At 74.2% G+C, this 57,671-nt stretch carries 35 protein-coding genes (1 of these 35 running past the window's edge); 20 read left to right on the forward strand and 15 right to left on the reverse strand.

Features of this window, described 5'->3' with window-relative positions:
* The first annotated feature begins 197 nt into the window (after window positions 1–197).
* Both ACZ6S5_RS20855 and ACZ6S5_RS20860 read left to right on the forward strand, forming a co-directional pair.
* A complete protein-coding gene (locus ACZ6S5_RS20855) occupies window positions 198–707 on the forward strand; it encodes an FBP domain-containing protein (protein WP_466002774.1) in 510 nt (169 codons plus the stop codon).
* A 215-nt stretch (window positions 708–922) separates the two neighbouring features.
* A complete protein-coding gene (locus tag ACZ6S5_RS20860) occupies window positions 923–1,972 on the forward strand; it encodes a zinc-dependent alcohol dehydrogenase family protein (RefSeq protein ID WP_466002776.1) in 1,050 nt (349 codons plus the stop codon).
* On the opposite strand, the gene ACZ6S5_RS20865 is transcribed toward ACZ6S5_RS20860, so the two are convergent.
* Window positions 1,931–3,418, reverse strand: coding sequence for an amidase (locus ACZ6S5_RS20865; protein WP_466002778.1), 1,488 nt, complete (start codon window positions 3,416–3,418; stop codon window positions 1,931–1,933). The genes ACZ6S5_RS20860 and ACZ6S5_RS20865 overlap by 42 nt on opposite strands.
* Before the next feature lie 232 nt (window positions 3,419–3,650).
* Here ACZ6S5_RS20865 and ACZ6S5_RS20870 point away from each other — a divergent pair, with 232 nt between their 5' ends.
* From ACZ6S5_RS20870 to ACZ6S5_RS20880, 3 genes are all read left to right on the forward strand, one after another.
* On the forward strand, window positions 3,651–4,061 hold the full coding sequence (locus tag ACZ6S5_RS20870) for an RlpA-like double-psi beta-barrel domain-containing protein (protein WP_466002780.1): 411 nt from the start codon (window positions 3,651–3,653) through the stop codon (window positions 4,059–4,061).
* Window positions 4,062–4,076: 15 nt separating this feature from the next.
* Window positions 4,077–4,673, forward strand: a complete 597-nt coding sequence (locus ACZ6S5_RS20875) for a cell wall protein (protein WP_466002782.1) — start codon at window positions 4,077–4,079, stop codon at window positions 4,671–4,673.
* A 72-nt stretch (window positions 4,674–4,745) separates the two neighbouring features.
* The gene (locus ACZ6S5_RS20880; RefSeq protein ID WP_466002784.1) at window positions 4,746–5,612 is read left to right on the forward strand and encodes a MauE/DoxX family redox-associated membrane protein; all 867 of its coding nucleotides are present in this window, start codon (window positions 4,746–4,748) and stop codon (window positions 5,610–5,612) included.
* A gap of 300 nt (window positions 5,613–5,912) precedes the next feature.
* Here the strand turns inward: ACZ6S5_RS20880 and ACZ6S5_RS20885 are convergent, their stop codons facing one another.
* A complete protein-coding gene (locus ACZ6S5_RS20885; protein WP_466002910.1) occupies window positions 5,913–6,611 on the reverse strand; it encodes a TioE family transcriptional regulator in 699 nt (232 codons plus the stop codon).
* 78 nt (window positions 6,612–6,689) lie between these two features.
* On the opposite strand from ACZ6S5_RS20885, the gene ACZ6S5_RS20890 reads away from it, so the two are divergent.
* Entirely contained in the window at window positions 6,690–7,820 is a 1,131-nt protein-coding gene (locus ACZ6S5_RS20890) for an erythromycin esterase family protein (protein WP_466002786.1), read from the forward strand.
* A gap of 175 nt (window positions 7,821–7,995) precedes the next feature.
* Window positions 7,996–9,339: a glycoside hydrolase family 18 protein gene (locus ACZ6S5_RS20895; RefSeq protein ID WP_466002788.1), complete on the forward strand. Its 1,344-nt coding sequence runs from the start codon at window positions 7,996–7,998 to the stop codon at window positions 9,337–9,339.
* 21 nt (window positions 9,340–9,360) lie between these two features.
* On the opposite strand, the gene ACZ6S5_RS20900 is transcribed toward ACZ6S5_RS20895, so the two are convergent.
* The gene (locus ACZ6S5_RS20900; protein WP_466002790.1) at window positions 9,361–11,634 is read right to left on the reverse strand and encodes an FUSC family protein; all 2,274 of its coding nucleotides are present in this window, start codon (window positions 11,632–11,634) and stop codon (window positions 9,361–9,363) included.
* A 567-nt stretch (window positions 11,635–12,201) separates the two neighbouring features.
* Here ACZ6S5_RS20900 and ACZ6S5_RS20905 point away from each other — a divergent pair.
* From ACZ6S5_RS20905 to ACZ6S5_RS20960, 12 genes are all read left to right on the forward strand, one after another.
* Complete coding sequence (locus ACZ6S5_RS20905; RefSeq protein WP_466002792.1) at window positions 12,202–24,186, forward strand: amino acid adenylation domain-containing protein; 11,985 nt, start codon at window positions 12,202–12,204, stop codon at window positions 24,184–24,186.
* On the forward strand, window positions 24,183–27,422 hold the full coding sequence (locus tag ACZ6S5_RS20910) for an amino acid adenylation domain-containing protein (protein WP_466002794.1): 3,240 nt from the start codon (window positions 24,183–24,185) through the stop codon (window positions 27,420–27,422). The genes ACZ6S5_RS20905 and ACZ6S5_RS20910 overlap by 4 nt, the downstream gene beginning before the upstream one ends.
* On the forward strand, window positions 27,419–28,474 hold the full coding sequence (locus ACZ6S5_RS20915) for a TauD/TfdA family dioxygenase (RefSeq protein WP_466002796.1): 1,056 nt from the start codon (window positions 27,419–27,421) through the stop codon (window positions 28,472–28,474). The genes ACZ6S5_RS20910 and ACZ6S5_RS20915 overlap by 4 nt, the downstream gene beginning before the upstream one ends.
* Window positions 28,471–29,490 (forward strand): TauD/TfdA family dioxygenase, encoded by a 1,020-nt coding sequence (locus ACZ6S5_RS20920; RefSeq protein WP_466002798.1) that lies wholly within the window; start codon window positions 28,471–28,473, stop codon window positions 29,488–29,490. Before ACZ6S5_RS20915 ends, ACZ6S5_RS20920 begins: the two co-directional genes overlap by 4 nt.
* Window positions 29,487–34,787 carry an amino acid adenylation domain-containing protein gene (locus ACZ6S5_RS20925; RefSeq protein WP_466002800.1) on the forward strand — a complete coding sequence of 1,767 codons (5,301 nt, stop codon included), beginning with the start codon at window positions 29,487–29,489 and terminating at the stop codon, window positions 34,785–34,787. The genes ACZ6S5_RS20920 and ACZ6S5_RS20925 overlap by 4 nt, the downstream gene beginning before the upstream one ends.
* Window positions 34,784–35,962 carry a trans-sulfuration enzyme family protein gene (locus ACZ6S5_RS20930; RefSeq protein ID WP_466002802.1) on the forward strand — a complete coding sequence of 393 codons (1,179 nt, stop codon included), beginning with the start codon at window positions 34,784–34,786 and terminating at the stop codon, window positions 35,960–35,962. Before ACZ6S5_RS20925 ends, ACZ6S5_RS20930 begins: the two co-directional genes overlap by 4 nt.
* A 152-nt stretch (window positions 35,963–36,114) precedes the next feature.
* Window positions 36,115–37,017 (forward strand): hypothetical protein, encoded by a 903-nt coding sequence (locus ACZ6S5_RS20935; protein ID WP_466002804.1) that lies wholly within the window; start codon window positions 36,115–36,117, stop codon window positions 37,015–37,017.
* A gap of 108 nt (window positions 37,018–37,125) precedes the next feature.
* Complete coding sequence (locus ACZ6S5_RS20940) at window positions 37,126–39,945, forward strand: AfsR/SARP family transcriptional regulator (protein WP_466002806.1); 2,820 nt, start codon at window positions 37,126–37,128, stop codon at window positions 39,943–39,945.
* A gap of 92 nt (window positions 39,946–40,037) precedes the next feature.
* Complete coding sequence (locus ACZ6S5_RS20945; RefSeq protein ID WP_466002808.1) at window positions 40,038–40,490, forward strand: hypothetical protein; 453 nt, start codon at window positions 40,038–40,040, stop codon at window positions 40,488–40,490.
* A gap of 195 nt (window positions 40,491–40,685) precedes the next feature.
* A complete protein-coding gene (locus ACZ6S5_RS20950) occupies window positions 40,686–41,402 on the forward strand; it encodes a DUF899 family protein (protein WP_466002810.1) in 717 nt (238 codons plus the stop codon).
* A gap of 113 nt (window positions 41,403–41,515) precedes the next feature.
* Window positions 41,516–43,300: a hypothetical protein gene (locus tag ACZ6S5_RS20955; RefSeq protein ID WP_466002811.1), complete on the forward strand. Its 1,785-nt coding sequence runs from the start codon at window positions 41,516–41,518 to the stop codon at window positions 43,298–43,300.
* Window positions 43,301–43,360: 60 nt separating this feature from the next.
* Window positions 43,361–44,407 carry a glycosyltransferase family 2 protein gene (locus ACZ6S5_RS20960; protein ID WP_466002812.1) on the forward strand — a complete coding sequence of 349 codons (1,047 nt, stop codon included), beginning with the start codon at window positions 43,361–43,363 and terminating at the stop codon, window positions 44,405–44,407.
* Here ACZ6S5_RS20960 and ACZ6S5_RS20965 read toward each other — a convergent pair.
* The 12 genes from ACZ6S5_RS20965 to ACZ6S5_RS21020 form a co-directional block, all read right to left on the reverse strand.
* The gene (locus ACZ6S5_RS20965; RefSeq protein WP_466002813.1) at window positions 44,292–44,951 is read right to left on the reverse strand and encodes a LutC/YkgG family protein; all 660 of its coding nucleotides are present in this window, start codon (window positions 44,949–44,951) and stop codon (window positions 44,292–44,294) included. The two genes, ACZ6S5_RS20960 and ACZ6S5_RS20965, sit on opposite strands and share 116 nt — an antisense overlap.
* Entirely contained in the window at window positions 44,948–46,366 is a 1,419-nt protein-coding gene (locus ACZ6S5_RS20970) for a lactate utilization protein B (protein ID WP_466002814.1), read from the reverse strand. The genes ACZ6S5_RS20965 and ACZ6S5_RS20970 overlap by 4 nt, the downstream gene beginning before the upstream one ends.
* 5 nt (window positions 46,367–46,371) lie before the next feature.
* Window positions 46,372–47,121, reverse strand: a complete 750-nt coding sequence (locus ACZ6S5_RS20975; RefSeq protein WP_466002815.1) for a (Fe-S)-binding protein — start codon at window positions 47,119–47,121, stop codon at window positions 46,372–46,374.
* Window positions 47,122–47,123: 2 nt separating this feature from the next.
* The gene (locus ACZ6S5_RS20980; protein WP_466002817.1) at window positions 47,124–48,554 is read right to left on the reverse strand and encodes a rhamnulokinase; all 1,431 of its coding nucleotides are present in this window, start codon (window positions 48,552–48,554) and stop codon (window positions 47,124–47,126) included.
* Window positions 48,551–48,757 carry a helix-turn-helix domain-containing protein gene (locus tag ACZ6S5_RS20985; RefSeq protein WP_466002819.1) on the reverse strand — a complete coding sequence of 69 codons (207 nt, stop codon included), beginning with the start codon at window positions 48,755–48,757 and terminating at the stop codon, window positions 48,551–48,553. The genes ACZ6S5_RS20980 and ACZ6S5_RS20985 overlap by 4 nt, the downstream gene beginning before the upstream one ends.
* Window positions 48,758–48,785: 28 nt before the next feature.
* Window positions 48,786–50,819 carry a bifunctional aldolase/short-chain dehydrogenase gene (locus ACZ6S5_RS20990; RefSeq protein ID WP_466002821.1) on the reverse strand — a complete coding sequence of 678 codons (2,034 nt, stop codon included), beginning with the start codon at window positions 50,817–50,819 and terminating at the stop codon, window positions 48,786–48,788.
* Between the two features lie 36 nt (window positions 50,820–50,855).
* The gene (rhaI, locus tag ACZ6S5_RS20995) at window positions 50,856–52,037 is read right to left on the reverse strand and encodes an L-rhamnose isomerase (RefSeq protein ID WP_466002823.1); all 1,182 of its coding nucleotides are present in this window, start codon (window positions 52,035–52,037) and stop codon (window positions 50,856–50,858) included.
* Entirely contained in the window at window positions 52,034–52,387 is a 354-nt protein-coding gene (locus ACZ6S5_RS21000; RefSeq protein ID WP_466002825.1) for an L-rhamnose mutarotase, read from the reverse strand. The genes rhaI and ACZ6S5_RS21000 overlap by 4 nt, the downstream gene beginning before the upstream one ends.
* A gap of 64 nt (window positions 52,388–52,451) precedes the next feature.
* Complete coding sequence (gene rhaS, locus ACZ6S5_RS21005; protein WP_466002827.1) at window positions 52,452–53,534, reverse strand: rhamnose ABC transporter substrate-binding protein; 1,083 nt, start codon at window positions 53,532–53,534, stop codon at window positions 52,452–52,454.
* 38 nt (window positions 53,535–53,572) lie between these two features.
* Complete coding sequence (locus tag ACZ6S5_RS21010) at window positions 53,573–54,634, reverse strand: ABC transporter permease (protein ID WP_466002829.1); 1,062 nt, start codon at window positions 54,632–54,634, stop codon at window positions 53,573–53,575.
* Window positions 54,624–55,685 (reverse strand): ABC transporter permease, encoded by a 1,062-nt coding sequence (locus ACZ6S5_RS21015; protein WP_466002831.1) that lies wholly within the window; start codon window positions 55,683–55,685, stop codon window positions 54,624–54,626. Before ACZ6S5_RS21015 ends, ACZ6S5_RS21010 begins: the two co-directional genes overlap by 11 nt.
* On the reverse strand, window positions 55,682–57,205 hold the full coding sequence (locus tag ACZ6S5_RS21020) for a sugar ABC transporter ATP-binding protein (protein WP_466002833.1): 1,524 nt from the start codon (window positions 57,203–57,205) through the stop codon (window positions 55,682–55,684). The genes ACZ6S5_RS21015 and ACZ6S5_RS21020 overlap by 4 nt, the downstream gene beginning before the upstream one ends.
* 324 nt (window positions 57,206–57,529) lie before the next feature.
* On the opposite strand from ACZ6S5_RS21020, the gene ACZ6S5_RS21025 reads away from it, so the two are divergent.
* Window positions 57,530–57,671 carry the 5' portion of a LacI family DNA-binding transcriptional regulator gene (locus tag ACZ6S5_RS21025; protein WP_466002835.1) on the forward strand. The gene runs 890 nt beyond the window's last position, so the window shows 142 of its 1,032 coding nt (coding positions 1–142); the start codon lies at window positions 57,530–57,532; its stop codon lies beyond the right edge, outside the window.

The following is a 57,671-nucleotide window of genomic DNA, read 5'->3' on the forward strand; positions in this document are numbered from 1 at the left end:
CCCCCCCCCCCCCCCCCCCCCCCCCCCCCCCCCCCCCCCCCCCCCCCCCCCCCCCCCCCCCCCCCCCCCCCCCCCCCCCCCCCCCCCCCACCGCAGGCGCCGGTCGGTTACGTCGCTCACACCGGTTCCCGGATCCCCGTGCCGCGGGCCGGAAAAGCGGATGCCTCGCCGGTGCGGGACGACCTAGCTTCGCGGTCATGCAACCACTCGATGAGAAGGACATCCGGCAGTCCTTCGTCAACTGCAGCAAGGGCGAGGCGAGCCGGATCCGGATGCCCCCCGGCTTCGCCGAGAGCGGGGTGCCCTGGGCCGACCTGGACTTCCTCGGCTGGACCGACCCCGGCGCCCCGCTGCGGGCGCTGCTGGTCGTACCCGGCGAGGACGGGCTCACCGGCGTCGTGCTGCGGCGGCCGGAGCCCCGTAGGCAGAACACGGTGCGGTCGAGCATGTGCCGGATCTGCCTCACCGATCACGCCTCCTCGGGAGTGGCGCTGTTCGTCGCGCCGCTGGCCGGGGCGGCGGGGCGCAAGGGCAACACGGTCGGCGAGTACATCTGCGCCGACCTCGCCTGCTCGCTCTACGTACGGGGCAAGCGGCAGCCGAAGATGCGGCTGGTCCGCCGGGAGGAGACCCTGACCCTCCAGGAGCGGATCGACCGGGCGATGGCCAACCTGACGGCCTTCACCGACCGGGTCGCGGTGGGCTGACCGGCGCCCGTTCCGCTCGACGGGCGGAGCCCGCGCCGACGCGACGACCGGGAGAGACGGCGAGCTGATGAAACGCGCACCGAGTGGCGGCACAAGACGCGGCCCCGCCGGCCGCGATGTCGCGGCCGGCGGGGCCGAATCCGCGTGACCGGTGCCGGTCACCCCCGTCGGGGGTCTGTGCCGGGCCGCACCCCTGGCATGTGAGGATGCGGCGCATGCGTGCCGTGATCTTCGACGAGTTCGGTGCCCGACCGCAGGTCCGCGACGTTCCGGACCCCGAGCCGCCGGCCGGAGGCGCGGTCGTCCGCGTCGAGGCGACGGGCCTGTGCCGCAGTGACTGGCACGGCTGGCAGGGACACGATCCGGACATCCGGCCGCCGCACGTACCCGGGCACGAGTTCGCCGGGGTGGTCACCGCGGTCGGCGTCGGCGTCCGCAACTGGCGGGCCGGCGACCGGGTCACCGCGCCCTTCGTCTGCGCCTGCGGGCAGTGCCCCGCCTGCCTCGCCGGCGACCAGCAGGTCTGCGAGCGGCAGACACAGCCGGGCTTCACCCACTGGGGCTCCTTCGCCGAATACGTGGCGGTCCGGAACGCCGACGTCAACCTGGTCCGGCTCCCCGACGAGCTGGATTTCCCGACCGCGGCGGCGCTGGGCTGCCGCTTCGCCACGGCGTTCCGGGCCGTGGTCCATCAGGGGCGGGTGGCCGCGGGCGAGTGGGTGGCGGTGCACGGCTGCGGCGGGGTGGGACTCTCCGCGGTGATGATCGCGGCAGCGTGCGGCGCCCGGGTGGTGGCTGTCGACGTCGCCCCAGGCGCGCTCGACCTCGCCAGGAGCTGCGGCGCGACGGTCTGCCTGGACGGCAGTGCCCGTACCGGGCCGGGCGCGGTGGCCGCGGCCGTCCGGGAGGTGACGGGCGGCGGCGCCCACCTGTCCCTCGACGCGCTCGGCAGTCCCGCCACCTGCGCCGCCTCGATCGAGAGCCTGCGACGGCGCGGACGACACGTGCAGGTGGGCCTCCTGCCCGCCGCCCAGGGCCGCCCGGCCCTGCCGATGGAGCGCGTGATCGCGTACGAGCTGGAGCTGCGGGGCAGTCACGGCATGCCGGCGCACGCCTACCCCGAGATGCTCCGGCTGGTCACCGGCGGGGTGCTGCGCCCCGGCGAGCTGATCACGCGCACCATCGGCCTCGCTGAGGTGCCCGACGCGTTGGCCGCGATGGAGCTACCGGCTCGCGGCGGGATGTGCGTCATCCGCCCCCGCTGAGCGGCGACCCGCCGGAGGCACCGCGAGGCCGTCACCGGCCGAGGGCAGCACCGGGTCGATCGGGGTGAGGACGCCACCGGCGTCCTCGACGGCCTGTGCCGCCGCGAGGGCCGTGAGGTCGCCGAACCGGCGGGCCGTGAACTGCGCGCCGACCGGCAGTCCGTACGCCGTCCCGCAGGGAACGACGGCCGCCGGCAGGCCCAGCAGGTTGGCCGGCAGCAGCGGCCGGAGCAGGTCGAGCGCGGCACGCAGCCCGTCCAGGGAGGCGATGTCCGCGTCGTGGTGGGGCGGCGGGGTGGCGCCGGCCGGGGTCAGCAGCACGTCCCAGTCCGACAGGAATCGGTGCCAGCGCAGCTCGGTCGCGTGGCGTTCGAGGTGCAGCGTCGTCACGGCCGCGGTGTCGAGCGGCGGAAGCAACTGCCGGGCGTACGTGAGGTAGGCCTTCGAGCCCGCGCCGAGCACGCCCTCCAGGGCGGGCAGCAGCACGCGGAAGTCGTTCATCACCAGCGCGGCCCACAGGTCGACGATGCGCTCGTACCCCGTCGGCGTCGCCTCCTCGACGATGTGTCCGGCGGCGGCCAGCCGGTCGCCGGCGGCCCGGACGGCGGCGGCGATGGCCGGATCGACGTCGCAGCCGGCCGGTTCGGCGGCGACCGCGATGCGCAGCCGGGCGTCCGGATCCGGGGCGGTCAGGGTGACCGGCAGGGCCAGGGGATCGCGCGGGTGCGGCCCGGCGAGCGCCAGGAGCGCGGCCCGGACGTCGGCGACCCGCCGGGCCAGCACGCCCTGGGCCAGCATGAGCTGGTACGTGATGAGCGCCTCCTCCGGCGGGATCGACGAGGCATGCGGCACGAGGCCGGTCGACGGCTTGACGGCCACGATCCCGCAGCGGTTGGCGGGCTCCCGCACCGAGCCGCCGACGTCGTTGCCCACACCCAGCGGCGACATGCCGCTGGCGATGGCGGACGCCTCGCCGCCGCTCGACCCCCCGGCGGTGACGGCGGGATGCCACGGGTTGTGCGTGCGCCCGTGCAGGGACGAGTCGGTGTGCGCGCGCACCCCGAAGTCGGGCATGTTGGTCCGGGCGAAGGGAATCGCCCCGGCTGCCCGCAGTCGCTCGACGACCGGTGCGTCGCGCGGCGCGAGCGCCTCGGCGAACGCGGCGGCGCCGTGGGTGGTCGGGCATCCCGCGACGTCGATGTTCTCCTTGACGGTGACCGGCACGCCGTGCAGCGGGCCCAGGGGCGTCCCGTCCGCCACCGCCCGGTCGGCGGCGACCGCCGCCTCGGTGGCGCTGTCGTCGAGCCGGGCCACGACGGCGTTGAGGTGGCCGTTGACCTCCTCGATCCGCCCCCGGAGCGCGTCGAGCACGGCGAGACTGGTCGTCTCCCCGTTCCGGATCGCGGCGGCGATCTCGACGGCTCCCAGTCGCCACAGTTCCCTCATGCGCGTCCTCCCTGCTTCCGGGCCCGCCTCTCGCCGAGGATCGACCGCCACTGTAGACCAACGGTCGTCGATTGGATACATCCGCGCTCATATCGGATGCACATCGCGTCCGACGTTCCTCCTGTAGGAATTTTTCGCCCAAGGCGTTGACGTCGGTGAATATTCACCACAACAATTGCCATCTATATCGATGCTCATCGCTGTCGATGAGACGCAACGGGAGGAGGTAACCATGGCAGCTCTACGCGGCGAGATGTCGTGGTTCTGCTGCGGCAACGCCTGGGGGCCCTGCGGCTCCACCGGGCACGGCGCCTGCGGCACCTGCAACTCGGGCAACTACCAGCACGCCTGGCCCAACACCTCGGACGCCTGCTTCGCCATCACCCACCCCGACACCTGCGGAGTCAGCATGAGTCGGCGCGGTTGCGGCTTCCGGCACTACACCACCAACCTCTGCAACGGCGCCCGCGTCGGCACCACCATCGCCGACTGCGGCCCGCAGACCGACCTGTTCTGCGGCGAGACCACCTGCTGCGGCTCGGCCTGCGGCAGCAACCGGATCATCGACCTGACGCCGGCGGCGTTCAGCGCGATCGCCAGCCTCTCCGTCGGGCTGCGGCCCTGCTCGGTCGACATCGTCTGAACAGGAGGATCGGCCATGCCTCACACCCTGGACCGTCGACGCCTGCTCGCCACCGCCGCCCTGGGCGGCGTGGTGGGCGCCACCGGGCTCGGATCGCTCGCTCCCGAGGCCGCCTTCGCCGCCGAGGCGGCGACCGTCGAACCCGGCGCGCCGGACCCGAACTTCATCGAGGGCCGGATCAGCAAGATCTCCGGCCACCTGCTGCTGGTCACCGGCTCGGACACCGTGCTGCACCCGATCCGGATCACCGACGGCACGAGCATTTGGAAGCTGCATCCCACCACGTTCGACCAGGTGGCCGTCGGCGACGGGCTCTACGCCCGCGGCGTCCGCCTGCCCGACGGCACGCTCGCCGCGGACTCCGTCTGGGTCAACATCGTCAACCTGCACGCGCACATCGCCGCGGTCGGCCGCAACGTGCTGCACCTCGACCACATGGGCCGGCGGATCGTCGCCCACGTCGTGCCCGGCCGATCCGCCGCGGTCTACAACGGCACACCGGCGGTCAGCGACCTGTCGCTGCTGAAGGTCGGCCGGCACGTCCAGGTGCTCGGCGCCTGGCACCCGGACACCAACGAGATCGACATCGCCACCGTCTACGCCGCCGCTTGACCGGCGCCGCCCGGGCGGCGCGGGTCCGGGCCGCCCGGGCGGCGCCCACCGGCCAACCCGATGGGAGAACCCATGATCGACATGATCGCGGCGCTGCAACCGCCGGTCCTCGGTGCGGTGCTGATCTGGTCCGCGCGCGTCAAGCTGTTCAGCCGGCACGCCGCGGCCGCCGCCCAGCGGTCGGCGCTCACCCGGCTGATCGGGCAGCACCGGGCGCTGCCCGCGTACCGGCTGCTCGGCGGGGTCGAGCTGACCCTCGGGGCGCTGCTCCTGCTGCCACCCGTACGGCGGCCGGCGGCGGCCGCCGCGGCCGTGCTGGCGATCGGCTTCCTCGCCTACTTGACGTACGCCCGCCGCGCCGCACCCACCTCCTCGTGCGGCTGCCTGAGCGCCCGGCCGACCCCGGTCTCCCGCCGCAGCCTGGCCCGGGCCGCGCTGCTCGTCGTGGCGGCCGGACTGGCGGGGCTGGCCCCCGGTGGCTGGCCGGCGGCCCTCGCCACCCGGCCGCTGGCCGGCGGCGCCCTGCTGCTCGCCGAGTCGGCGGTGGTCGTGGCGCTCTCCCCCGAACTGGACGCCGCCTGGCTGCTGCCGCTACGCCGGCTGCGGGCCCGGCTGACCCACCCGCTGCGCGGTGGCTCCGGCCTCCCGCTGCTGGCCACCCTCCAGCAGGTCCAACGCAGCGACGCCTACCGGCGGGTGGCGCCGCTGCTCCGCTCCGACGTGCGCGACCACTGGGACGACGGCGTCTGGCGCTTCGTCGGTCACGCCGCGCTCCTCCAGGGCCGGCCGGTGACCGCGGTGTTCGCCGTGCCCCTGGCCGAGCACGATCCGGACACGGTGCGGGTCGCCCTGGTCGACGACGGCACCGGGCAGACCCTCCTGGCCCTGGCCGGTACGCCGAAGCCGGCCGGCCCCCGACTCGACGTGGTGCCCGCGTAGGGCGAGGGCTCCCGGATCGGGCGGAGCACCGGGCACGGTGGCTCCGCCCGACCCCGGCGATCAGTCGCCGCGACGGGAGCTCGGCGCCGATGTCGATCGGCGGGGGCGAGTTCACCATGGACTACGCGAGGCCGCCGCACGATCAGCCGCAGCAGAACGGGGAACTCCAGAGTCTCTTCGACTCCGGCTGTCTATCACCGTGCTCCGGCAGCCGGACAGCGAATTCGCAGCCGACGCGGCGGGCGCGCGGCCGGGCGCGCACCCTCGGATGACGCGGTGTCCTCATTCTGAAACGACCGGTCAGACAATCGCCGCGAGGCTCAGATAGTGGCTGAGCCGGGAGGCGGCGTCGAGCATGGCGACGCCCTGCGCGGTGAGCCGTCGCTGCCAGTCATCCAGGGCGCGGGAGAGCGTCTCCGTGCCGCCCGCCGTTCGGACCTGCTGGACCACGGTGGCGATGTGGTCCAGCGGATATCCTCCACGTCGCAGCAGGTGGGCCAGCTCGGCGTCGCGGGTGTCACTCGCGCGGAACAGCCGGTAGCCGGTGGCCGGATCGCGTGCGGGGGCGAGGAGGCCGGCGCTCTCCCATTTGCGCAAGGTGGCCGGCGTGACCCGGAGCCGGCGCGCGAGCTCGCCGATGGTCCACCCGCCGGAGCCCGGAGCGTCGTCCGGCCCCGCGGGAAGGTCCAGGATGGCTTCTCGCACCGCGTCGAGCGTGTTCCGGTCGCGCAGCATCTGGCCGTGGCCACGATCGATGACGACCAGCGCGTCGTCGAGCGCGCCATCGCGCAGGGCGTTCATGATCTGGCCGGCGGCCGGGTAGCCGTAGGCCGCGACGAGCGTCAGGTAGGCACGCAGCGCGGCCGCATGAACCTCGGTGTAGACCCGGTAACCGCTGCGCGTGCGCTCGGCGGGCGGGATGAACCCGTCTCGCTCGTAGTTGCGGACCGCCTGGGTCGAGAGTCCGTGCTCGCGCGCAAGGTCGGATGGTCGCACGATTTGAGACTTTACCGCGACGTCGTGCACCGCTCTCCGCCCAAAGTCTCCACCGAAGTTTCAATGGTACGTTTGAGCCACATGAGCCAGGACATTCGCGACTTCGTACCCGAGCCATGTGATCTCCTCGCTTTGGGCGAGCCGACCCACCAGGAGCCCGCTTTCGGCGCGGTCCGCAACGAGCTCTTCGCCCAGCTGGTCGAGCTCGGCTTCCGTTCGATCGCCCTCGAGACCGATCGCGTGGCCGCGCTCGCCGTCAACGACTACGTACTGCACGGCACCGGAAGCCTCGCCTCGGTGATGAGCGAAGGCTTCTCCCACGACTTCGGCGCCTTGGACGCCAACCGGCGGCTGGTCACCTGGATGCGGGAGCACAACCGGAACCGGCCAACGCAGGACCGCCTGACCTTCCACGGTTTCGACGCCCCGACCGAGAACACCAGCGCACCCAGCCCGAGAAGCTATTTCGAGTACGCACGCGACTATCTCCACATCGAGGACCTCGACATCGCGGGCATCGCCGGGGACGACCATCGCTGGAGCCGCGCTGAGGCGATCCTCGACTTCGCCATGTCCATGGGCGCCACGCCCGAAGCCGAGCGGCTGCGAAGGATCGGCGAGGATCTGCTCACGAGGCTTTACGCCGGCGCACCGGAGCTGATCGCGAGGACCTCACGCGCCGAGTGGCTCCGAGCCAGGACGCACCTCGATGCGGGCCTCGGGCTGCTCCACTACCACTGGCAGGCGGCGCAGCCCCTCGGGCAGAGCGACCGGCTCCCCCTCCTGCTGACCACGCGGGACACGTTGATGGCGCGCAATCTGCTCGACATTCGCAGCGTCGAGGCGGGGCGCGGCCCGACGATGCTCTTCGCCCACAACCTTCACCTGCAACGAAACGGGAGCGCCTGGAGCCTGGGAGACATGAGCGCCAACTGGTTCGGCGCCGGGGCCATCGTCGACTCCCTGCGGTTCGAGAGCTACGTCTTCATCGCGGCCAGCCTCGGGCGCAGTGAGGTTCTCCAGCTGGGCGAGCCCGAGCCGGACACCTTCGAGGGTCTCCTGCAACGCCGCATCACCGGCTGGGGGCTGATCCCGGCCACCGAGGTGCCCCCGGCTCGCACGCGCACGGACACCACCCCGCAGCAGGGCTATTTCCCGCTCGACCAGGCGACCGTCGAGGAAGCCGACGCGATCATGCACATCACCGGCTGACGCCGCCACTTCGTACGTCCGATGCGGCGGCCGTGCGGCCGCCGCATCGGACGTAGTTGCCGTTGCCGTTCCGCACCGTCGCCGTAGAGCCCTTGACCAGGCATGACGACCGGCTTAGCTTCATCGATCAGGAAGGTTCCTTTACTAATCTCGCTCCATCCTCGTGGGAGTGCCGATGCGACCATTCCGCCACCGCCGTCTCACCGCCCTCGCCGCCGTGGCCGCCGTGCTGGTCACCGCCGCCCCGCCGACCGCCGCGAGCGCGGCCGGGGACCCGGACCGCCGTGCCGGCTACCACCGGGTCGGCTACTTCACCCAGTGGGGCATCTACGGCCGGGCCTTCCCGGTGAAGAAGCTCGACACCTCCGGGGCGGCGAGCCGTCTCACCCACATCAACTACGCCTTCGGCAACGTCAGCGAGGACGGGCGCTGCTATGTGGACGGTGGCCCCGGCGAGGGGGACGCCTGGGCCGACTACCAGCGCCCGGTCCCGGCGGTGGAGAGCGTCGACGGCGTCGCCGACGCCTGGGGTGAGCCGCTCAACGGCAACTTCGGCCAGCTGGCCAAGCTCAAGGCCCGGCATCCCGGCCTACGCGTGATGATCTCGCTGGGCGGCTGGAGCTGGTCGACGTACTTCTCGAACGCCGCCCGTACCGACGCCTCCCGCAGGGCGTTCGTCGCCTCCTGCATCGACCTCTACCTGAAGGGGAACCTCCCGGTCCTGGACGGCGGCAGCGGCGGCCCGGGCGCCGCCGCCGGCGTCTTCGACGGCATCGACCTGGACTGGGAGTGGCCGAACTGGCCGGGCGAGCCGGGCAACGTGATCCGCCCGGAGGACCGGGAGAACGTCACCGCGCTGCTCGCCGAGTTCCGCCGGCAACTCGACGCGTACGGCCGGGAAACCGGCAGGCACTATGCGCTGACCGCCTTCCTGCCGGCCAACCCGGCCACCATGGACGCCGGATACGAGGGCCGGAAGATTTTCCGCTACCTGGACTTCGCCACCGTGCAGGGGTACGACTTCCACGGCTCCTGGGACGGGGTGACCAACCAGCAGTCGGCGCTGCGGGTCCCGGCCGGGGCGCCGGACAACCCGGACTTCTCCGCCGAGGTGGCCATCGACGGCTGGATCGCCCGCGGCGCGCCCCGCGACAAGCTGGTCCTGGGCATCCCGTACTACGGCCGAGGCTGGACGGGGGTGACCGGAGGTGGGGACGGCCTGTTCCAGCCCGCGGCCGGGCCCGCGCCGGCCACCTTCGAGGCCGGGTCCGAGGACTACCGGCGGCTCAAGACCCTGGCCGGGAACGGCTTCACCGTCCACCGCGACCTCCGCGCCGGGCACGCCTGGCTGTTCGACGGCACGACCTTCTGGACGTACGACGATCCGGTGGTGGTGTGGCAGAAGACGCGCTACATCCGCCGGGCCGGCCTGGCCGGAGCGATGGTCTGGTCGCTGGACGGCGACGACGACAACGCCACGTTGACCAGGACGATCAGCCTCGGGCTCGGGACGCCCTGAGCGTCCGGGAGCCCGTCCCGGTCAGCGCCACCACGGGCGGCCCGCCGCCGCCACCGCCCGCTCCGCGGCGTCGGCCAGGTCGTCACCGACCTGGTCGATGCTGCGGATCCACTCCGTCGCGACCACCAGTGCCAGCACGGAGGTGCCGGCCCGCTGGTCGGCGCGCCAGCGGCCGAGACAGGCCCGCACGGGCGCGCCCAGCTCGGGCAGGGCCGGGCGGGGCGGCGGGCGGCCGGCGCCGCCCAGTGCGTCGGACAGCCGCGCCAACCCGTCGAGCAGGGGCTGCTGGGCCGCCCGGACGGCCGCGGCCGCGTCCGGGCACCGGTCCGCCCGGTAGCCGTACTCGTCGGTCGCGCTCTCCATCAGGCGGGCCGCCAGGGCGAGGTGGTTCGCCCCGGCGAGCAGGACCACCGCGGTCGCGGAATCGAGTGGCCCGGTCGGCCGCTCGGACAGGTAGTCGCCGAGCGCCAGCTCGGCCCGGATGCGCACGCCCAGCGGCACGGGCGGCGGTCGGTCGGCGGTGGCGAGCACCCGGTCGAAGGCGTGCCGGAGCTGCCCGACGGAGGCCCGGTAGTAGGCGGCCGCGCTCCGGACGAACTGCCGGCGCACGCCGCGCGGCCACAGCAGCAGGCTGAGCGCGACGCTGACGGCCACGCCGACGCCGATGTCCGCCAGCCGGATCAGGCCCAGGCGCCAGCCCACCGGAGCGAGCAGGTTGAAGATGATCATCAGGTCGACCGTGAAGGCCGCCTGGCTGAGCAGGAACCGCTGGGAGCCGGCGGTGTACGCGGAGAGGAAGACCGCCACCGGCAGCACCACCCAGAGCAGCACCGGGCGGCCGGTGGCCCCGATCACGAGCGCCGCACCGACGGCGACGCCCACCACGTTGCCGGCAATGGCCCGGGCGACCGAGCGGGCGGTGCCCAGGGCGTTGGTCCGCAGCACCTGCAAGGTGCCCAGCACCACCCAGAATGCGTGCGGCAGGCCCAGCCGCCCGGCGAGCCACACCGACAGCGCCAGGCCCAGCCCCGCCCGCAGGCTGTTCCGCAGTGCGGTCGAGCCCGGCGCGGCGGACGACGCCAGCCAGCGCAGCCGCCGATGCCGGTCCGGCGGGCCGCTCACGGCCTCCGCCACCGGGCCACCGCCGCGGGTGCCGGTGTCCCGCCCGGCCGCGGTGGCGGCGTTCACGGCCACCGCCGTAGCGAGATAGGCCAGCACGCGCAGCGTGTGGTCGACCGCCAGGCCGTCGAGGATCTGCTCGGCGGGCGCCGAGCAGTCCAGTGACCGCCGGGCCCACTCCGTCAGCGCCTGCCGATGGGCCCGCCGGCGCCGTTGCACCGCACCGGCGTCCGGCACCCCTGCGGCGCCCTCGAGGCTGGCGGCGCTGGCGCGCAGGGCGTCCGACACCGCTGCCACCAGCTCGTCCTCGGTCCCGGTCCGGCGGCGGGCGAGGTGTTCCGGCCGGTACGGCGGATGACCGGCAACCCCCACGATCAGCTGCAGGTCACCGACGAGTTCGGCATACGCGCGCAGTTGCCGGCGGGAGCCGACGGACCGGCCGGCCGTGCCGGCGTACCGGCCGCGGGCCGTGGCGACCGCCTGGGCCGCCGCCGCGCGCAGCCGGGTCAACGCCGGATCGGCCGGATCACGCGCCATCGCGTCGACCAGGTCGGCCACCGAGCGGCAGGCCGCGCCGGTGGCCCGGGCCAACGCCAGCGGACCGGCGCGGGGCAGCAGCACCAGGGCGGCCGCGGTCGCGGTGACGCCGGCGAACAGCCACCCCGCCACCCGCATCGGAACCTGCCCGACGGCGGCGGGGAGCGTGCCGGCCAGGACGAACGAGAGCAGCACGCCCTGCCGGGCCGTGCCGACGTGGCCGCCCACCACCACGGCGAGGAAGGTGGCCGTGAACGCCACCAGGAACATCACGGCGGCGACGGCGAGCGACGAGCGGGCCAGCAGGCTGCCCAGCGCGACCAGCACCGCCCCCGCGGCGGTGGCGAGCAGGTAGGAGCGGGTGCGTTCGGCGCGGGTGCCACCGAAGTCGCTCATGATCAGCAGGGCGAAGCCGCCGAACACCGCGAACGTCGCGAAGGACTGGTTTCCCACGACGTACCGCCCGATCGCGAACAGAACCGGCAGCACGATCGCGGCGCGGACCGCGTCCCGCGGCGCGCTCCGCGCGGGATCGGCCAGCGTCGCCACCAGCCGGCGTAGCGGCCGGCCGGTCGGGTCGCCCCGGCCGCCCGGCCCGCCCTCGGCGCCGTCTCGTCGTCCCCCGTCGGGCTCCGCCACGGAGCCCCTGTAGCCAGCAGCGACCGCGCTACACCCCGGAACCGCCGCGGAGCGGCGAGACGTTCGCGCCCCCACCGACGGGGCGGCCCGATCGAGGACCGGAAACAACGGCGCAGAAGACCGCAAAGCTCCCGGGAGGGGCCTTCGGCGCAATGCCCTGGGGGCGGCGTCACCGATATGACACCGCCGGTCCGAGAAATAGACGAACGTGCAACGCCGTTGGCCGAACGCATCGATGGCCGACACGATCCGGGGATCCCGTTGAAGATCACCAGTGTCAAGATGTGACCAGCCCTACTCATCGAGGGATCTGCATCTGTCGTATGGACGGCTGTTCAGGGGCCCGGGCACGGGTAGCTTCCGGAACCAGCGGGGTCACCCTGCCGGCCGGTCGTGCCGGCGTGTCCCCGGACCGTATCCACGGCCGTTCTCCACCAGGCCGATCCGACCCAGGTCAACCAGCCGTCATCGCCAGATGAGGGCTGCTGAACCACGAGCAACCGACGGCACGGGCCGGCGCTTCGGGGGGGCGCGTCGGCCGGTGCCGGTCCATAGGAGGCGGACCGAATGACCGACGTCCTGAGATCCCGGCAGGCGACATCCGCGGCGCCGCGTCGGGTCGACGCCGACGGTGCCGCGGGCCCGGTCCCGGCGTCGTACGAGCAACGGCAGATGTGGTACCTGGGCCGCCTCGGCCCCGAGGCGGCCAGCTACCTGGTGCCGCTGGCCTACCGGCTCCTCGGGCCGCTGGACGTGGCGGCGCTGTCGGCGGCGCTCGACGGGCTGGTGGCCCGGCACGCCGCCCTGCGCACCACGCTCGCCCCGGTGGACGGCCCGGCCGGTCCGTCCGATGCGGACACGGCGCCGGACCGCCTGGTCCAGACGGTCCACGAGCCACGCCCGGGGCTGCTGCGGGTGCACGACCTGAGCGGGCTGCCCACCTGGCAACGCGACCAGGAACTGCAGGCCCGGCTCCACGCCGAGGCGGGCACCGCGATGGACCTGGAGCGCGGCCCGGTGCTGCGCGCCACCCTGCTGCGGTACGCGCCGGAGGAGCACGTGCTCCTGCTGACGTTCCACCACGTCGCCGTCGACGAGTGGTCGCTCGGCATCCTGCACGAGGAGTGGGAGCGGCTCTACACCGCGCACCGCACCGGACGGCCGGCGCACCTCGACCCGGTCGAGGTCGACCACCGCGACCACGCGGCGTGGCAGCACGACTGGCTCGCCGGCGCGGAGGCGGCCGCTCAACGGGAGTACTGGCACGGGCAGCTCGGGGACGCCCCGGCCGTCCTGGAGCTGCCCACCCGCGGGCCGCGGCCCACGGTGCCGTCCGGCGCGGGATCCACCCTGTCGGTCCCGCTGGACGTGCCCACCGAGGCGCTGATGGCGCTGTGCCAACGGATGGGCGTCTCCCCGTACATGGTCATGCTCGCCGCCGTGCAGGTGCTGCTGGCGCGCTGGACCGGGCAGCGCGACATCGTGGTGGGCACGCCGGTGGCCAACCGGCGGCGGCCCGAGGCGCAGACACTGGTCGGGTTGCTGCTGAACACCGTCGCCGTCCGGGCCCGGCTGGACGACGACCCGGCGTTCGAGACGCTGCTCGGCCGGGTTCGCACCGCTGTCCTCGAGGGCCTGGCCAACGGGGACCTGCCGTTCGGCACGCTGGTGGAGTCGCTGCGCCCGGCCCGCCGGCCCGGTTTCACCCCGCTGTTCCAGGTGATGTTCGTGTACGGCCGCGAGGCGGCTCCCCCGCGCCTCGACGGCCTCCGGGTCATCCCCGTCGAGGTGCCCGGCGTCACGGCCAAGTTCGACCTCACCGTCTCGGTACGGGAGAACGCCGACGGGGTGCGGACCGTGCTGGAGTACCGCACCGACCTGTTCGACGACGACGCGATGGTCCGCCTCGCCGGGCACTTCCAGACGCTGCTGCGGTCACTGCTGGCCGACCCGGGCGCGCCGGTCGGCTCGGCCACCATGCTCACCCCCGACGAGCACCGGCAGCTCGTCCTGGACTGGAACCGCACCGCCACCCCGGCCGAGCCGGACGACCTGGTCCACGTGCTGATCGAGCGGCAGGCGCGGTCGACCCCCGACGGCGTGGCGGTGACCGACGGCGACACCGCGCTCAGCTATCACGAGCTGCACCTGCGGGCCGAGGCGCTGGCGGAGACGCTGCGGCAGCGGGGCGTCGGCGTCGGCGGCCTGGTGGGCGTGCTCCTGCCGCGCGCGGTCCCGTTCGCCGTGGCGGTCCTCGCCGTGCTGAGGACCGGGGCGGCCTACGTGCCGATGGACCCGGCCAACCTGCCCGCCCGGCTGCGGTACCTGCTCGACGACACGGCCGCCCCGGTCGTCCTCACCTGCGCCGAGCTCGCGCACCTGGTGCCCGAGGACCGGGCGCTGCTGATGCCCGACCAGGACCCACCGCTCCCGGCGGCCGACCCCGGTCGCGGCGGCCCCGGCGGCGGGCCGCGGCGACGCCCGCGCCGGCGGCCCTTGCCCTCGGCGGAGGAGCTCGCGTACGTCATCTACACCTCCGGGTCCACCGGTCGCCCCAAGGGCGTCATGGTCACCCATCGGGGCGTGTGCAACTACGTACGCTGGGCGGCCCAGGCCTACCGGCTGCGGCCCGGGGACACGGTGCCGCTGCACTCGTCGATCGGCTTCGACCTGACCGTGACGAGCCTGCTGGTCCCGCTGGTCAGCGGGGCCACCGTCCGGATGATCGGCGAGCACCTCGGCCCCGAGGCGCTGGGCGAGGCGCTGCTCGGGCAGCAACCGCCGTTCGGGCTGGTCAAGATCACGCCGGCCCAGCTCGACCTGGTCAACCACCAGCTCGGTCGCGCCGAGATGGCCGACCGCACCCGGTGCTTCGTCATCGGCGGCGAGAACCTGCGCGCCGACCAGGTGGCGCCCTGGCGGACGCACTCCCCCGCAACCGCGCTGGTCAACGAGTACGGGCCGACGGAGACCGTGGTCGGCTGCGCCGCGTACGAGGTCGACCCGGCCACGCCGGCCGACGGCTCCGTCCCCATCGGCCGGCCGATCGCCAACACCCGGCTGTACGTCCTCGACGGGTGGCTGAACCCCGTCCCGGCGGGCGTCGTCGGCGAGCTGTACGTCGGCGGGGCCGGCGTGGCCCGCGGCTACCTGAACCAGCCGGGACTGACCGCCGAGCGGTTCGTCCCGGACCCGTTCTCGTCCGTCCCCGGCGCGCGCCTGTACCGCACCGGCGACCTGGTGCGCCTGCGCCCGGACGGGAACCTCGAATGCCTGGGCCGCACCGACAGCCAGGTCAAGCTGCGCGGCTACCGGGTGGAGTGCGGCGAGATCGAGGCGGCTGTCCGCCGGTGCCGTCCGGACCACGACGTGACGGTGCAGTTGCGCCGGGACGACCCCGACGACCCGCAGCTCGTCGCGTACCTGGGCGGCGGGGCGGAGATCGACGCCGATGCGACGATCCTCCGGACGGCGCTCGCCGCCGAGCTGCCGTCCTACCTGGTGCCCACAGCGTTCGTCTTCCTCGACGCGCTGCCGCTGACCGGCAACGGCAAGGTGGACACCGCCGCGCTGCCCGCTCCCGGTCGCGCCCGGGACCTGCCACGACAGCGCCCCGCCCCCGAGCCGGACCAGCCCCCGGCGCCCGGACAGCCGATGGCCGCGCCCGCCGAGCCCGGCCCGGCCCGGTGGGACACCGCCCGGATACGTATCGAGCGGCTGGTCATGGACGTGTGGCGGGACGTGCTCGGCGTCGACCGCGTCGGCGTCCGGGACACCTTCTTCGACCTCGGCGGCCACTCGATGCGCCTGCTGGCCGTGCTCGAACGGCTGCGCGCCCAACTCGGCGACGTCGTCACGGTCACCGACCTGTTCCGGCACCCCACGGTCGACTCGCTGGCGACGTTCCTGACCACCGCCACCACCGGGCCGGCACCCGCGCCGCCCGCCCCGCGCCCCGCGTCCGCCCCCGTGGCCCGACCGTCGGTGGGCACGACCGACGACACCGGCCAGCCCGGCGGCCTGATCGCCGTCGTCGGCATGTCCTGCCGCTTCCCCGGCGCGCGGACCGTCGACGAGTACTGGCACAACATCCGCACCGGGGTGGAGTCGGTACGGGAGTTCACCGTCGAGGAGATGCTGGCCGCCGGGGCCGACCCGGCCCGGCTCAACGACCCGGCGTACGTCCGGGCCGGCACCTGGCTGCCCGGGATCGACGAGTTCGACGCCGCTTTCTTCGGGTTCACGCCGCGGGAGGCGCAGACCCTCGACCCGCAGCACCGGATGCTGCTGGAGTGCGCCTGGCACGCGCTGGAGCACGCCGGCTACGACCCGTCCCGCCACCCCGGTCGGATCGGCCTGTTCGCCGGGTCGGGCCGCAGCAGCTATCTGCTCGACCACCTGAGCAGCCACCCCGAGCTGATGACCAGCATCGGCGAGCACCAGCTGTCCCTCGGCAACGACAAGGACTTCCTGCTCAGCCGGGTCGCGTACAAACTGGACCTGACCGGCCCCGCGGTCACCGTCGCCACCGCCTGCTCGACCTCGCTGGTGGCCGTGCACCTCGGCCGGCAGAGCCTGCTGGCCGGCGAGTCCGACCTGGTGCTGGCCGGCGGCGTCAGCATCTTCCCCGCGCAGCGGCGCGGCTACCTCTACCACGACGGCGGGATCTACTCCCCCGACGGGCACTGCCGCCCGTTCAGCGCGGACGCCCGCGGCAGCATCGAATCCAGCGGGGTCGGCATCGTCGCGCTCAAGCGGCTGGAGGACGCCGACGCGGACGGCGACACCGTCTACGCGGTGATCCGCGGCTCGGCGATCAACAACGACGGCGCCCGGCGCACCGGATACACCGCGCCGGGCGTCGACGGCCAGGTCCAGGTGGTCAGCAGCGCCCTCGCGACGGCCGGCGTGGACCCGCGTTCGATCAGCTACGTCGAGGCCCACGGGACGGGCACCACCCTCGGCGACCCCATCGAGGTGACCGCGCTGACCGAGGCGTTCCGGAGCGGCACCGACGACCGGGGCTTCTGCGCCCTCGGCTCGGTCAAGGCCAACATCGGGCACACCGACGCGGCGGCCGGCGTCGCCGGCCTGATCAAGACGGTCATGGCGCTGTGGAGCCGGACGCTGCCGCCGACCATCAACGTCAGTCGGCCCAACCCGGCGATCGACTTCGCGGCCGGCCCGTTCTACCTCAACGACGCCGCCCGCCCGTGGACCGCCGACGGCCCACGCCGGGCCGGCGTCAGCTCCTTCGGCATGGGCGGCACGAACGCCCACGTGGTTCTCGAGGAACCGCCGGCGCCGTCGGACGCGCCGCCGGCCGCGCCGGGGCCGCACCTGGTGGTCGTGTCGGCCCGTACGGCCGACGCGCTGGACCGGCAGATGCGCCGGCTCCGCGCCTGGCTCGACGCGCACCCCGAGGTGGACCTCGGGGACGTCGCGGCCGGCCTGGGCCGGCGCCAGCCGATGACCCACCGGCGGTTCCTGGTCGCGACCGACCGCACCGACGCGCTGGCCGCACTCGACGCGCCGGGACGGCAGTTCACCGGTGCCCACCCCGGCGGCCGGCGGCCGCTGGTCTTCGCCTTCCCCGGGCACGGCGCCCAGCACGTGGCGATGGGCGCCGGCCTGTACCGCGCGGAGCCGACCTACCGGGCCGTGGTGGACGAGTGCGCCGAGCTGCTCCGCGACGACCTGGGGCTCGACCTGCGTACGATGCTGTGCCCGGGCCCGGACGGACACGAGCGGGCCGAGCGGCTGCTCGCCCGGCCCGCGCTGATCCAGCCGGCGCTGTTCGTCACCGAGTACGCGCTCGCCCGGTCGCTGCTCGCCCGGGGCGTGACCCCGGACCTGATGGTGGGGCACAGCCTCGGCGAGTACGTGGCCGCCTGCCTCGCCGGTGTCTTCTCCCTGCCCGACGCGCTGCGCCTGGTCCGCGTCCGGGGCGAGCTGGTCGAGCGGACCCCGGTCGGGGCGATGCTCGCGGTGAGCCTGCCCGAGACGGCGGTGACCGGGCTGCTGGGCGAGGGCCTGGCGCTGGCGGCGGTCAACGCGCCGGGGCTGTGCGTGGTGTCCGGCGCGCCGGAGGCGGTCGAGGAGCTCCGGCGGCGGCTGACCGGCGACGGGGTCGACTGCCGGCCGCTGCGGGTCACCCGCGGCTACCACTCCGCCCTGCTCGATCCGGTGCTCGACGAGTTCGCCGCGCACGCCCGCCGGGTGGACTACGCGGAACCCGAGCGCCCCTACCTGAGCAACCTGACCGGCGGCCCGGTCACCCCGGGGCAGGTCACCGATCCGGGTTACTGGGTGCGGCACCTGCGGGAGCCGGTGCGGTTCGCCGAGTCGGCCGCGCTCCTCGCCGAGCAGGACGTGGTCCTCGCGGAACTGGGCCCCGGACACGCGCTCGGCGGCCTGGCGCGGCTGGCCGGCCTGCGGCCCGGTCAGGTGGTGGCGGCGATGCGACATCCGCGCGCCGACGCCGACGACCTCGCCACGATGCTCGACGCGGTCGGCCGGCTGTGGCTGTCCGGCGTACCGCTCGGCTGGGAACGGTGGCACGGCCGCCCCCGGCACCGCCCGGCGCTGCCCGGCTACCCGTTCGAGCGGCAGCGCCACTGGATCGACCCGGCGCCCCGGACGAGCGCGGCACAGCCCGCGCCCGCCGCGCCGGCAGTCGCCCCGCCCACACCGGACGCGCCCGAGCCCGTCGACACCGGCAACCGGCCGGCGGTCAGCACCGCCTACGTCGCCCCGGGCACCCCGGCGGAGGAGTCCGTGGCGGAGCTCTGGAGCGAGCTGCTCGGCATCCGGCCGATCGGGGTGCACGACAACTTCTTCGAGCTGGGCGGGCACTCGCTGCTCGCCACCCAGTTCGTGGTGCGGCTGCGGGCCCGGCTCGGCGTGGCGCTGGCGCTCGAGACGGTCTTCGCCCAGCCGACCGTCGCCGAGATCGCGGCGGCGTTGCCGGCGACCGCCGGCACCCCCGCCCCCACCCCCGTCGCCGTCCTCGCGCAGCCGGCCACCGCGCCGGCCATCCCCCGCGCCGCCCCCGGGGCCGGGCCGGCGCCGCTCTCCTCCGGGCAGCACCGGCTGTGGTTCCTCGACCAGGCGTACGAGCAGAACGCCTACACCGTCAGCACGGCGCTGCTGCTGGACGGCCACCTCGACGTCGACGCGCTGCGCGGGGCTCTGGCCGAGCTGGTCCGCCGGCACGAGTCGCTGCGTACCGTCTTCCCGCTCGGCCCGGACGGCGACCCGGTCCAGGAGGTACGGCCGGCCGACGCGGTGGACCTGCCGATCGTGTCCGCGCCGGCCGGCGCGGACGGCCCTGCGCCGCGCAGCATCGTGGAGTCGGCGGTCGCCGACGCGCTGCCGTCCTGGGTGCACGCGGCCCTGGCCGCCGACGTCCGGCGCCCGTTCGACCTGGCCCGCGGGCCGCTGTTCCGGGCCGTGCTGCTGCGGATCGCCAACGACCGGCACGTGCTGTCGCTGACCATGCACCACAACGTCTCCGACGGCTGGTCGCTCGGCATCATCGCCGGCGAGGTGGCCACGCTCTACGACGCCGCCCTCGCCGGCCGTCCCGCGCCGCTGCCCGAGCTGGCCGTCCGGTACGGCGACTACGCGCGCTGGCAGCGCGGCCGGATGGCGGACGCCGACAGCGCGGACATGCGGTACTGGCGCCGGCAGCTCGACGGGGTGGCGAGCGTGCTGGAGGTGCCCACCGACCGGCCCCGGCCGCCCGTGCAGACGTTCCACGGCGGGGTCCGTACCCGGATGCTGTCCCTGGCGGCCGCCGACGAGCTGCGCCGGTTCAGCCAGGCCCGGGGCGCCACCCTGGCGATGACGGTGCTGGCGGCGTGGAAGGCGCTGCTCTGGCGCTACACCGGCCAGCGCGACATCTGCGTCGGCACGCCGGTCGCCGGGCGGGTCCGCGCCGAGCTCGAACCGATGGTCGGCTTCTTCATCAACATGCTGCCGCTGCGCACCGTGCTCGACGGCGACTGGACCTTCGAGGAGCTGCTCGGGCAGGTACGGCACACCGCGCTGGGCGCGTACGACCACCAGGAGGTGCCGTTCGAGCGCCTGGTGGACCTGGTCGACGCGCCCCGCGACCTCAGCCGCAACCCGCTGTTCCAGGTGATGTTCAACATGCTGAACGTGCCGGAGCGGGACCTGCGGGCCACCGGGCTGCGGCTGGTCCAGTTCGCCGTCGAGCCGGGCATCGCCCAGCAGGACCTGGCCCTGTACGCGTACGAGGTGGACGAGGGGCTGCGGTTCCGGCTGGAGTACAACACCGACCTGTTCGACGCGGCGACCGCCGAGCGGATGGTGGGGCACCTGGAGAGGCTGCTCGCCGCCGCCGTCGCCGACCCGGGCGTCCGGCTGCGGGACGCCGCCGTCCTCACCCCCGCCGAGCTGGCCCGCGTCGCCGAGTGGAACGACACCGCCGCCGCGCCCGGCTGGGACCCGCGGGTCGGGCCCGAGCCGACCCTGGTCGAGCTGATCGCACACCAGGTGGCGACGAACCCCGACCGGCCGGCGGTGACCTTCGGGGCCACCACGCTCAGCTACGCCGAACTGAACGCGCGGGCCAACCGGCTCGCCCACCGGCTCCGCCGGGCCGGGGTCGGCCCCGACGTCACGGTCGCGGTCTGCCTGCACCGGTCGGTGGAGCTGCCGGTCACGCTGGTCGGGGTGCTCAAGGCGGGCGGCGCGTACGTGCCGGTGGACCCCGACTACCCGATCGAGCGGCAGCGGTACGTGCTGACGCACAGCGGCGCCGCGGTCCTGGTCACCGAGGCGGACCTCGCCGACCGGTTCGCCGGGTACGCCGGCGAGGTGCTGCTGGGTGGTGGCGCGCCGGACGGGGAGCCGGACAGCGACCCCGCGCCGCTGGCCGGGCCGGACGACCTCGCGTACGTGATCTACACGTCCGGATCGACGGGCCGGCCCAAGGGCGTCCGGGTGACGCACGGCGCGATCGTCAACACCCTGGCCGCCATGCGCGAACGGCCGGGCCTGACCACCGACGGCACCATGCTCGCGATGGCCAGCTTCGCCTTCGACATGTCCGTCCCGGAGCTTTTCCTGCCCCTCGTCGTCGGCGCCCGGATGCTGCTGGTGGGGCGCGACGTCGCCTACGACGCGGCGCGGCTGGCCGACCTGCTCGCCGCCGAGGACGTCACCCTGGCCCAGGGCACGCCGGCGACCTGGCGGCTGCTGATCGAGTCCGGCTGGACCGGGCAGCCGGGTCTGACCGCCGTGTGCGGCGGTGAGGCGGTGCCCGCGCCGCTGGCCCGGCAGTTGGCCGAGCGGGTGGGCGCGCTGTGGAACCTGTACGGCCCGACCGAGGCCGCCGTCTGGACCACGATGGAGCGGATCGAGCCCGGCTTCGGCCACCTCACCATCGGCCGCCCGATCGGCAACATGCGCGTCCTCGTCCTCGATCCGCAGCTCTCCCCCGCCCCGGTCGGTGTGCTGGGTGAGCTGTACCTCGGCGGTTCGGGGCTGGCCCGCGACTACCACGGCGACCCGGCGCTCACCGCGCAGCGGTTCGTGCCCGACCCCGACCGCGGTGGCCGGCTCTACCGCACCGGCGACCTCGGCCGGTGGCTGGCCGACGGCCGCATCGAGTTCGTCGGCCGCAGCGACTCGCAGGTGAAGGTGCGCGGCTTCCGGATCGAACTGGGCGAGATCGAGGCGGTGCTGCGAGGCCACCCGTCGGTACGCGACGCCGCCGTGGTGGTACGCGAGGACGAGGCCGACAAGACGATCGTGGCCTACCTGACGCTGACCGGCGCGGCGGAATCCGGCGGCGACCCGGGTCAGGGGGCGGACGTCACGGCCGACTTCGACGCCGATCCGGGGCCGTGGCGGGCCTTCGCCCGCACCTACCTGCCGGACTACATGATCCCGTCGGCGTTCGTGGTGCTCGACCGGATGCCGCTCAACGCCAACCGCAAGGTCGACCGGGCGGCGCTGCCCGCACCCCGCCGCGGCGGCGCCGGGGTCGGCGCCGCTCCCCCGGACACCCCGCTGCGCAAGGCCCTGGCCGAGCGGTGGGCCACGGTGCTCGGGTACGACAGCGTCGGCATCGACGACGACTTCTTCGATCTCGGCGGCGACTCCTTCAAGGCCATCAAGGCGCTGGCCGGGAACGACCCGGCAATCAGCGTCCTGGACCTGTTCCGCTATCCGACGATCCGGTCGCTGACCGAGCACCTGGCCGCGACCGGGGGCTCCGCCGGACGGCTGCTGCACGAGCTGACCCCGGCGCGACCGGGGACGCCGACGACGCTGACGCTGCTCTGCGTGCCGTTCGGCGGCGGCAGCGCGATCACGTTCCAGCCCCTCGCCGACGCCCTCTCCCCCGGCGTGGCGCTGTACGCCCTGGAACGGCCCGGGCACGACCTGAACCGCCCGGACGAACCGCTGCTGGGCATGGACGAGCTGGTGGATCGCTGCGTGGCCGAGGTGGTCGAGGGGATCACCGGCCCGGTGGCGGTGTACGGGCACTGCGTGGGCGGCGCCGAGGCGGTGGAGCTGGCCCGCCGGCTCGAGGCGGCCGGCGTCGAACTGACCGGCGTGGTCATCGGCGCCCACTTCCCCGCGCCGCGGCTGCCCGGCCGGCTCTTCTCCTGGCTGCGGCGGTGGTTCCCGATGGAGCGCTGGATGTCGAAGCGGCGGACCCTGGAGGCGCTGCGCGCGATGGGCTTCTTCACCGAGGTGTTCGACGAGAGCGAGAAGGACTTCGTGATGCGCGTGGTCCTCGCCGACGCCGCCAAGGGCGAGGACTACTACACCGAGGTCTACGCCGACGGCCTGCCCCGGAAGCTGTCGGCGCCGCTGGTCTGCGTGGTCGGCAGCGGTGACCGGGCCACCGAGCTGTACCAGGAGCGGTACCTGGAGTGGGAGTTCTTCGCCGACCGGGTGTCGCTGGAGGTCATCGAGGGCGCCGGCCACTACTTCGCCAAGCATCAGCCCGCCGAGCTGGCCGGCATCATCCTGGCGCACTGCGCCGCGCCGGCGGCGGATCACGGCCCGCCCCCGGAGACTGACGTGATCGCGACCGCGTTGGCGAACCGCGGGCCGGCCCCGGAGCGCGACCCGGCCACGACCACGCCGGCGCGCCGGGAGCCGGAGAAGCGGGCGGCCGCGCCGGCTGCCGACCGGCCCGCCGCACGCCGCGCGATGCCCAGCCTCACGGTGTTCTACCTGGTCGCGATCGGGCAGCTCGTCTCGCTCATCGGCAGCGGGCTGACCGGCTTCGGCATGAGCCTGTGGGTCTACCAGCGGACCGGGTCGGTCTCGCTGTTCGCCACCGCCACCGTGCTCGCGCTGCTGCCCGCCGTGGTCCTCTCCCCGATCGCCGGCGCGCTGGCCGACCGGTGGGACCGAAGACTGATCATGATCCTCGCCGACTGCCTGGCCGCCACCGGCACGGTGAGCCTCGCCCTCCTGCTCTGGCTGGGCCAGCTCCAGCTCTGGCACGTGTTCACCGCCATCACGATCACGGCGGTGGCGACCGCCTTCCAGCAACCCGCCTACCTGGCCGCCGTCACGCAACTGGTGCCGAAGCGGTACTACGGGCGGGCCAACGGCATCGTCTCCCTCGGCACCGCGACGAGCACGGTGCTGGCGCCGCTGGTCGGTGGCGCGCTGGTGATCGCGGTCGGGCTGCGCGGGATCGTCCTCGTCGACCTGCTCACCTTCGCGTTCGCGGTCGCCGTCACCCTGGCCGTCCGCTTCCCCGACACCCTGTTCGTCAAGCGCGAGGAGCCGTTCCGGCAGCAGGTGCTGGGCGGCTGGCGGTTCATCGTCCGCCGGCACGGCCTCGTCGCCCTGGTCGTGCTGACCGCGTCGCTGAACTACTTCTTCGCCCTGGTCGAGGTCCTGGTCACCCCGCTGACCCTGTCGTTCGGCGACCCGGCGGTGCTCGGCCGGGTGCTCGCCGCCAGTGGGGTCGGCATGCTCGTCGGCTCGGTGCTGATGGGCGTGTGGGGCGGCACCGCCCGGCGTACCACCGGCATCCTGGGCAGCGTCGTGCTGCTCGGCGCGTCACTGGTCACCGTCGGCCTGCACCCGAGCCCGCTGTTCCCGGCGCTGGGCCTGTTCGGCATGGGCCTGGCCACCGCGCTGGTGAACACACACTGGCTGGCCATCGTGCAGGCCAAGGTGGGGCTGGAACTGCAGGGCCGGGTGCTGTCCATGGGCCAGATGCTGTCCTGGCTGATGGTGCCGGCCGGCTTCCTCAGCGCCGGCCCGCTCGCCGAGCAGGTCTTCGCTCCCCTGGTGTCGTCCGACGGGCTGCTGGCCTCGGTCGTCGGCGGTGGACCGGGCCGCGGCATGGCCCTCGCGGCGATCGTCGCCGGGCTCTGCGCGCTCGGCCTGGCGGCGGCCGGCATCGCGTACCGGCCGATCCGCCACGTCGAGGACGAGCTGCCCGACAACGACCCCGGCACGATCATCCTCGCCGACAAGGACCGCCTGCAGGAGGAAGCCGACCGCCGCCTCGCACTGGTGAAGAGCGGGGGTGCCCGCCGGTGAGCGCCCCCACCCGGTCCCCCGGCCCGACCCGCCGAACCACGAACCGGCGGACGACCGGCGCGCCGGCCGACGTGGACTGCCTGCACCGGATGGTGGCCGCGCAGGCCGCCCGCACCCCCGACGCCGAGGCGGTCCGGCACTCCGACCGCGCGCTGTCCTACCGGGAGCTCGACGAGGCGGCCAACCGGCTGGCGCGGGTCCTGCTCCGGCGCGGGGTGACCCGGGAGGAACGGGTCGGCGTCTGCCTGCCGCGTACGCCCGAGCTGGTCGTCGCGCTGCTCGCCGTGCTCAAGGCCGGGGCCTGCTACGTCCCGCTGGACCCGGCGTACCCCTCGGCCCGGGTGGCGTTCATGACCGCCGACTCCGGGGTGCGGCTGGTGCTGACCCACGCCGAACTCGCCGACCGGTTTCCCGACACGGCGGTGCCGATCGACCGGCTCGATCCGGACGGGGACGGCACCGATCCGGCGGTGGCCGCGACGCCGGGCGACCTGGCGTACGTCATCTACACCTCCGGCTCCACCGGCCGGCCCAAGGGCGTGGCCATCGAGCACCGGTCCGCGGCGGTGCTCATGCACTGGACCCGGCAGACCTTCGACGACACCGAACTGGGCGGCATGCTCGCCGCCACGTCCGTCTGCTTCGACCTGTCGATCTTCGAGCTCTTCGGGCCGCTCTGCTGGGGTGGCCGGGTGCTGCTCGTCGACGACGTGCTGGCCCTCGCCGCGCCCGGCGCGGAGCGGCTGCCCGTCACCCTGGTCAACACCGTGCCCTCCGCGATGGGCGAGCTGCTCACCGCGGACGCCCTGCCGGCGAGCGTCCGCACGGTCTGCCTGGCCGGCGAACCGCTCACCGCCGCGCTGGCCGCCCGGGTGTGGTCCCGTCCGCATGTCCGCCGGCTCTGCAACCTCTACGGCCCGTCCGAGGACACCACCTACTCCACCTGGGCAGAGGTGCCGCCGGGCGGCGGGGACCCGCCGATCGGCCGACCGCTGCCGCACACCCGGGTCTACGTCCTCGACCCGGACGGGCAACCCGTCCCGCCCGGCGAGCCCGGCGAGCTGCACCTGGCCGGGGCGGGCCTGGCCCGGGGCTATCTCGACCGGCCCGAGGAGACCCGGGCCCGGTTCCTGCCCGACCCGTTCCGGCCCGGCGAGCGGATGTACCGCACCGGCGACCGGGTCCGGCTGCGGGCGGACGGCCAGCTGGCGTACCTCGGCCGGCTCGACGACCAGGTGAAGCTGCGGGGCTACCGGATCGAGCTGGGCGAGGTCGCCGCGCGCCTCGCCGCGCTGCCCGGGGTCCACGAGGCGACCGCCGCCGTACGGCCGGGGCCGAGCGGGGACCCGCTGCTGGTCGGCTATCTGGTGGGCGAGCGCCGCGACGACGTGCGGGACCGGCTGGCGGCGGTGCTGCCCGCGCCGCTGGTCCCCGCGACCGTGGTCTGGCTGGACCGGCTGCCCACCCTGCCCAACGGCAAGGTGGACCGCTCGGCCCTGCCCGCCCCCACCCTCGGCGACGGCGTCGGGCCCGACGCCAGGGCGCTCGACGGGACGGCCGGCACGGTGGCGGCGGTCTGGCGCGAGCTGCTCGGCGTGCCGGTGACCGGCGTCGACAGCGATTTCCTCGCCCTCGGCGGGGACTCCCTGCTCGCGGTCCGCTGCGCGACCCGGCTGGCCGCCGCGACCGGCCGGCGCGTCGCGCCCGGGGACCTCTTCGCCCACCCGACCGTCGCCACGCTGGCCGCCCACCTCGACGGGCCGGCCGCCGGCCCGGCGCCGGGCGAAGAGCCGGCAGCCGTCGGGGAGACCGCCGGCCCGGCACCCGCAGGACCCGCACCGCTCTCCGCCGCGCAGACCCGGCTCTGGTTCCTGCACCGGCTCGACCCGGCCGACACCTCCTACCTGCTGGCCTTCGCGGTACGATTCGCCGCGCCGCTGGACCCGGACCGGCTGGCCCGGGCGCTGCGCCGGGTGGTCGACCGGCACCCGGCCCTGCGCACCGTGTTCCCCTCCGGTCCGGACGGGCCGGTGCAACACGTCCACCCCGCCGCCGACCCCGCGCCGGCCGTCGCGCCGCCCGACCCCGGCGCCCCGCTCGACGAGCGGTTGGCAGGGCTCGCCGCCGAGGCCACCCGGACGCCGGTGGACCTGGCCACCGGCCCGCTGCTCCGCGCCCACCTGGTACCGGACGACGCCGGGCGGGCCGTGGCGCTGCTGCTGGTCGTCCACCACATCGTCTGCGACGACTGGTCGTTCGGGGTGATCGTGCGGGACCTGGCCGAGGCGTACGACGACGCAACGGCACTCGACAGCCCGGCGCCCGGCCCGGCGGCGCTCGCCGTGGCACAGCGGGACTGGCTGGCCGGGCCGGCGGGCCGGCAGGCGGTGACCGAGCTCCTGGACGACCTGCGCGGCGCGCCGGACCTGCTCGACCTGCCCGCGGCTCCGCCGCAGCCCGGCCCGGGCAGCCTGGTCGCCGCCCGGCCCGGCGACAACCCGTCCGGCGCGGCTCGGCCCGGCGGACGGCCGCCGACGGGCCCGCGCCCCGGAGGCCGCCCGCCGTCCGGTGCCGCACTGCGCACCACGGTGGACACCGCCACGGCAGAGGCCGTGCGAGGGCTGGCCCGGGCCGAGCGGGTCAGCCTGCACATGGTCGGGCTGGCCGCCTTCGCCACCCTGCTCGGCATCGCCTCCGGCCGGCACGACCTGCTGATCGGCGTCGCCTTCGCCGGCCGGACCAGCGTCGCCGCCGAACGGAGCGTCGGCTGCTACGTCAACACCCTGCCGCTGCGGCTGCGCCCGGCGCCCGACCGCAGCTTCGCCGAGCTGCTCGACGAGGCCCGCCGGGTCACCCTGTTCACCGCCGCCCACCAGGACGTCCCCCTCGACGTGCTGGTGGAACGGCTCCGGCCCACCCGCCGGCCGCACCGCAGCCCGCTGGTACAGGTCGCCTTCGGCGTGCAGAACGCCCCGCCGGCCCGGCACCGCGACGCGACGGGCGTCGAGTTCACCGGTGTCGAACTGACCCCGGACACCGCCCGGCTCGACCTGACCCTCTGGCTCGACGAGCGGCGGGACGAGCTGGCGGCGCTCTGGACCTACCGCACCGACCTGTTCGACCACGACGGCGTGGTCGCGTGGCACGGCCGCCTCACCGCGCTGCTGCGTACCGCCGCCGCCGACCCCCGGCGCAGTCTGGCCGACTGCGTCGACACCGCTGGGAGAGAGAAATGACAGAGCAGACCCGGGTCGCGCGGCCCATCCCCCGTCGCGGCCGTGACCGGAACCTGGTGGACGTACGCCCCGACTGGCCCGGCGGCCCGCTGCCGGCGCTGGTGCGGGCCAACGTGCCCGACGTCGACCTGGCCGGCTGGCTCGCCGGGCACCGGGACGAGGTCGACGAGCTGGCCCGCCGCGCCGGAGCGGTGCTGTTCCGCAGCTTCGCCGTGGCCGGCGCCGCCGACTTCCGCACCGTGATGGCCGGGCTCTCCGACGACGTGCTCTCCTACGGCGAGCGCTCCTCGCCGCGCAGCAAGGTCACCGAGGGGGTGTACACCTCCACCGAACACCCCGCCGACCAGCCGATCGTGCTGCACAACGAGCAGTCGTACACGGTGAGGTGGCCGCTGCGGATCGTGTTCCACTGCGAGGTGGCGCCGGCCGCCGGCGGGCGCACCCCCCTGGCCGACAGCCGCCGGGTGCTCGCCCGGCTCCGCCCCGAGACGGTCGCGGAGTTCGAGCGGCGCGGGGTGCTCTACCGGCGCAACTACCTGCCCGGCATCAGCCTCCCCTGGCAGACCGCGTTCCAGACCGAGCGGCGCGAGGAGGTCGAGGCCTACTGCGCCCGGGCGCTGATCGACGTGGAGTGGGTCGGCGACCGGCAGCTGCGCACCCGGCAGGTCCGTCCGGCGGTCCGCCGGCACCCGGTCACCGGCGAGCGCACCTGGTTCAACCACGCGCTGTTCTTCCACGTCACCTCGCTGCCCGACGACGTGAGCGCCGGGTTGCGGGCCGCGCTCGCCGAGGAGGACCTGCCCTATCAGACCGCGTACGGGGACGGCACGCCCATCCCCGACGAGGTGCTGGCCGAGCTGCGGGCCGCGTACGCCGCCGAGACCCGCTCGTTCGACTGGCAGCGCGGCGACGTGCTGCTGGTGGAGAACATGCTGGCCGCGCACGCCCGGGACCCGTTCACCCCGCCCCGGCGGATCCTCACCGCGATGTCCGACCCGGTGGCCGCGCCCGAGCTGACCGAGGCGCACGCTTCCGGGGCGGTGGCGTCGTGAGCGGGCCGGCGCCGCGTCGGCGCGGTACCGCCACCGTCACGTCCCCGGTGGCCCGGCGGGTGCTGGTAAACGAGAAGTTCGTGCTGCTCGTCGAGGCCACCGTGCCCGACCTCGACCTGGCCGGCTGGCTCGCCAACCGGCGCGAGGAGCTGCTGCGCGACCTGGACCGGCACGGCGCGGTGTTCTTCCGCGGCTTCGAAGTGGGCACCGCCGACGACTTCAGCCAGGCCGCCCGGGCGGTCAGCCCCGACCTGCTCGGCTACCTGGAGCGGGCCGCCCCGCGCCACGAGGTCGCCGACCGGGTGTTCACCTCGACCGAGTTCAACGCGGAACAGTGGATTCCGCTGCACCACGAGATGTCGTACTCGCACAACTGGCCGACCTACCTCTACTTCTGGTGCGCCCAGCCGGCCACCGGCAGTGGCGGGGCCACCCCGCTGGCCAGCGAGCGGGTCATCAGCCCGCTGATCCCCGTCGAGGTGCGGGAGCGGTTCCTCCGCGCCGGCGTCTGCTACGTGCGCAACTACGGCCCGCACCTGGACCTGCCCTGGCAGGAGGCGTTCCAGACCATCGACCGGGCCGAGGTGGAGGCGTACTGCGCGGCGTCCGGGACCGAGTTCACCTGGCTGGGCGGGGACGGGCTGCGTACCCGCTCCCGCCGGCAGGCCGTCGCCACGCACCCGCGCACCGGGGAGACGGTCTGGTTCAACCACGCCCACCTGTTCCACGTCTCCAACATGCCGGCCGAGGTGTCCGGCGCGCTGCTGCGCGAGTACGGCCCGGAGGGGCTGCCCCGCAACGCGTACTACGGCGACGGCGAGCCGATCCCCGACGAGGTGGTGACCGGCATCCGCGAGCTGTATCGGCAGCACGCCGTCTCGGTGCCCTGGCAGCGCGGCGACGTGCTGGTGGTGGACAACTTCCTGGCCACCCACGGCCGGGAACCCTTCAGCGGCGACCGGCAGATCCTGGTCGCCATGTCCGACCTCTACGTCAACCGGAGTGTGCTGCTGTGAACGGATACCGTCTGTCGCCGATCCAGCGCCTGGCCTGGTCCGGGAAGCAGGACCTGGTCCGGGCGCGGGTCCGGCTCGACCGGCCGCTGGACCGGGCGCGGTTGCAGGCCGGCGTCGACACGGTGGTGGCCCGGCACGAGGCGCTGCGGCTGGCCCTGGTGCACCACCCCGGCCTGCGGGTGCCGTTGCAGGACGTGGACGACGACCGCGCCGTGGTCATCGGCGCGCAGGGCGAGCTGTCGGTCACCCTCACCGACGAGACGCTGGAGCTGGCCGCTACCCCGCTGATCGCCGACCCGGCGAGCCTGCGCCTGGTCCTCGCCGACCTGGCCCGGGCGTACGCCGGCGAGGCGCTGCCGGACGACCCGGAGGCGTTGCAGTTCCTCGACGTCGCCGAGTGGCAGCTCGAGGAGCGCGAGCAGACCCGGACCCCCTCGCCCGCCGCCCCGGCCGCCCGGCTGGTCACCCCGCACGGCGACGACCCCACCGCGGTGGCCACCGGCGCCGTGACCGCCGCCGACCTTGCCGATGTCGTGCGGGCCTCGGGGGTCGAGCCGGCCACCGTGCTCCTCGCCGCCTGGGCGCTCGCGGTCTCCCGTCGGGCCGAGGCGCCGGACGGGGCCGACGAGGCGGACCTGGTGCTGGCCCGGTGGAGCGACGGCCGCCAGGCCGCCGGCACCGCCGACGTGGTGGGCCCGCTGGGCGGCTACGGCCCGCTGCGGCTGGCCTTGCCGCTGCCCGTCGCCCCCGCCGAACTGCTGGCCGCCGTCCGCGCCGCCGAGGTCGCCGCCGAGGAGACGTTCCATCTGGTCGACCCGGTGGACGAGCAGTCCGGGGCGGTCGCCGGGTTCGCGCTCATGCCCATCGTGGACAGGGCGACCATGGCCGGTCTCGGTGGTGGCGCGGTGGAGGTCGCCGCCCCGCCGGCGCCCGCCGGTCCGCAGCTCACCGCGTCGATCGACGGCGACCGCGTCACCCTGCGGGTGGTCGGCGGGCAGTGGCTGCTCGACGGGCTGCTGGCGATCCTGCGGACCCTGCCGACCGCGCTCACCGAGGGCGTCCCGCCGGCCGTGCTCGGCGACGGGGAGGCCGGCTGGCTGGCCGACGCCGCCGGAACCCCGTCCGAAGCGTCGGCGCGTACCCTCGTCGAGCTGCTCGACGCGGGCCTGGCCGGCGTCGACCAGGACGCGCCGGCGGTGGTCGCCGCCGACGGCGCGTACACCGCCGGTGAGCTGCGCGGACGGGCCGCGCGGGTGGCCGCCGCGCTGGCCGCGCGCCGGCTGGCCGGCGCCCCGGTCGGGGTGCTGGCCACCCGGTCCCGGGAGACCGTGGTGGCGTTCCTCGGCGTGCTGGGGGCCGGGGCGGTGTTCGTCCCGCTGGACCCGGACGCCCCCGCGGCGCGCCTCGCCGCCCAGCTCCGCGCGGTCGGCGCGGAGGTCGTCGTCGGCGCCGGCGGCCCGGCAACCGTGACGGTCGACGAACTGGCCGCCGCCGGAGACCCGCCGGCCGCCACGGCACCGGCCCCGGTCCCGGCCGACCCGGCGTACGTGATCTTCACCTCCGGCTCCACCGGCACACCCCGCCCGGTCCAGGTGTCGCACGGCGCCGCCGCGCACCTGGCCGACGCCCTGGAGCGGACCGTCTACGCGGACAGCCGCCCCGGGCTGCGGGTGGCGGTGAACGCCCCGCTCACCTTCGACGCGTCGGTGAAGCAGCTCGTGCAGCTCGGCCAGGGCCGCAGCCTCTACCTGGTGCCCGAGGAGGTCCGCCGGGACGGCGCCGCCCTCGCGGCCGCGCTGGCCGACCACGGCGTCGACGTGCTCGACTCGACCCCCTCCCAGCTGCGCATCCTGCTCGCCGGGGCGGGCGACACCCGGCTGCCCGGCCTGCTGCTACTCGGCGGGGAGGCCATCGGGCCCGACCTGTGGGAGCAGGTCGCGGCGCTGCCCGGCGTCCGGGCGGTCAACCTGTACGGCCCGACCGAGTGCACGGTGGACACCAGCGCGGCGGAGATCCGCGCCGGGGACGCCCCGACCATCGGCCGGCCACTGCCCGGCGTCGCGGTCCGGGTGCTCGACGAGCACCTGCGCCCGGTGCCGCCGGGCGTCGCCGGGGAGCTCTGCGTCGGCGGGCCACAGCTCGCCGACGGCTACCGGGGCGACCCGGAGACCACCGCACGGCGGTTCGTGACGGTGACGCTGCCGTCCGGCCACGCCGAGCGGGTGTACCGCACCGGCGACCGGGTCCGCTTCGACGCCGACCGGCGGCTGCGCTACCTGGGCCGGCTGGACGACCAGGTGAAGATCCACGGGTTCCGGGTGGAGCCCGGCGAGGTCGCCGCGGTCCTGCGCGAACACCCGGAGGTCGCCGACGCCGCCGTGGTGGCCCGGGACGATGACGGGCACGGCGACCGGCTCGTCGCCTACGTCCGGCCGGGCGGGGCGGCCCCCGCGGTGGACGTCGCGCGGATCGCCGGGGTCAACCCGCACGAGACCCGCTACCTGTACGACGAGATCTTCGTCCAGCAGGTCTACCTGCGCGACGGGATCGTGCTGCGGCCCGGGGCGACGGTGCTCGACGTGGGCGCGAACATCGGCATGTTCGCGCTCTTCGTCCACGCCGTCTGTCCGGACGCGACGGTCCACGCGTTCGAGCCGGTGCCGTCGGTGGCCGACCTGCTGCGGCGCAACGTCGCCGAGTTCGGCGTACCGGCCACGGTGCACGGGTTCGGGCTGTCCCGGGCGGCCGGGGAGGTCTCCTTCACCTACTACCCGGGCTACTCGATGATGTCCGGCCACGCCGCGTACGCCGACCCGGACGCCGAGATGTCGGTGATCAAGCGGTACCTCGCCAACGAGCGGGACGCCGGCGCGGACGAGCGGGACGTCCTGCTCGACCGGGTAGACGAGCTGCTCGCGGAGCGCTTCGCCGGCCGGGAGCTGACCGTCCCGGTCCGGCCGCTCTCGGCCGTCCTCGACGAGCTGGCCCCGGAGCGGGTCGACCTGCTGAAGATCGACGTGCAGCGCGCCGAGGCGGACGTGCTCGCCGGGCTGGCCGACCGGCACTGGCCGCTGATCGCGCAGGTGGCCATGGAGGTGCACGACGCGGCCGGCACCGAGACCGCGGGCCGGCTGGCCGAGCTGGTCGCCTTCTTCGAGGGCAAGGGCTTCGACGTCGTCACCCGCCAGGACGAGCTGCTCGCCGGCACCGACCGGCACACCCTGCACGCCGTGCGCCCGGAGTACGCCGACGACCCGCGTCCCGCGGTGGTCGTCCCGGCCGGGCCCACGGCCGGGCCCCTCGACGAACGGCTGACCGGCTGGCTGGCCGACCGGCTCCCGGCCCACCTGGTCCCGGCCGCGGTGGTGCTCCTCGACCAGCTGCCGCTGACCCGCAACGGCAAGCTCGACCGGGCGGCGCTGCCCGCGCCGCGGCTGGACCGGCCCCGCGACAACGCGGCGGTGGCGCCCGCCAACCGGGCCGAGGAGATCCTGGTCGAGGCGTGGCGGGAGATCCTCGGGGTGCCGACGGTCGGCGTGACGGACAGCTTCTTCGCCCTCGGCGGCGACTCCATCCGGAGCATCCAGATGCAGGTCGCGGCGAATAAGCGGGGGCTGTCCTTCCGGCTGGCCGACATCTTCACGTACCAGTCGATCCGGGAGCTGGTCGCGCACGGGGAGATCACCCTCGACGGCACCCCGCCGGCCGCGGCGGTGGAGCAGGACCGGTTCACGCTGGTCGCCGCCGCCGACCGGGAGCTGCTGCCCGCCGGGCTGGCCGACGCGTACCCGATGACCGCCCTCCAGCAGGGCATGGTCTACCACTGCGAGCTGACCGGCGACCCGGCGATGTACCACAACGTCACCGCGCACCGGATCGCCGCGCCGCTGGACCCGGCGGCGCTGCGTCGCGCGCTGGCCGGCCTGGTCGCCGCCCACCCGGTGCTGCGGACCGGCTTCTCGCTCGGCGCGTACTCGGAGCCGTTGCAGCTCGTGCACGCGGACGTGCCGGTCGAGGTGCCGGTCACCGACCTGGCCGACGCCGACCCGGAGACCCGCCGGGCGCGGATCGACGACCTCGTCGCTCAGGAGCGGGTACGCCCCTTCGACTGGGCCCGCCCGCCGCTGCTCCGGCTGCACGCCGTCCAGGAGGACGCCGCGGCGTTCACCCTGATCGTCGCCGAGTTCCACGGCATCCTCGACGGCTGGAGCCTGCACCTGTTCCTGGCCGACCTGCTCGCCGGGTACGACCGGGAGCGGGCCGGCGCCGCTCGCCCGGCCCGCCCGGGCCTGCCGTTCCGCGAGTACGTGGCGGCCGAGCGGCGGGCCCTGGCCGACCAGGTCACCCGGCGGTTCTGGCTGGACGGCTCCGGCGCGGTGCCGCCGCTGCTGCTCGGCGGGCCCGAGCCGCGGACCACCACCACCCAGCGGGTGCCGCTCGAGGCGGGCATGACCGACGCGGTCACCGCGGCGGCCCGGGCCGCCGGGGTGCCGGTCAAGTCGTGGCTGTTCGCCATCCACCTGCGGCTGATCGGTGAGCTCTCCGGCCGGGACGACGTGGTCAGCGGCCTGGTGGTCGGTGGCCGGCCGGAGGGGGACGGCAGCGACGCCACCCTCGGGCTGTTCCTCAACACCCTGCCGGTCGGCGTCGTGCTGGGCACCCGGTCCGTGGCCGAGCTGGCCGCCGAGGTGTGGCGGGCCGAACGGGAGCTGATGGGGCACCACCGGTTCCCGCTCGCCGAAATCGTCCGCGCCGGTGGGGCCGGCCCCCGCTTCGACCACTTCTTCAACTGGACCCACTTCCCGACCGGGCCGGCCGAAGGCGGCAGCCGCATCGTGGACAGCCGGGGCGTCACCGTGGACGTGGCGTTCAGCCTCGCCGTCGACGCCGAATTGGACGCCGACACCGGCCGGCTCGCCCTCACCGTGCAGTACGACCGCCGGCACGTGGGCGCCGACCGGGTGGACGCCTTCGCCGACGGCTTCCGCCGGCTGCTGGCGGCCGACCCGACGGCGCCCCAGCCGGCCGTGGGCACCGGCGGGCCGGCGGCCGGCGGCGCTCGGGCCCGGTGGGCGCCGAAGGTGGCGGCGGCCTGGCAGGAGGTGCTCGGCACCGCGCCGCGCGACCCGGCGGCCGGCTTCCTGGCGGCCGGCGGGGACTCGCTGCGCGCCCTGCGGCTGGTCACCGTGCTGCGGCAGCGCCACGGCAGCGACCTCACGCTGCCCGAGTTCGTGGCGCTGGACAGCTACGGCGCGCTGGTGGACCGGGTGGCCCGCGATCGGAGAGGAGTTCTGTGACCGGCTTCAGCACCACCGCAGTGCACGGCGACGACGGCCTGACCCCCGGTACGGCGGTGTCGCCGCCGATCGTGCAGAGCGCAACCTTCAGCGCCGAGTCCGACGAGCACTTCACCGCGATCGCCACCGAGACGCGGGGCAGTGCCTTCTACACCCGGTACGGCAACCCGAACCACAAGCAGGTGGCCGCCGTCGTGGCCGAGCTGGAGGGGGCGGAGACGGGTCTGGTCACCGCGTCGGGGATGGGCGCGATCAGCACGATCGCGCTGGCGCTGCTCTCCGCCGGGGACCACGTGGTGGTGCAGCGCAGCACGTACGGCGGCACCACCTCGCTGGCCACCGGCCTGCTGTCGCGCTTCGGGGTCTCGTACACCCAGGTCGACCAGACCGACATCGCGGCGTTCGCCCGGGCGCTGCGGCCGCGAACCCGGCTGGTGCTGATCGAGACGCCGAGCAACCCGTTGCTGGAGCTGACCGACCTGGCGGCCGTGGTGGAGATCGCCCACGCGGCGGAGGCGCTGGTGGTGGTCGACAACACCTTCGCCACCCCGGTCAACCAGCGCCCGATGACCGCCGGGGCGGACCTGGTGTGGCACAGCGGCACCAAGTTCCTCGGCGGCCACTCCGACGTGTCGGCCGGGGTGGTGGTCGGCTCGGCCGAGCTGGTGGAGCGGGTGTGGCAGACGTCGATCGTCACCGGCAGCACCCTCGGCCCGGTGGACGCCTGGCTGCTGCTGCGCGGCATCCGCACGCTGCCGCTGCGGGTCGAACGGCACAACGCCAACGCCCTCGCCCTGGCCCGGGCCCTGGAGGGGCATCAGGCGGTGGCCCGGGTCCGCTATCCGGGGCTGCCGTCGCACCCCCAGCACGCCCTCGCGCGCCGGCAGATGACCGGCTTCGGCGGGGTGCTCAGCGTCGACCTCCGGGCGGGCCGGACCGGCGTCGCCGCGCTGCTGGCCGGGCTGCGGCTGGCCAAGCGGGCGGCCAGCCTGGGCAGCGTCAGCACCCTGGTGGTGCACCCGCGGTCGATGTGGGCGGGGATCGTGGACGCCGAGCAGCTCGCCGCCACCGGGATCGGGGACGGGCTGGTCCGCGTCTCCACCGGCATCGAGGACACCGCCGACCTGGTGGACGACTTCCTGACGGCGGTGGACAAGGCGGTCGAGCCGGATTGACGGCGGCGCCGTCCGGCGAGTGTCGCCGGCTGCCCCGGGTCCCGGGGCAGGCGGTCCGACCTCGTCGTTAACAAATCCGCAGGGTTTGCGCGGCCTCGTCGGTTCACCGTTGGCGGTGCGGGCCACCCGGGTCCGGCCTTCAGGAGGCAGGCGTGAAATCTCTTCGCCGGTACCGTTTCACCGCGCTGATCGGCACCCTGCTGGTGCTCGGCGCCGGGTGCGCCGCACCCGGACCGTCCGACGCCCTCGGTCCGGACGACCGGCGGCAGCTCCGGCAGGTGCTCACGGCCCTGAGCCACCCGCCGTCCCCGGAGGCGGTCGAGGACTACCACCGCCGGCAGGACGACGTGCTGGTGAGCTGCATGCGGGAGGCGGGATTCAGCTACGTGCCGTGGCACCGGCCGGAGCCGCCACGAACAGCTCTCGGACTGCCGGCGGATGTCTTCGCCCGCCGTTACGGCTTCGGCTTCTCCACCCTGATCGACCTCCGGCAGCCCGGCCGTCCGCTGATCGACCCCAATCGCGAGACCGTGCGCGCGCTGCCGCCCGAGCGGCACGGCGACTACCAGGCCGGTGAGCAGCGCTGCCGACGGGCGGCGCAGAGCCGGCTGGGCCTCCCCCCGATGCGGGAGGGCGGCGAGATGGAGACCAGCCGCGCGGTCGGTGACCGGTTACGGGAGATCTCCGGGGCGGCCGAGCGGGACGCCCGGGTGGTCTCCGCCACGGCGGCGTACCGCGCCTGCGTCGCGGACCGCGGCCATCCGGCAGCCGGCCCGGCTGAGCTCGTCACCGACTTCCGGGAACGTGCCGCCCCCTTCTCCGCCGCCTATTACCGCCGGGCCGTCGCGCTGGTCGACGCCGGACGGCAGAGCGTCGCGCCGACGATGTCGGACGTGCTCGACGCGCCCCGACTCGCCGCGCTGCGGGCCCTGCAGAAGGAGGAGATCGCGGCCGCCGTGGCGGATCAGCCGTGCAGCGCCGTGCTCGACGGCACCGTGCGCACCGTGCACCGGGAGTACGAGCAGCGGGCGCTGCGCGCGCTGTCGGCTGACTGACGCCGCCGCCGGCCGGTAGGGCATTGCCCCGCATTCCATCGATGTCCATGATGGTGATGGCGGTGATGCGACGACGGCCCGCCCTGAGGGCGAGCGAGGTGCGCGGCGATGGAGTTCCGGCTGCTCGGGTCGGTGGAGTTGTGGAGCGGCGACGGACCGGTCGACATCGGGCCTCCACGCCAGCGGTCCGTGCTGGCGGCCCTGGCCGCCGAGCCCGCCCGTCCCGTCCCGGTCGACGCGCTCATCGAGCGGGTATGGGGTGGCGAGCCACCGACCCGCGCCCGACACACCCTGTACGTGCACGTCGCGCGCATCCGGCGCAGCCTCGAACCGTCCGCCGCGCCGCCGACCGCGGCCCGGATCATCCGCCGTGCGGGCGGCTACCTGCTCGACGTGGACCCGGACCGGGTGGACGCGCACCGCTTCCGCCGGTACGTCGACCAGGCCCGTGATCCCGCCTGTCCACCGGACCGGGCGGTCGATCTGCTCGACCGGTCGCTCCGCCTGTGGCGCGGTGACGCGCTGGCCACCGTACCGGGCGACTGGGCGGCGGCCGTACGCGAACGGTGGCAGCGGCTCCGGCTCGACGCGGCGGTGGCGTGGGCCGGACACCGACTCCGTGCCGGCCGCGCCGACGAGGTCATCGACCGGGTCGACGAGCTGGTCGAAGGCCACCCCACCGCGGAGCCACTGGTGGCGGTCCTCGTGCGCGCCCTCCACGCGACGGGGCGCGACGCGGACGCCCTGCAGCGCTACGAGCGGACCCGCCGGTTCCTGCGCGACGAGCTCGGCGTCGACGCGGGGGCCGAACTGCGTGAGCTGCACCGCCAGTTGCTGCGCGGCGGTGGCGATGCCACGCCGGCCCGCCGACCCGCGCCGGCCACGCCGCCGGCCGGACCCGCCTCCCCGGTCGTCGCACCGGCACAGCTGCCCCTCGACCTGCGTACCTTCGCCGGCCGGACGGACGAGCTGGCCCGGCTGGACCGCCTGCTCGTCGACGACGCCACCGCGCCCACCCTGGCGGCGGTCTGGGGCACCGCCGGGATCGGCAAGACCACTTTGGCGGTGCGGTGGGCCCACCGGGTGGCGGCGAAGTTCCCGGACGGGCAGCTGTACGTGAATCTGCGTGGCTTCGATCCTGGCCGGCCTGCGCTCGCCCCCGCCGAGGCGCTGCGTGGCTTCCTGGAGGCGCTGCGCGTGCCCGGGCCCGCCGTTCCGGTCGACGAGGACGGACGCGCGGCGCTGTTCCGCAGCCTGGCACAGGGGCGACGGCTGCTGCTGGTGCTCGACAACGCCCGGGACGCCGAGCAGGTGCTTCCCCTGCTGCCCGGCGCACCGGGGTGCCGTGTCGTCGTCACCAGCCGCACCGACCTCACCGGACTGGTCGCCGCCACCGGCGCCCTGCCGCTGCCGATGGGGCTGCTCACCGACGAACAGGCGGGCGAGTTGCTGGCCGCCCGCATCGGCGCGCCCCGGATCGCCGCTGAGGCCGCCGCGGCGGACACGTTGATCCGGTGCTGCGCCGGCCTGCCGTTGGCGCTGTCCATCATGGCGGCCCGGGCCGCCGGCAGCGGGCATCTGCCACTGGAGACGCTCGCCGCCACCCTGACCGACGGACGGAACGGGCTGGACGCCTTCGCCACGGGCGACGCCCACACCGACGTGCGGATGGTCTTCTCCTGGTCGTACCGGAGCCTGCCGGCGCCGGCCGCGCGCCTGTTCCGGCTGATGGCGCTGCACCCGGCGCCCACCGCCGCCGTCACGGCGATCGCGGCGCTCTCCGGACTGCCGGTGCCGGATGCCCGTCGGCTGAGCCATCAGTTGCGCCGCGCCCAGTTGCTCGCGGAGCCCGCTCCCGACCGGTTCAGCTGCCACGACCTGCTGCGCGACTACGCCGCCGAACTGCTGCGCACCGACGGCGACGCCGAGGAGTGTCAGCGCGCCGGCCGGCGGTTGCGGGACCACTACCTGCACACCGCCGCCGACGCGGCCGCCCTGCTGGAGCCGTACCGCCCGCGGATCGCGCTGCCGGCCATCGCCGAGGGTGCCGGGACGCAGCTGCTGGGCGACGCCGAGGCGGCGTTGGCCTGGCTCCAGGAGAACGCCGGCGCCCTCGCGGCGTTGCTCGACGAGGCCGTACGAGCCCGGGACGACGCCGCCACCTGGCGGCTGGCGGCCGTCGTGACCACGTTCCACCAGCGCAGCGGACGGTCGCGCGAGCTGGAGTCGGCGCAACGCTTCGCGCTGGCCGCAGCCGAACGCCTGGCCGACCCCGTCGCGCGGGCCACGGCGCACGCCGGCCTCGGCCGGGCGCTGTTCCGACTCGGCGAGGTCGACGCCGCCCAGCAGCACCTGCGCCACGCCCTGACCCTGTACGAACAGCTCGGCGACCGGGTCGGCCAGGCACGGGCCCACCGCGGCATCGGCTACACCCTCGTCCTGCAGGGACACCCCGGCAGGGGCCTGCGCCACGACCAGGTGGCGCTGGCGCTGTTCGAGCAGTTGGGTGACCGAGGCGGTCAGGCGGAGGCGCTCAACGGCATCGGTTGGTGTCACGCCCAGAACGGCGAGTACGAGACGGCCATCGAGTTCTGTCGCAGGGCGCTACGCACGTTGCGGCACGCGAGCGACCAGCACCGGACGGCGGAGATCTGGGACAGCCTCGGCTACGCGTACCACCACACCGGCGCCCTGCGCCAGGCGGTGGCCTGCTTCGAGCGCGCCCGTCGGCTCTTCAGTCGGGCCGGGGACCGCTACCAGGAGGCGGAGACGCTGTCCCGGCTCGCGGACACCCACGAACGCCTGGGTGACACCGCGACGGCGGCCCTCACCCGGCGGGGCGCCCTGGCGGTCTTCGACGCTCTGGGGCATCCGGACGCGCAACGGCTGCGACGCCTGCTCGGTCACGGGACCCGGCTCGCGGGTTAAGAAGCCGGCAGGGTTTCCACCCGAACCGCCCGTGGAGCATCCCGGTCAGGCCGGGCCACCGTGACCCGGCAGGGAAGGGAGATCCTGCGATGATGGGTTCCATCCGGAAGCTGTTCCCGGGGACCGGACGACTCGGCCGGTCGGTGGCCGCTCTGGGGCTGCTCGTCGCCGGGGCGGTCGCGCCGGTCGCGCTGATCCCGGGGCAGGCGCAGGCCGCCTGCTACGGCACCGCCTACACGGTGACCATGTACTACGACAACCACCTCATCGGCCAGGAGGCGGCGCAGTACGCGTCGACCTGTGACGGGGACAGCGAGTATCGCGGGCACGTCTACGACATGTACACCGACGGAAGCTGCGTGTCCGCGTACTTCTGGAATCCGACCAAGGTGCGCCAGGCCCGGTCGTGCGACTCGGCCGGCACCTACTTCACCCTCTGGGACGCGGAGGGCGACAGCCACGTCTACTGGGACCTGTGCACCACCTACCACTGCCGCTACCTCACGAACCAGGGCGGCGACGACGCCATGATGTACGGCTTCTGAGGCATCGCGCCCGCGGCCGGCGCCGCTGACCTGGTGTGCGAGCACCGGGCTCACCGGCGCCGCGCCGTCGGCCCGGCCGAGTCTCCGTCACGACCGTTCTGACGACGGCCCCCGGTTTCGTCGGTGTCCGATGAGAATCGCTGGCCTCGTTCGTCGGTACCGGTGATGACACTCGACCGCACGAGGGAGACAGCAATGACCGCAAACCCCGCGATGCCCCCGGTCGTCGACCGGGAGGCCTGGCTGCACGCCCGCGACGAACTGCTGGCCCGGGAGAAGGCCCACACCCGCGAGGGTGACGCGATCGCCGCCGCCCGCCGGAAGCTGCCGATGACCCTGGTGCCGCCCGTGTCGGTGCGGGGCCCCGGCGGGGACACCCCGTTGGTCGAGGTGTTCGAGGGACGGCGGATGCTCATCGCCTACTTCCACATGTGGCACGACGGCCGGCCGTTCGAGGAGCAGTGCGAGGGGTGCACGTTCTCGACCTGCCATGTGCAGACGCTGGACTACCTGCACGCCCGGGACGTCACCTACGCGGTGTTCTGTCAGGGTCGCTACGACGAGAGCGCCCCGTTCGCCGAGTTCATGGGCTACCCCTTCCCCTGGTACTCGGCGCGGGACTCCGGCCCGGCACTGGTGGACGGCCGCGACTTCGGGTTCATCGCGTGCTACCTGCGCGACGACGACCGGGTCTACGAGACCTGGTGGACCACCGGGCGGGGCGTGGAGTCGCTGATGACCAGCTACCACGCCCTGGACCTCACCGTGTACGGCCGGCAGGAGAAGTGGGAGGAGGCGCCGGAGGGTTGGCCGAAGGTGACCGGGCACCCGTGGCGCCTCGACGGCCGCCCGGTGGCGCAGTGGAGCCGACCGGGCGTGGGGCCGGCGAAGGCGTCCTGCTGCTCCGGCTAAGTTCACGGTCCGAACGTCACCGATTGACCTGTCTCGATGCCAACCCGGCGGTCCGGGCCCACGGTTCGGACCGCCGATCGACAAGCCGAGATAAATCGACAATCATCCATCATATGGCCACCAGGTCCGCCGACGCCCGATCCACCGCCGAGACCACCGACCCCGGCGAGGTGCCCGCCACCCCGAGCCGGGGCAGGTGGCGCCGGTGGCGTTGGCTGCGCCACGAATGGACGCTTGCGGCGCTCGGTGGCCTGCTGCTGGCAGTGGTGCTGACCTGGCCGACGCTGCGGCATCCGGCCAGCACCCTCCCTGGCGACCTCGGCGATCCGACGCTGCAGGCGTGGCAGATCGCCTGGGCAGGACACGCCGTGTTCAGCGACCCGGCCGGCCCCTGGCACTCGAACACGTTCTACCCGGAGACGTACACCTACGCCTACAGTGACACGCTGCTCGGGTACGCCCCGATCGGGATGCTCGGCTCCGGCTTCGCGGCCGCCCTGGTCCGCTACAACGTCATGTACGTGCTGGTGCACGCCCTGGCGTTCGTCGGGGCGTACGCGCTGGCCCGGCAGCTCGGGGCGGGCCGGTGGGGCGGGGCGGTCGCCGGGGTGGCGTGGGCGTACGCGCCGTGGCGGCTGGCCCACGCCGGTCACCTGAACATCCTGTCCAGCGGCGGGATCGCGTTGTGCCTGGCGATGCTGGCCCGCGGTCACGGCTGGTCCCTGCGGCACGGGTACCGGCCGGAGCGACGCCGGCCGGGCTGGGCGCTGGCCGGGTGGCTCGTCGCCGCCTGGCAGGTCACCCTGGGCTTCGGCATCGGGCTGCCCCTGGTCTACTTCCTGCTCGCCACGGTGCTCGTGGCCGCCGGCGGCTACGGCTGGTCGTGGTGGCGACGGCGGGAAAGACCGGCGTTCGGCCGCCGGTTGCTGGTCGCCGACCTGGCCGGTGGGCTCGCCTTCGGCGCGGTGACGCTGCTGCTCGGACTGGTCTACCTGAAGGTCGTCGACCTCAATCCGCAGGGCCGGCGCACCCTGGACTGGACGGAGATGTTCTCCCCGCCCCTGACGGGCTTCGTCACCGCCCCAGCCGACTCGTGGTTGTGGGGCGACGCGCACGCGGCGGCCCGGCAGCAGCTGTCCTGGCCGCCCGAGATGGCCCTGCTGCCCGGGATGACGCTGATCGAGTTGGGCGTGGCGGGGCTGCTCGTCTCGGTGTACCCGGCCCGATACCGGATCGCGATGGGGCTCGGCGTCCTCGGCACGATCCTGCTCGGCCTCGGCGCCACCCTCGGCGGCGACGGCGACCCCGGCTACCTCACGCTCTCCCGGCACCTGCCGGGGTGGGACGCGTTGCGCACGCCGGGCCGGCTGATGCACTGGACCAGCCTCCTGCTGGCGGTGCTGGCGGCCGGGCTGGTGACGGTGTTCGCCGAGTCGCTGCGCCGGCCGGAGGCCCGCGGTTGGCGACGGGTCCTCGCGCCGGTGGTCCTGCTGGTGCCGCTGGCCCTGGTCGGGCTGGAGGGAACCAACCGCACGCCGCACCCGGTGGTGCCACCGCCACCGGCCGCGATGCGTACGGCCGGCGAGCCCGTCCTGGTGCTGCCCGCGGGCGGCACGGGCGACCTGCTCTACATGCTGTGGACGACCGACGGGTTCCCCCGGGTGACGAACGGGCTGGCCGGCTTCGAGCCCGTCACCCAGGCGCAGACCCGGGCCGCGACGGCGTCCTTTCCCGACCCGAGCAGCGTCGCCTACCTGCGCGGCATCGGGGTGCGGTCGGTGGTGGCGCTGCCCGACCGGGCCGCCGGGACGCCGTGGGAGGGCATCGCGGCCCGGCCGGTCGACGGTCTGGGCATCACCCGGGAGGACCTCGATGGTGTGCTGGTCTACCACCTCTGACCAGGCGGGCACCGAGCGGCGCGGCGCCCGGGGCGGATCGTCGGGCACGGGCCGGACGGGGTGACGACGGTGCGGTTGTCGGTGGTGGTGCCCTGCTACAACGAGGAAGCGTCCGTGGAGCGGTTGCACACGGCGGTGACCGAGGCGCTCGCGGACCTGCCCGACGTCGAGGTCGAGGTGGTGTACGTCGACGACGGCAGCGAGGACGGCACCCTGGTGGCGTTGCGCCGGCTCGCCAGCCGCGATCCGGCCGTCCGCTACACGGCGCTGAGCCGGAACTTCGGCAAGGAGGCGGCGATGCTGGCCGGCCTGGAACGGGCCACCGGGGACGCGGTCGTCATCATGGACGCCGACCTGCAGCACCCGCCCCGATTGCTGCCCGAGATGGTGGCGCTCTACCGGCAGGGGTTCGACCAGGTGATCGCACGCCGGGACCGGCACGGTGACCGGTTCCTGCGGATGCTCGCCTCCCGGTCCTTCTACCGCCTGGTCAACTGGTGGATCGACGTACGGCTGCTGGACGGGGCGGGTGACTTCCGGCTGCTGTCCCGGCTCGCCGTGGACGCGGTGCTGGCGATGCCGGAGTACAACCGGTTCTCCAAGGGGTTGTTCTCCTGGATCGGGTTCCGGACGGTGGTGGTCGCGCACCGCAACGAGACCCGCCAGGCGGGGCGGAGCCGGTGGACGTTCGGCAAGCTGTTCAACTACGCGTTCGACGGTCTCCTGTCGTTCAACAACCGGCCACTGCGCCTGGCCATCTACGGTGGCCTGTTCCTCACCCTGATCGCGGTGGGATACATGGCCTGGGTGGTCGCCGACGCCGTCGAGAAGGGCGTCGACGTTCCCGGCTACACCACCATCATCGTCAGCGTGATCGGTCTCGGCGGGATCCAGATGACGATCCTCGGCGTCATCGGGGAGTACATCGGCCGGATCTACTACGAGGCCAAGCGCCGGCCGCACTACCTGGTCCAGGAGACGGAGCACCTGGTCACGCGGGCCGGGCAGGTGCCCCCGGTGCGTCGCCTGCCGGGCTCTCCCCCTGAGCGGGCGGAACCATCACCACGTGGAGGTGTCGGGGCCCGTGGACGCCCTCGACCCGGTTGAGTTCGATGTCGCTGGTGGCCGAGGGCCCGCTGATCCAGGTCAACGGCCGGTGCGAGTCCAGCCGGGCGAGGGCGCTCGGCACGTCGGCGACGACCTGGTCGGTCCGCAGCACGCAGACGTGCACGTCGGGCAGCAGGCTGATGATTCGGCGGCCCTGGTCCGGGTGCGCGTCGAGCACGATGGTGCCGGTCTCGGCGACGGCCACGGCCGCCGCCGTGACCACCCCGTCGACGGCGGAGATCTGCTCCGCGGTGAGGTTCTCGTCGGCCACCGCGGCGACGGTGTCGGGCAGCCAGTGCCGGGGCAGCCCGGGCGGGATCACGACGCGCCGGCCGCCGAGGATCTGGTCGACCACCCGCGCGACCTCGCCGTCGGCGCACCGGTGCACGATGGCCCGGTAGTCGGTCAGCCGGTGGGCCAGCAGGTCGAGGTCGACGGCGGCGGAGCCGGCGGGCCGGTACTCGCGTGGCACGTCGACCGGTGCCGCCGGAGTGTCGCCGAGGGCGGCGCGGATCCGGCCGAGGACGAGCTCCCGTGCGTTCACCGCTCGGCCCACCACTGGCGGAAGGTCTGCGGGGGCGCGGCCGGCACGTCCCGGCTGGTGGTCCAGCCGTTCAAGGGTGGCGGCAGGGCGCGGCCGGCCAGCCGGCCCAGGCCCGCGGCGCGCTGCGCGGCCGCGTACAGCGCGGGGTGGTCCATGGCGTACGCGGCCGCGGCCATCGCCGCCGCCTCGCCCTTCGGGTGCGGGGCCTGGGCGCGCAGGTGGACCAGGATCGACGGGATGTCGATCATCACGGGGCAGGCGTCGTAGCAGGCGCCGCAGAGCGACGAGGCGTACGGCAGAGAGGCGTTGTCGGCGACCCCGGTCAGTTGCGGGGACAGCACCGCACCGATCGGTCCCGGATAGACCGAGCCGTAGGCGTGCCCGCCGGTACGCTCGTAGACGGGGCAGACGTTGAGGCAGGCGGAGCAGCGGATGCAGTGCAGCGCCTGCCGACCCACCGGGTCGGCGAGCACCGCGCTGCGGCCGTTGTCCAGCAGCACCAGGTGCACCTGCTGCGGCCCGTCACCGGGGGTGACCCCGGTCCACATCGACGTGTACGGGTTCATCCGTTCCCCGGTCGAGGCCCGGGGCAGCAGTTGCAGGAACACCCCGAGGTCGGCCCAGGTGGGGATGATCTTCTCGATGCCCATCACGGTGATCAACGTGTCCGGCAGGGTCAGGCACATCCGCCCGTTGCCCTCCGACTCGACCACCGCGAGGGTGCCCGTCTCCGCCACGGCGAAGTTCGCCCCGGACACCGCCACCCGGGTGGTGAGGAACGTCTGGCGCAGGTGCCGACGGGCGGCGGCCGCCAGGGCCGGCGGGTCGTCGGTCAGGTCGGGGTCGACGCCGGGCATCTCGCGCAGGAAGATCTCCCGAATCTCCGCCCGGTTGCGGTGGATCGCCGGCACCAGGATGTGGCTGGGTCGGTCCCGGCCGAGCTGCACGATCAGCTCGGCGAGGTCGGTCTCGACCGGCTCGATCCCGGCCGCCTCCAGCGCCTCGTTCAGGCCGATCTCCTGGGTGGCCATCGACTTGACCTTCATCACCCGGTCGGCGCCGGTGGCCCGGACCAGGTCGGTGACGATCCGGTTCGCCTCCGCCGCGTCGGCCGCCCAGTGCACCGTGCCGCCGGCCGCCGTGACCGCCGCCTCCAACTGTTCCAGCAGCTCCGGCAGCCGGGCCATCGTGTCGGCCTTGATCGCCGAGCCGGCGGCCCGCAACTGCTGCCAGTCCGGCACCTCACCGATGACCGCACCGGACTTGCCCCGGATCGTGGTCGTGGCGTGCCGCAGGTTACGACGCAGCTGCGGGTCGGCGAGGCTGCGCCGCGCAGCGGCGGGGAACGGTTCGTCCCCTCGCAGGTGTCCCACCCCACGCGGGGCGGTGGCCGGCATGCCCAGGAAGGTCCGCACTCCGCTCACCCTCTCGTCACTGGAACAGTCTCGGTGCTGGCCAGGATCTCCGCCAGATGCACCGTCCGCACCCCCGCCCGCAGCCGCGACAGCCCACCACCGATGTGCATCAGGCACGACGCGTCCCCCGCCGTGCACACGTCGGCCCGCGTCGCCAGCACGTGGCGCATCTTGTCCGCCAGCATCGCCGTGGACGTGTCCGCGTTCTTCACCGCGAACGTGCCGCCGAAGCCGCAGCACTGCTCCGCCTGCGGCAGCTCCACCAGATCCAGCCCCCGCACCTCGCGCAGCAAGCGCAGCGGCTTGTCCCCCACCCGCAGCATCCGCAGCGAGTGACACGTCGGGTGGTAGGTCACCCGGTGCGGGTAGTACGCGCCGACGTCGGTCACCCCGAGCACGTCCACCAGCAGCTCGGACAGCTCGTAGGTGCGCCGGCCCACCTCCTCGGCCCGGCTGGCCAGCCGCTCGTCCCCGGCCCGGCGGGCGACCATCGCGTGCTGGTGCCGCACCGACCCGACGCAGGAGCCGGACGGGGCCACCACCACGTCGTACGGTGCGAAGACGCGCACGTGCCGGCGTACCAGCCGCGCCGCCTCGTCCGGGTAGCCGGTGTTCACGTGCATCTGCCCGCAGCAGGTCTGATCGGCGGGGAACACCACCTCGTGGCCGAGGCGCTCCAACAGCCGTACGGTCGCCTTCGCCGCCTCCGGAAAGAGCGTGTCGGCGAGGCAGGTGACGAACAGCGCGATGCGCATCTTCAACCACCCATCCGGTCCTCGGCGGCCCGCCAGGCCGCCTCGTCACCGCGCGGCTCGTACCGCACGATGTGCTCAGTCTCGCGCAGAACGGCCCGCAGGGCAGCCAGGTCATCCCCGATGACACCGGCGGCGCGGGCCTGGACCAGGACGTTGCCCAGCGCGGTGGCCTCGACCGGACCGGCCAGCACCGGCAGTCCGCAGGCGTCGGCGGTGAGCTGGCACAGCAGTTCGTTGCGGGCGCCGCCGCCGACGATGTGCACGGCGTCGACGTGCCGGCCGGAGAGCTGCTGTGCCTGTCGGACGGCCCGGCGGTGCGCCAGCGCGAGGCTGTCCATGATGCAGCGGACGGTGGCCGCCGGGCTGGCGGGCACCGGCTCGCCGGCGCGCCGGCAGGCGTCGGCGATGCGCGTGGGCATGTCGCCGGGCGGCAGGAATGTCGGGTCGTCCGGGTCCACGACGGAGCGGAAGGCCGGTTCCCGGGCCGCGCGCCGCAACAGGTCGGTCAGGTCGCCGGCGCCCCAGGCGCGCAGCGATTCCTGCAACAGCCACAGGCCCATCACGTTGCGCAGGTAGCGGAACGTGCCGTCAACGCCGGACTCGTTGGTGAAGTTGGCTCGGCGGCTCGCCTCGCTGAGTACCGGGGCGTCGAGTTCGACGCCCACGAGAGACCAGGTTCCGCACGAAATGTAGGCGAAGTGGTGCCCCGCCGCCGGCACGCCCACGACCGCCGAGGCGGTGTCGTGCGAGCCGACGGCCACCACCTGCGGCGAGCCGGGCAGGTTCAGGTCGGGCCGGACCGGGCCGATCCGGGTGCCCGGCTCGCGCAGCGGCGGGAACAGGTCGCCGCGGATGCCCGCGTCGGCCATCAGGCCGGTGGCCCAGGCCCGCCGGCGCAGGTCGTACAGCTGGGTCGTCGAGGCGTTGGTGAGCTCGGCGCCGAGCTGGCCGGTGAGCCAGTACGCGATGAGGTCCGGGATCAGCAGCAGCCGGTGGGCGATGTCCAGCTGCGGCGTGCCGGCGGCCGCGGCGAGCTGGTAGAGCGTGTTGAACGGCAGCTGCTGCAGTCCCGTCGTCGTGTAAAGCCGCACCTCGCCCAGCTGTTTGGCGACCCGCTCGGCGACCCCGTCGGTGCGGCCGTCCCGGTAGTGCACCGGGTTGCCGAGCAGCGTGCCGGTGGAGTCGAGCAGCCCGTAGTCGACGGCCCAGGAGTCGACGCCGATGCTGGTCACCGGCCCGGCGGCACGCAGGCCGTCGAGGATGCCCCGGTAGAGGGCCAGGATGTCCCAGTGCAGGGCGTTACCGGCGCGCACCGGTTCGTTGGGAAACCGGTGCGCCTCGGTCAGTTCCAGGTGATCCGGCCCGACGCGGGCGAGCATGACCCGGCCGCTGGACGCGCCCAGGTCCACGGCGGCGAGATGGACGCTGCTCACAGCATCCCTCGCCGGGCTGCCCAGACCACCGCCTGGATCGGGGCCGTCATGCCGAGCCGGTCGCAGATGGCCCGGATCCGCCGGCGCACGGTCCGTTCGGACATCCCCGACCGGCGTGCCACCGTCTCCAGCGGCACCCCCGTCGCGAGCAACCGCAGCAGCCGCAGGTCCTCCTCGTCGAGCACCGGATTGTCCACGAGCATCGTCGTCCTCATCCCGCACCGGGCCGGGTCAGCGGAGGAAGGCCGCAGCGACGCCGGCGTCCACCGGAACGTGCAGCCCCGTCGTGTGCGACAGGTCGCCGCCGGTGAGCACGAAGACCGCGTTGGCCACGTGTTCGGGCAGCACCTCCCGCTTGAGCAGGGTGCGCTGGGCGTAGAACTCGCCCAGCTTCTCCTCCGGCACCCCGTAGACGGCGGCGCGCTGGGCGCCCCAGCCGCCGGCGAAGATGCCGGAGCCGCGCACCACCCCGTCCGGGTTGACGCCGTTGACCCGGATGCCGTGACCGCCGAGCTCGGCGGCCAGCAGCCGGACCTGGTGCGCCTGGTCGGCCTTCGCCGCCCCGTAGGCCACGTTGTTCGGGCCGGCGAACAGGGAGTTCTTGCTGGAGATGTAGACGATGTCGCCGCCCATCGCCTGGTCGATGAGGACCCGCGCGGTCTCGCGCGAGACCAGGAAGGAGCCCTTGGCCATCACGTCGTGCTGCACGTCCCAGTCGGCCTCCGTGGTGTCCAGCAGCGACCTGGACAGCGACAGCCCGGCGTTGTTGACCACCAGGTCCAAACCGCCGAAGGCGAGGACCGCCGCGCGGACCGCGGCGGCCACCGCGGCGGCGTCGGTCACGTCCAGCGGTACGGCCACCGCGACGTCCGGGCCGCCCAGCTCGCCGGCGACCGTTTCGGCGGCGGCGGTGTCCCGGTCGGTGACCACGACGCAGGCGCCCTCGGCGGCGATGCGGTGGGCGATGGCCCGGCCGATGCCGGAGCCGGCGCCGGTGACCAGGGCGATCCGGGTGGCGAGGGGCTTCGGCTTGGGCAGCCGGGCAAGCTTCGCCTCTTCGAGGGCCCAGTACTCGATGCGGAACTTCTCGGCCTCGTCGATGGGCGCGTAGCGGGACACCGCCTCGGCGCCGCGCATGACGTTGATGGCGTTGACGTAGAACTCGCCGGCGACCCGGGCGGTCTGCTTGTTGGCCCCGAAGCTGAACATGCCCACCCCGGGCACGAGGACGACGGCCGGGTCGGCGCCGCGCATCGGCGGGCTGTCCGGGGTGGCGTGCCGCGCGTAGTAGGCGCGGTAGTCGTCCCGGTAGGCGGCGTGCAGTTCCTTGAGCCGCGCCACGGTGTCCTCGAGCGGGGCGGTGGGCGGCAGGTCGAGCACCATCGGGCGGACCTTGGTGCGCAGGAAGTGGTCCGGGCACGAGGTGCCGAGCGCGGCGAGCGCGGGGTGCCGTTCCCGGGCGACGAAGTCGAGCACCACGTCGCTGTCGGTGAAGTGTCCGACCTGCGGTCGGTCGGTCGACGCCAGTCCCCGGATCACCGGTGCCAGCGCCGCCGCCCGGGCGCGCCGCTCGTCGGGCGGCAACGGCGCGTAGCCGGCGACCACCGGGCCGAACGGTTCGGGTCGACCCCGCTCGTCGAGGTACGCCTGCGCGGTGCGGATGATCTCCCGCGAGTTGCGCTCGCACTCGTCGCTGGTCGCGCCCCAGGTGGTGATGCCGTGCCCGCCGAGGATGACGCCGATCGCCTGGGGGTTGGCCTGCGCGACGGCGGCGATGTCGAGGCCGAGCTGGAAACCGGGCCGCCGCCACGGCACCCACAGCACCCGGTCACCGAAGATCTCCTTGGTCAGCTCGGGCCCGTCGGCTGCGGTGGCGATCGCGATGCCGGCGTCGGGGTGCAGGTGGTCGACGTGCGCGGCGTCGACCAGGCCGTGCATCGCGGTGTCGATCGACGGCGCCGCTCCGCCCCGGCCGTGCAGGCAGTAGTCGAACGCGGCGACCATCTCGTCCTCGCGCTCGACACCCGGGTAGACGTCGACGAGGGCACGCAGGCGGTCGAGCCGCAACACGGCCAGCCCGGCCTCGGTGAGCGTGCCGAGGTCGCCGCCGGAGCCCTTGACCCACAGCAGGTGCACCGGGCCGCCGGTCACCGGGTCCGTGGCCTTACCCTTCGCGGAGGTGTTGCCGCCGGCGTAGTTGGTCGTGGTCGGGTCGGCGCCGAGCCGGTTGCTGCGGGCGATGAGCGCCTGAACCTCGGAATGCATCGTCCTCACGTCTCCTGTGTGCGTTCTCGGTGGTGGTCAGGCGCCCCAGCCGGCCTGCTGGCCGCCGACCCGCTCGGCGCGGATGCGCTCGAAGTAGCCGGAGCGGGCGTAGGCGGCCATGGGGTCGGGATCGAGGCCCAGGTCGGCACGCAGCTCGGCGAGCAGCGGCCGCACGTCGGTCTGGTACGCGTCCATCAGCACCGCGTTCGCGCCGAGCACGTCACCGGCCTGCTGCGCGGCCGCGAGCGCTTCGGCGTCGACGAGCAGCGCCTTGGCGGTGGCCTCCTGCACGTTCATCACCGAGCGGATGATCGCCGGGATCTTCGGCTCGATGTTGTGGCACTGGTCGAGCATGAACGCGATGCCGGCCTCGGGGCGCAGGGCGTCCCCGCGGACGATCTCGTGCATGATGCGGAACAGCTGGAACGGGTCCGCCGAGCCGACCATGAGATCGTCGTCGGCGTAGAAGCGGGAGTTGAAGTCGAACGCTCCCAGCTTCTTGACCCGCAGCAGGAACGCGACGATGAACTCGATGTTGGTGCCGGGCGCGTGGTGCCCGGTGTCGATGACGACCTGCGCCTTCGGGCCCAGCTCCAGGCAGTGCGCGTACGCGGTGCCCCAGTCCGGCACGTCGGTGGTGTAGAAGGCCGGCTCGAACAGCTTGTACTCCAGCAGCAACCGCTGGTCGTCGCCGAGCCGGTCGTACGTCTCGCGCAGCGCCTCGGCGAGCCGGTCCTGGCGGGCGCGCATGTCGTCCTGGCCGGGGTAGTTGGTGCCGTCGGAGAACCAGAGCTTGAGGTCGCGCGAGCCGGTGCGGTCCATGATGTCCACGCACTCGAGCAGGTGGTCGATCGCCTTGCGACGCACCCCCGGGTCGGGGTTCGTGACGCTGCCCAGCTTGTAGTCGTTGTCCTGGAACACGTTGGCGTTGATCGCGCCCAGCGCGACGCCCTGGTCGGCGGCGTACCGGGCCAGGTGGGCGTAGTCGTCGACCCGGTCCCACGGGATGTGCAGGGCCACCGTCGGCGCCACTCCGGTGAGCCGGTGCACCGCCGCGGCGTCGGCGATCTTCTCGTACGGGTCGCGCGGCACGCCCTCCTGCGCGAAGACCTTGAACCGGGTGCCGGAGTTCGCGTACGCCCAGGACGGGGTTTCGATGCGCTGGATGCGCAGGGCCTGCTTGACCCGCCCCCGGGTCGGCGCGTCGGTCTGGGTCACTGTGGTTCTCCCGTCTGGGCGGCGAGCTGCGCCTCGAGGTTGAAGACCTCGTCGAGCGGTCGCATGGCGCGGTCGGCCGTGCCCTGGTCGAGGTCGAGGAAGAAGGACGCCATCTCCGCCTGCCAGCGGGCGTTGACGTCGCGGGTCTGCATGGCGGCCTGGACCGCCGCGAAGTCGTCGGTCACCAGGAACCCCACGAGCAGGCCGTCGTCGCGGAGGAAGAGCGAATAGTCGCGCCAGCCGCACTCGGCGAGGGCGGTGAGCATCTCCGGCCAGACCCGCTCGTGCCGGGCGCGGTACTCATCCAGGCGGGCGGGGTCGACCTGCAGGGTGAAGCAGATGCGGGGCATGGTTCTCCCGTCGGCGCCCCGGCCGGTGCCCGATGCGGAGCCGGGGCACCGGCCGGGCGGCGCGTCAGAACTGGAACTGGTCGATGTTGCTCTTGTCGAAGACGGTGGGCGGGCCGAGGACGACCACGCCGTCCTTGCCGACGGTGAACTCGCCGAGCTTGCCGGCCTTGAACTTGTCGCCCTCGGCGCCGGTGATCTGGCTGGAGGCGAGCGCCGCGCCGGCGTAGGCGGCGAGGTAGCCGAGGTCGGCCGGGTTCCACAGGGCGAACGCGTCGACGGTGCCGTCCTTGACGTACTCGCGCATCTGGTTCGGGGTGCCCAGGCCGGTCAGCTTGACCTTGCCCTTGTACTGCGACCCGCTGAGGTAGCGGGCGGCGGCGGCGACGCCGACGGTGGTCGGGGAGATGATGCCCTTGAGGTTGGGGTACGACTGCAGCAGGCCCTGGGTCTCCTGGAACGACTTCTGGTCGTCGTCGTTGCCGTACGCCACCGTGACCAGCTTGAGCTTGCTGTACTCCGGCTTCTTCAGCTCCTCCTTCATCAGCGCGATCCAGGCGTTCTGGTTGGTCGCGTTGGCGGTGGCGGACAGGATCGCGATCTCACCCTCGCCACCGATCTGCTGGGAGATGAGCTTGACCTGGTTCTCGGCGATGCCCTCGGCGGTCACCTGGTTGACAAAGATCTGCCGGCACTCCGGCTTGGTGTCGGAGTCGAAGGTGACGATCTTGGCGCCGGCCGCCTTCGCCTGGTTCAGCGCCCCGCAGATCGCGTTCGGGTCGTTGGCCGAGGTCACGATGACGTCCATGCCCTGCTGGGACAGCGTGTTGATGTAGCTGACCTGGGACGAGGCGCTGGCCTCGGACGGGCCGACCTCCTTGAACTCACCCTTGATCTCGGTGACCGCGTCCTTGCCGCCGTTGTCGCTGGTGGTGAAGTAGGGGTTGTTCACCTGCTTCGGCAGGAAGGCGATCTTGAGCCCCTCCTTGAGCTTGGCGTCCGGGTTGGCGGCGCCGCTGGCCTGCGCGCCGCCGCCGGTGTCGTTGCCGGAGTTCTCCCGGGTGGTGCCGCCGCAGGCGGTGGCGCCGAGCAGCAGCGCGGCGAGGGTGAGGGCGGTGGCCCCGGCACGGAGCCGTCGGTACGTGAACATCGATGTCCTTTCGAGGGTGGTGGGGGAAGCGGCGACGGTCACGACGCGCTGAGCTGCGCGCGTCGCCGTCGGCGGTGCAGCCGGGCGCGGACGTCCGCGACGGCGTTGGGCAGTACCACGGAAACGATCAGCAGGGTTCCGGTGACGATGGTCAGCGCGTTGGCGTCGACGTCGGCGAGCTGCAACGCGTTGCGCAGCACCCCGAGCAGCAGGACGCCGGCGACCACGCCGAGCAGGCCGCCGCGGCCACCGAAGATGGACACGCCACCCAGCAGCACGGCGGTCACCACGGTCAACTCCAGGCCGGTGGCGTTGTCGCCGCGGGCGCTCGCGTAGCGCAGGGTCCAGAAGATCCCGACCAGCCCGCCGACGGCCCCGGAGACCACGAAGAGCCAGAACTTGGTCCGGGCCACCGACACGCCGGCGAACGTGGCGGCCTCGTCGTTGTTGCCCATGGCGTACAACGCCCGCCCGACCGGGGTGGCGTGCAGCACGACGCCGAACACCAGCGCCAGCAGCAGCACCGGGACGACCGCGGCGGGGATCGACGTGCCGGGAATGGCCTGCACGGCGGCGGCGGTCCAGCTGGCCGGGAAGTCGGCCACCGCCTGGTCGCCAAGCACGACGAACGACAGTCCCCGGTACAGGGCGAGGGTGCCGATGGTCACGGCCAGCGACGGCAGCCCGAAGCCGGTGACGAACAGGCCGTTGACCGCGCCGAGCACCGCGCCGATCAGCACCACCAGGACGCAGATCAGCTCCAGGGACAGCCCGCTGGACAGCCACATCTGCCCCATCAGGGTGCTGCTCAGGCCGACCGTGCTGGCCACCGACAGGTCGATCTCGCCGGTGATGACGATCAGCGTCATGGGCAGCGCGAGCAGGGCCAGCGGCACCAGGTCGAGCAGCAGGAACTGGACGTTGCGGCCGGTGGCGAAGTTCTGCACGGACAGGCCGGCCAGCAGCACGGCGACCACCAGGACGGCCACGACCGCGCTGTCCCAGGTGCCGAGCGCGCCCCGCAGCCCGGCCAGGCGGCCCGCCTCCCGCTCGGTGTCCGCACCGGTCGGCGGCGCGGCGTACAGGCTGTCATGCGCCATGGACGGATCTCCCTCGGAGCCGGGCCGCCATCCGGAGGGCCAGGAGCCGGTCCAGGCCGATGGCGGCGAGGATGAGCGCGCCGACCACGGCCTGCTGCCAGAACGGGTCGATGCGCAGGACGGCCAGCGAGCTGCCGATCGTGGTGAGCAGGACGGCGCCGAGCGCCGCGCCGTACGCGCTGCCGCTGCCGCCGAAGATGGCCACCCCGCCGACCACCGCGGCGGCGACGACCTGGAGTTCCAGGCCGGAGCCGGCGGCCGCGTCGAGGGTGCCGAACCGGGCGGCGTAGAGGACGCCGGCGAGGCCGGCGAGCGCGCCGTTGGCGACGAATACGGCGAAGACCCGGCGGCCGACCGGGATGCCGGACAGCCGGGCGGCGGTCGGCTCGGAGCCGATCGCGTACAGCTCGCGGCCGCTGCGGTAGGAGCGCAGGTAGAAGCCGACGACGGCGACCACGACGAGCGCGACCAGGAAGAGCACCGGTACGCCGAGCACCGTCTGGTTGCCCAGGCGCAGGAACGACCGGGGCATGTCGGCGGCGTTGATCTGCCGGCCGGCGGCCCAGTAGTAGTCGACGCCGCGGAAGGCGTAGAGGGTGCCCAGGGTGATGACCAGCGCCGGCACCTTGGCCACCGCGATCAGACCGCCGTTGACCACGCCGCACACCGCACCCAGCGCGACCCCGAGCAGGAGGGCGACCGGCCAGGGAGTGCCGGGCGCGGCGAGGAAGAGCTCACCGGTGGCGAAGGCGACCAGCCCGAGGATCGACCCGACGGACAGGTCGACGTTGCGGGTGACGATGACCAGGGTCTGGCCGACCGCGAGGATCACCAGGATCGCGCAGCCCAGCAGCAGGTCCTTGATGCTCTGGGCGCTGAGGAAGCGGTCGTTGCGCAGCGTGGTGACCAGGATCAGCGCGCCGAGCGCGAGCAGCAGGCTCAGCTCGCGGACGGCGAGCAGCCGCTCGGTGAGACCGCGCCGGGACCGGCCGGCGCCGGGGGGCGGGTTGTCGGCGACCCGTTCGGGCGTACCGGTGTCGGTGAGGCTCATGCCGTTTCTCCCTGGCCGGTCGCGGCGAACATCACGGAGGTCTCGTCGGCCTCGGCCCGGGGCAGCTCGCGGACCACGCGTCCCTCGTGCATGACCAGGACCCGGTCGGCCATGCCGAGCACCTCGGGCAGCTCGCTGCTGATCATCAGAATCGCCAGGCCCTCGCCGGCCAGTTCGGACAGCAGCCGGTGGACCTCGGCCTTGGTGCCGACGTCGATGCCGCGGGTGGGTTCGTCGATGATCAGGATCCGGGGCTCGGTGGCCAGCCATTTGGCGAGGACGACCTTCTGCTGGTTGCCGCCGGAGAGGGTGGCCACCGGGGCCGCGAGGCGGGCGCTCTTGACCTGCAGCCGGCGGGTCCAGCGCCGGGCCTCGGCCCGCTCGGCGCCGCCGAGAAGCAGGCCGAGCCGGCTCAGCGCCCGGCGGCGGGCGAGGGTGGCGTTGCGCTCCACGGACAGCTCCATGACCAGGCCCTGCTGGCGGCGGTCCTCGGGGACGAGCGCCATGCCGGCGGCGATCGCCTTGCGCGGGCTGCCCGGCGGCAGGGGCCGGCCGGCGACGCGCACCTCGCCGGCGTCGTAGCGGTCGATGCCGAAGATGGCCCGAGCCACCTCGCTGCGTCCGGCGCCGACCAGCCCGGCCAGGGCGACGATCTCGCCGCCGCGGACGGAGAAGGACACGTCGGAGAAGACGCCGGCGCGGCTGAGCCCGCGCACCTCCAGCAGGGTGTCGCGCAGCCGGGCGTCCTGCTTCGGGTAGAGCGAGGACACCTCGCGGCCGACCATGCGCCGCACCACCTCGTCGACGGTGAGGTCGGCGGTCCGGTCGCTGGAGACCCAGGCCCCGTCGCGCAGCACGGTGATCCGCTGGCACAGGTCGAAGACCTCGTCGAAGCGGTGCGAGATGAACAGCACGGCCGCGCCGCGCTCGCACAGCGACCGGGCGACCCCGAAGAGCCGCTCCACCTCGACGCCGGAGAGCGCGGCGGTCGGTTCGTCCATGACCAGGATCCGGGCGTCGAAGGAGAGCGCCTTGGCGATCTCGACGAGCTGCTGGTCGGCGATGGACAGCCCGCGCGCCGGGCGGGCGGGGTCGATCCGTACGCCGAGGCGGTCGAACAGCCGCTCGGCGTCGCGGTTCATCGTCCGGGTGTCGATGCGCCGCAGGCCGCGCAGCGGTTGCCGGCCCATGAAGATGTTCTCCGCGACCGACAGGTCCGGGAAGAGGGTCGGCTCCTGGTAGATGACGGCGATGCCGGCGGCCCGAGCGTCGGCGGGCCCGCGCAGCTCCAGCGGTCGGCCGTCGAGGGTGATCCGGCCGGTGTCCGGGGCGTGCGCGCCGGCCAGGGTCTTCACCAGGGTGGACTTGCCGGCCCCGTTCTCCCCGACGAGGGCGTGGGCTTCTCCGGAGTGCAGCGCCAGGTGCACCCCGCGCAGCGCGGCGACGGCCCCGAAGGACTTCGTCACGCCGTCCAGTTCCAGCAGCGGAGCGCCGTCCGCGCCCGATGCGCCGGGGCTCATCCGATCCCCTCCTGAATCGTTTCATTGGTTGTGCATGGACGGTAGGGGCAGCCATTCGTGAGCGTCAAGAGTTTCCCGCCGATTTCTTGCCTGTTGCTGGAGCGGGCTTTCCGACCGCTTGCGTCATCCCCCGCGGGAGGAAGAATCGGGGCGCGCCGGGCATCCGGGCCGGCTGGATGAAACGTTTTAGGCGCTATAGACTGCCCGTCGTCAGCCGGTCGGACCTGTTCGACCGGCACCCGTCCGGCCGCGACCGCACCGCGGCCACCGCGCCCGCCCGCGAGCGGGCCGCAACCACCCCATCGCACGACCTCGAGGGAGCCCATGGCAGCGGCGAACATCAAGGAGGTGGCCCGGCACGCCGGCGTTTCCCTCGGCACGGTGAGCAACGTGCTGAACCGGCCCGACACGGTCGCCCCCGCCACCCGGCAACGGGTGCTCGACGCCATCAGCGAACTCGGCTATG

The sequence above is a fragment of the Micromonospora sp. NPDC051924 genome, from assembly GCF_055586005.1.

Coding starts and splice junctions, on each gene's coding strand:
- ACZ6S5_RS20855 (WP_466002774.1), top strand. CDS start 198: ATGCAACCACTCGATGAGAAGGACATCCGGCAGTCCTTCGTCAACTGC.
- ACZ6S5_RS20860 (WP_466002776.1), top strand. CDS start 923: ATGCGTGCCGTGATCTTCGACGAGTTCGGTGCCCGACCGCAGGTCCGC.
- ACZ6S5_RS20865 (WP_466002778.1), bottom strand. CDS start 3,418: ATGAGGGAACTGTGGCGACTGGGAGCCGTCGAGATCGCCGCCGCGATC.
- ACZ6S5_RS20870 (WP_466002780.1), top strand. CDS start 3,651: ATGGCAGCTCTACGCGGCGAGATGTCGTGGTTCTGCTGCGGCAACGCC.
- ACZ6S5_RS20875 (WP_466002782.1), top strand. CDS start 4,077: ATGCCTCACACCCTGGACCGTCGACGCCTGCTCGCCACCGCCGCCCTG.
- ACZ6S5_RS20880 (WP_466002784.1), top strand. CDS start 4,746: ATGATCGACATGATCGCGGCGCTGCAACCGCCGGTCCTCGGTGCGGTG.
- ACZ6S5_RS20890 (WP_466002786.1), top strand. CDS start 6,690: ATGAGCCAGGACATTCGCGACTTCGTACCCGAGCCATGTGATCTCCTC.
- ACZ6S5_RS20895 (WP_466002788.1), top strand. CDS start 7,996: ATGCGACCATTCCGCCACCGCCGTCTCACCGCCCTCGCCGCCGTGGCC.
- ACZ6S5_RS20905 (WP_466002792.1), top strand. CDS start 12,202: ATGACCGACGTCCTGAGATCCCGGCAGGCGACATCCGCGGCGCCGCGT.
- ACZ6S5_RS20915 (WP_466002796.1), top strand. CDS start 27,419: ATGACAGAGCAGACCCGGGTCGCGCGGCCCATCCCCCGTCGCGGCCGT.
- ACZ6S5_RS20940 (WP_466002806.1), top strand. CDS start 37,126: ATGGAGTTCCGGCTGCTCGGGTCGGTGGAGTTGTGGAGCGGCGACGGA.
- ACZ6S5_RS20945 (WP_466002808.1), top strand. CDS start 40,038: ATGGGTTCCATCCGGAAGCTGTTCCCGGGGACCGGACGACTCGGCCGG.
- ACZ6S5_RS20950 (WP_466002810.1), top strand. CDS start 40,686: ATGACCGCAAACCCCGCGATGCCCCCGGTCGTCGACCGGGAGGCCTGG.
- ACZ6S5_RS20955 (WP_466002811.1), top strand. CDS start 41,516: ATGGCCACCAGGTCCGCCGACGCCCGATCCACCGCCGAGACCACCGAC.
- ACZ6S5_RS20975 (WP_466002815.1), bottom strand. CDS start 47,121: ATGCGCATCGCGCTGTTCGTCACCTGCCTCGCCGACACGCTCTTTCCG.
- ACZ6S5_RS20985 (WP_466002819.1), bottom strand. CDS start 48,757: ATGCTCGTGGACAATCCGGTGCTCGACGAGGAGGACCTGCGGCTGCTG.
- ACZ6S5_RS20990 (WP_466002821.1), bottom strand. CDS start 50,819: ATGCATTCCGAGGTTCAGGCGCTCATCGCCCGCAGCAACCGGCTCGGC.
- ACZ6S5_RS21000 (WP_466002825.1), bottom strand. CDS start 52,387: ATGCCCCGCATCTGCTTCACCCTGCAGGTCGACCCCGCCCGCCTGGAT.
- rhaS (WP_466002827.1), bottom strand. CDS start 53,534: ATGTTCACGTACCGACGGCTCCGTGCCGGGGCCACCGCCCTCACCCTC.
- ACZ6S5_RS21010 (WP_466002829.1), bottom strand. CDS start 54,634: ATGGCGCATGACAGCCTGTACGCCGCGCCGCCGACCGGTGCGGACACC.
- ACZ6S5_RS21015 (WP_466002831.1), bottom strand. CDS start 55,685: ATGAGCCTCACCGACACCGGTACGCCCGAACGGGTCGCCGACAACCCG.
- ACZ6S5_RS21020 (WP_466002833.1), bottom strand. CDS start 57,205: ATGAGCCCCGGCGCATCGGGCGCGGACGGCGCTCCGCTGCTGGAACTG.